Source organism: Thermostichus sp. MS-CIW-34, assembly GCF_054060435.1.
In genome coordinates, this window is the sequence record NZ_JBSSDE010000003.1 from 1 (window position 1) to 55,288 (window position 55,288).

General features: G+C 58.1%; 57 protein-coding genes, 1 pseudogene and 1 CRISPR repeat array (1 of these 59 cut by a window edge). Of the genes and pseudogenes, 24 read left to right on the plus strand and 34 right to left on the minus strand.

The genetic code is table 11. The features are described 5' to 3' along the window. Positions 1–160: 160 nt before the first annotated feature. Positions 161–928: a hypothetical protein gene (locus ACVWYY_RS01505; RefSeq protein ID WP_457402749.1), complete on the plus strand. Its 768-nt coding sequence runs from the start codon at positions 161–163 to the stop codon at positions 926–928. Here ACVWYY_RS01505 and ACVWYY_RS01510 read toward each other — a convergent pair. The 11 genes from ACVWYY_RS01510 to gcvP all read right to left on the minus strand — a co-directional run bounded on the left by ACVWYY_RS01510 (position 925) and on the right by gcvP (position 13,408). Beyond that, positions 925–1,761 carry a metal ABC transporter permease gene (locus tag ACVWYY_RS01510; RefSeq protein ID WP_457439383.1) on the minus strand — a complete coding sequence of 279 codons (837 nt, stop codon included), beginning with the start codon at positions 1,759–1,761 and terminating at the stop codon, positions 925–927. The genes ACVWYY_RS01505 and ACVWYY_RS01510 overlap by 4 nt on opposite strands. A gap of 10 nt (positions 1,762–1,771) precedes the next feature. Continuing rightward, positions 1,772–2,572 carry a metal ABC transporter ATP-binding protein gene (locus tag ACVWYY_RS01515; protein ID WP_457402751.1) on the minus strand — a complete coding sequence of 267 codons (801 nt, stop codon included), beginning with the start codon at positions 2,570–2,572 and terminating at the stop codon, positions 1,772–1,774. Beyond that, a complete protein-coding gene (locus ACVWYY_RS01520; protein ID WP_457402753.1) occupies positions 2,569–3,690 on the minus strand; it encodes a metal ABC transporter solute-binding protein, Zn/Mn family in 1,122 nt (373 codons plus the stop codon). The genes ACVWYY_RS01515 and ACVWYY_RS01520 overlap by 4 nt, the downstream gene beginning before the upstream one ends. 13 nt (positions 3,691–3,703) lie before the next feature. Beyond that, positions 3,704–4,147, minus strand: coding sequence for a SufE family protein (locus ACVWYY_RS01525; protein ID WP_414329195.1), 444 nt, complete (start codon positions 4,145–4,147; stop codon positions 3,704–3,706). 97 nt (positions 4,148–4,244) lie between these two features. Further along, the gene (cfa, locus tag ACVWYY_RS01530) at positions 4,245–5,384 is read right to left on the minus strand and encodes a cyclopropane fatty acyl phospholipid synthase (RefSeq protein WP_457402848.1); all 1,140 of its coding nucleotides are present in this window, start codon (positions 5,382–5,384) and stop codon (positions 4,245–4,247) included. 73 nt (positions 5,385–5,457) lie between these two features. After that, positions 5,458–7,265: a CRISPR direct-repeat array (repeat unit 36 nt; unit sequence GTTTCCAATTTCTAGGGATCCCCCCGAAGGGGGAAC). Positions 7,266–7,547: 282 nt separating this feature from the next. Next, a complete protein-coding gene (locus ACVWYY_RS01535; protein ID WP_457402756.1) occupies positions 7,548–8,081 on the minus strand; it encodes a hypothetical protein in 534 nt (177 codons plus the stop codon). Positions 8,082–8,301: 220 nt separating this feature from the next. Beyond that, complete coding sequence (locus ACVWYY_RS01540) at positions 8,302–8,619, minus strand: hypothetical protein (protein ID WP_457402757.1); 318 nt, start codon at positions 8,617–8,619, stop codon at positions 8,302–8,304. 45 nt (positions 8,620–8,664) lie between these two features. Beyond that, positions 8,665–9,246 (minus strand): peroxiredoxin family protein, encoded by a 582-nt coding sequence (locus tag ACVWYY_RS01545; protein WP_011431812.1) that lies wholly within the window; start codon positions 9,244–9,246, stop codon positions 8,665–8,667. 37 nt (positions 9,247–9,283) lie between these two features. Further along, a complete protein-coding gene (locus ACVWYY_RS01550; protein ID WP_457402760.1) occupies positions 9,284–9,721 on the minus strand; it encodes an SRPBCC family protein in 438 nt (145 codons plus the stop codon). Between the two features lie 2 nt (positions 9,722–9,723). Further along, on the minus strand, positions 9,724–10,287 hold the full coding sequence (locus ACVWYY_RS01555; RefSeq protein WP_414406845.1) for a hypothetical protein: 564 nt from the start codon (positions 10,285–10,287) through the stop codon (positions 9,724–9,726). Positions 10,288–10,441: 154 nt separating this feature from the next. Then, entirely contained in the window at positions 10,442–13,408 is a 2,967-nt protein-coding gene (gcvP, locus tag ACVWYY_RS01560; RefSeq protein ID WP_457439385.1) for an aminomethyl-transferring glycine dehydrogenase, read from the minus strand. A gap of 193 nt (positions 13,409–13,601) precedes the next feature. Between gcvP and psbU the strand changes: the two genes are divergently transcribed. The 3 genes from psbU (at position 13,602) to csaB (ending at position 16,078) form a co-directional block, all read left to right on the plus strand. Beyond that, positions 13,602–13,970 carry a photosystem II complex extrinsic protein PsbU gene (gene psbU, locus ACVWYY_RS01565; protein ID WP_041436072.1) on the plus strand — a complete coding sequence of 123 codons (369 nt, stop codon included), beginning with the start codon at positions 13,602–13,604 and terminating at the stop codon, positions 13,968–13,970. Positions 13,971–14,021: 51 nt separating this feature from the next. Then, positions 14,022–14,915, plus strand: coding sequence for an Rpn family recombination-promoting nuclease/putative transposase (locus ACVWYY_RS01570; RefSeq protein WP_457439387.1), 894 nt, complete (start codon positions 14,022–14,024; stop codon positions 14,913–14,915). A 77-nt stretch (positions 14,916–14,992) separates the two neighbouring features. Further along, entirely contained in the window at positions 14,993–16,078 is a 1,086-nt protein-coding gene (csaB, locus tag ACVWYY_RS01575) for a polysaccharide pyruvyl transferase CsaB (RefSeq protein WP_457439389.1), read from the plus strand. Between the two features lie 155 nt (positions 16,079–16,233). On the opposite strand, the gene ACVWYY_RS01580 is transcribed toward csaB, so the two are convergent. Then, on the minus strand, positions 16,234–17,388 hold the full coding sequence (locus ACVWYY_RS01580; protein ID WP_414329883.1) for a homocysteine biosynthesis protein: 1,155 nt from the start codon (positions 17,386–17,388) through the stop codon (positions 16,234–16,236). Between the two features lie 129 nt (positions 17,389–17,517). On the opposite strand from ACVWYY_RS01580, the gene ACVWYY_RS01585 reads away from it, so the two are divergent. Both ACVWYY_RS01585 and ACVWYY_RS01590 read left to right on the plus strand, forming a co-directional pair. Continuing rightward, positions 17,518–18,447: an ABC transporter permease gene (locus tag ACVWYY_RS01585; protein ID WP_011431804.1), complete on the plus strand. Its 930-nt coding sequence runs from the start codon at positions 17,518–17,520 to the stop codon at positions 18,445–18,447. Continuing rightward, the gene (locus tag ACVWYY_RS01590; protein ID WP_457402765.1) at positions 18,444–19,268 is read left to right on the plus strand and encodes an ABC transporter permease; all 825 of its coding nucleotides are present in this window, start codon (positions 18,444–18,446) and stop codon (positions 19,266–19,268) included. Before ACVWYY_RS01585 ends, ACVWYY_RS01590 begins: the two co-directional genes overlap by 4 nt. Here the strand turns inward: ACVWYY_RS01590 and cpdA are convergent. From cpdA to ACVWYY_RS01610, 4 genes are all read right to left on the minus strand, one after another. Further along, a complete protein-coding gene (cpdA, locus tag ACVWYY_RS01595) occupies positions 19,265–20,059 on the minus strand; it encodes a 3',5'-cyclic-AMP phosphodiesterase (RefSeq protein ID WP_457439391.1) in 795 nt (264 codons plus the stop codon). The two genes, ACVWYY_RS01590 and cpdA, sit on opposite strands and share 4 nt — an antisense overlap. 330 nt (positions 20,060–20,389) lie before the next feature. Beyond that, positions 20,390–20,998 (minus strand): photosystem II reaction center PsbP, encoded by a 609-nt coding sequence (psbP, locus tag ACVWYY_RS01600; protein ID WP_457402766.1) that lies wholly within the window; start codon positions 20,996–20,998, stop codon positions 20,390–20,392. A 179-nt stretch (positions 20,999–21,177) separates the two neighbouring features. After that, positions 21,178–21,936 carry a PspA/IM30 family protein gene (locus ACVWYY_RS01605; RefSeq protein ID WP_011431800.1) on the minus strand — a complete coding sequence of 253 codons (759 nt, stop codon included), beginning with the start codon at positions 21,934–21,936 and terminating at the stop codon, positions 21,178–21,180. 63 nt (positions 21,937–21,999) lie between these two features. Continuing rightward, complete coding sequence (locus ACVWYY_RS01610; protein ID WP_457402767.1) at positions 22,000–22,683, minus strand: polysaccharide deacetylase family protein; 684 nt, start codon at positions 22,681–22,683, stop codon at positions 22,000–22,002. Positions 22,684–22,763: 80 nt separating this feature from the next. On the opposite strand from ACVWYY_RS01610, the gene ACVWYY_RS01615 reads away from it, so the two are divergent. From ACVWYY_RS01615 to grxC, 3 genes are all read left to right on the plus strand, one after another. Then, a complete protein-coding gene (locus ACVWYY_RS01615) occupies positions 22,764–22,994 on the plus strand; it encodes a hypothetical protein (RefSeq protein ID WP_414400770.1) in 231 nt (76 codons plus the stop codon). A 28-nt stretch (positions 22,995–23,022) separates the two neighbouring features. Further along, complete coding sequence (gene polA, locus ACVWYY_RS01620; RefSeq protein ID WP_457439393.1) at positions 23,023–25,818, plus strand: DNA polymerase I; 2,796 nt, start codon at positions 23,023–23,025, stop codon at positions 25,816–25,818. 93 nt (positions 25,819–25,911) lie between these two features. Next, a complete protein-coding gene (gene grxC, locus ACVWYY_RS01625; RefSeq protein ID WP_011431797.1) occupies positions 25,912–26,172 on the plus strand; it encodes a glutaredoxin 3 in 261 nt (86 codons plus the stop codon). Between the two features lie 19 nt (positions 26,173–26,191). Here grxC and ACVWYY_RS01630 read toward each other — a convergent pair whose 3' ends face one another. Together ACVWYY_RS01630 and ACVWYY_RS01635 are read right to left on the minus strand one after the other, a co-directional pair. Beyond that, entirely contained in the window at positions 26,192–26,488 is a 297-nt protein-coding gene (locus ACVWYY_RS01630; protein WP_011431796.1) for a DUF2470 domain-containing protein, read from the minus strand. Positions 26,489–26,693: 205 nt separating this feature from the next. Beyond that, on the minus strand, positions 26,694–27,365 hold the full coding sequence (locus ACVWYY_RS01635) for a hypothetical protein (protein ID WP_414355425.1): 672 nt from the start codon (positions 27,363–27,365) through the stop codon (positions 26,694–26,696). 123 nt (positions 27,366–27,488) lie between these two features. On the opposite strand from ACVWYY_RS01635, the gene ACVWYY_RS01640 reads away from it, so the two are divergent. Then, positions 27,489–27,881 carry a hypothetical protein gene (locus ACVWYY_RS01640; RefSeq protein WP_457402770.1) on the plus strand — a complete coding sequence of 131 codons (393 nt, stop codon included), beginning with the start codon at positions 27,489–27,491 and terminating at the stop codon, positions 27,879–27,881. Between the two features lie 69 nt (positions 27,882–27,950). Here the strand turns inward: ACVWYY_RS01640 and ispG are convergent, their stop codons facing one another. The 3 genes from ispG to ACVWYY_RS01655 are packed head-to-tail and all read right to left on the minus strand — an operon-like array spanning position 27,951 to position 30,597. After that, positions 27,951–29,180, minus strand: coding sequence for a (E)-4-hydroxy-3-methylbut-2-enyl-diphosphate synthase (gene ispG, locus ACVWYY_RS01645; RefSeq protein ID WP_414343922.1), 1,230 nt, complete (start codon positions 29,178–29,180; stop codon positions 27,951–27,953). 49 nt (positions 29,181–29,229) lie between these two features. Next, positions 29,230–30,051 carry an MOSC domain-containing protein gene (locus ACVWYY_RS01650; RefSeq protein WP_457402772.1) on the minus strand — a complete coding sequence of 274 codons (822 nt, stop codon included), beginning with the start codon at positions 30,049–30,051 and terminating at the stop codon, positions 29,230–29,232. A gap of 30 nt (positions 30,052–30,081) precedes the next feature. Beyond that, a complete protein-coding gene (locus ACVWYY_RS01655) occupies positions 30,082–30,597 on the minus strand; it encodes a bifunctional nuclease family protein (RefSeq protein WP_011431791.1) in 516 nt (171 codons plus the stop codon). Between the two features lie 64 nt (positions 30,598–30,661). On the opposite strand from ACVWYY_RS01655, the gene ACVWYY_RS01660 reads away from it, so the two are divergent. Beyond that, complete coding sequence (locus ACVWYY_RS01660) at positions 30,662–31,444, plus strand: cobalt-precorrin-6A reductase (protein WP_041436967.1); 783 nt, start codon at positions 30,662–30,664, stop codon at positions 31,442–31,444. A 25-nt stretch (positions 31,445–31,469) separates the two neighbouring features. On the opposite strand, the gene ACVWYY_RS01665 is transcribed toward ACVWYY_RS01660, so the two are convergent. After that, positions 31,470–31,826 (minus strand): single-stranded DNA-binding protein, encoded by a 357-nt coding sequence (locus tag ACVWYY_RS01665; RefSeq protein ID WP_011431789.1) that lies wholly within the window; start codon positions 31,824–31,826, stop codon positions 31,470–31,472. Positions 31,827–32,162: 336 nt separating this feature from the next. On the opposite strand from ACVWYY_RS01665, the gene ACVWYY_RS01670 reads away from it, so the two are divergent. Both ACVWYY_RS01670 and scpB read left to right on the plus strand, forming a co-directional pair. Then, on the plus strand, positions 32,163–34,319 hold the full coding sequence (locus ACVWYY_RS01670) for an NAD(P)H-quinone oxidoreductase subunit 5 (RefSeq protein ID WP_457439395.1): 2,157 nt from the start codon (positions 32,163–32,165) through the stop codon (positions 34,317–34,319). Between the two features lie 171 nt (positions 34,320–34,490). After that, a complete protein-coding gene (gene scpB / locus ACVWYY_RS01675; protein ID WP_457439397.1) occupies positions 34,491–34,988 on the plus strand; it encodes an SMC-Scp complex subunit ScpB in 498 nt (165 codons plus the stop codon). 170 nt (positions 34,989–35,158) lie between these two features. Here the strand turns inward: scpB and ACVWYY_RS01680 are convergent, their stop codons facing one another. Then, the gene (locus tag ACVWYY_RS01680; protein WP_457439399.1) at positions 35,159–35,809 is read right to left on the minus strand and encodes a peroxiredoxin; all 651 of its coding nucleotides are present in this window, start codon (positions 35,807–35,809) and stop codon (positions 35,159–35,161) included. A gap of 292 nt (positions 35,810–36,101) precedes the next feature. On the opposite strand from ACVWYY_RS01680, the gene ACVWYY_RS01685 reads away from it, so the two are divergent. Then, entirely contained in the window at positions 36,102–37,157 is a 1,056-nt protein-coding gene (locus ACVWYY_RS01685) for a hypothetical protein (RefSeq protein WP_457439401.1), read from the plus strand. 79 nt (positions 37,158–37,236) lie between these two features. Here ACVWYY_RS01685 and ACVWYY_RS01690 read toward each other — a convergent pair whose 3' ends face one another. Both ACVWYY_RS01690 and ACVWYY_RS01695 read right to left on the minus strand, forming a co-directional pair. Next, the gene (locus tag ACVWYY_RS01690) at positions 37,237–38,082 is read right to left on the minus strand and encodes an alpha/beta hydrolase (RefSeq protein WP_457439403.1); all 846 of its coding nucleotides are present in this window, start codon (positions 38,080–38,082) and stop codon (positions 37,237–37,239) included. Positions 38,083–38,202: 120 nt separating this feature from the next. Beyond that, entirely contained in the window at positions 38,203–38,790 is a 588-nt protein-coding gene (locus tag ACVWYY_RS01695) for a CPBP family intramembrane glutamic endopeptidase (protein ID WP_457439405.1), read from the minus strand. Positions 38,791–39,282: 492 nt separating this feature from the next. On the opposite strand from ACVWYY_RS01695, the gene ACVWYY_RS01700 reads away from it, so the two are divergent. The 4 genes from ACVWYY_RS01700 (at position 39,283) to ACVWYY_RS01715 (ending at position 42,242) form a co-directional block, all read left to right on the plus strand. Further along, a complete protein-coding gene (locus ACVWYY_RS01700) occupies positions 39,283–39,411 on the plus strand; it encodes a hypothetical protein (protein WP_414328685.1) in 129 nt (42 codons plus the stop codon). Between the two features lie 202 nt (positions 39,412–39,613). Continuing rightward, the gene (locus ACVWYY_RS01705; protein ID WP_457439407.1) at positions 39,614–40,147 is read left to right on the plus strand and encodes a thermonuclease family protein; all 534 of its coding nucleotides are present in this window, start codon (positions 39,614–39,616) and stop codon (positions 40,145–40,147) included. A gap of 97 nt (positions 40,148–40,244) precedes the next feature. Beyond that, positions 40,245–41,456, plus strand: a complete 1,212-nt coding sequence (locus ACVWYY_RS01710; RefSeq protein WP_457439409.1) for an RNA-guided endonuclease InsQ/TnpB family protein — start codon at positions 40,245–40,247, stop codon at positions 41,454–41,456. A gap of 87 nt (positions 41,457–41,543) precedes the next feature. Beyond that, entirely contained in the window at positions 41,544–42,242 is a 699-nt protein-coding gene (locus ACVWYY_RS01715) for a cofactor assembly of complex C subunit B (protein WP_457439411.1), read from the plus strand. Between the two features lie 3 nt (positions 42,243–42,245). Here ACVWYY_RS01715 and bchI read toward each other — a convergent pair whose 3' ends face one another. Further along, positions 42,246–43,304, minus strand: coding sequence for a magnesium chelatase ATPase subunit I (bchI, locus tag ACVWYY_RS01720; RefSeq protein ID WP_011431779.1), 1,059 nt, complete (start codon positions 43,302–43,304; stop codon positions 42,246–42,248). A gap of 388 nt (positions 43,305–43,692) precedes the next feature. Here bchI and ACVWYY_RS01725 point away from each other — a divergent pair, with 388 nt between their 5' ends. Next, positions 43,693–44,037 (plus strand): DUF4168 domain-containing protein, encoded by a 345-nt coding sequence (locus ACVWYY_RS01725; RefSeq protein WP_457402782.1) that lies wholly within the window; start codon positions 43,693–43,695, stop codon positions 44,035–44,037. Positions 44,038–44,060: 23 nt separating this feature from the next. Here ACVWYY_RS01725 and ACVWYY_RS01730 read toward each other — a convergent pair whose 3' ends face one another. Then, positions 44,061–45,215, minus strand: a complete 1,155-nt coding sequence (locus tag ACVWYY_RS01730; protein WP_457402784.1) for an RNA-guided endonuclease InsQ/TnpB family protein — start codon at positions 45,213–45,215, stop codon at positions 44,061–44,063. A gap of 184 nt (positions 45,216–45,399) precedes the next feature. Here ACVWYY_RS01730 and ACVWYY_RS01735 point away from each other — a divergent pair, with 184 nt between their 5' ends. Continuing rightward, positions 45,400–45,939 (plus strand): DUF3611 family protein, encoded by a 540-nt coding sequence (locus ACVWYY_RS01735; protein WP_414332564.1) that lies wholly within the window; start codon positions 45,400–45,402, stop codon positions 45,937–45,939. A gap of 338 nt (positions 45,940–46,277) precedes the next feature. Here the strand turns inward: ACVWYY_RS01735 and ACVWYY_RS01740 are convergent, their stop codons facing one another. Next, positions 46,278–46,415, minus strand: a complete 138-nt coding sequence (locus ACVWYY_RS01740) for a photosystem II reaction center protein K (protein ID WP_414332566.1) — start codon at positions 46,413–46,415, stop codon at positions 46,278–46,280. A gap of 121 nt (positions 46,416–46,536) precedes the next feature. Further along, complete coding sequence (gene psaK / locus ACVWYY_RS01745) at positions 46,537–46,782, minus strand: photosystem I reaction center subunit PsaK (RefSeq protein ID WP_011431775.1); 246 nt, start codon at positions 46,780–46,782, stop codon at positions 46,537–46,539. 357 nt (positions 46,783–47,139) lie between these two features. On the opposite strand from psaK, the gene ACVWYY_RS01750 reads away from it, so the two are divergent. From ACVWYY_RS01750 to ACVWYY_RS01760, 3 genes are all read left to right on the plus strand, one after another. After that, positions 47,140–48,111 (plus strand): fatty acid desaturase, encoded by a 972-nt coding sequence (locus ACVWYY_RS01750; protein ID WP_011431774.1) that lies wholly within the window; start codon positions 47,140–47,142, stop codon positions 48,109–48,111. 1 nt (position 48,112) lies between these two features. Continuing rightward, positions 48,113–48,994, plus strand: a complete 882-nt coding sequence (locus ACVWYY_RS01755) for a hypothetical protein (RefSeq protein WP_457402850.1) — start codon at positions 48,113–48,115, stop codon at positions 48,992–48,994. A gap of 70 nt (positions 48,995–49,064) precedes the next feature. Then, on the plus strand, positions 49,065–49,934 hold the full coding sequence (locus ACVWYY_RS01760) for an SDH family Clp fold serine proteinase (protein ID WP_414342647.1): 870 nt from the start codon (positions 49,065–49,067) through the stop codon (positions 49,932–49,934). Here ACVWYY_RS01760 and ACVWYY_RS01765 read toward each other — a convergent pair. Then, positions 49,926–50,606 carry a J domain-containing protein gene (locus tag ACVWYY_RS01765; protein WP_457439413.1) on the minus strand — a complete coding sequence of 227 codons (681 nt, stop codon included), beginning with the start codon at positions 50,604–50,606 and terminating at the stop codon, positions 49,926–49,928. The genes ACVWYY_RS01760 and ACVWYY_RS01765 overlap by 9 nt on opposite strands. A gap of 84 nt (positions 50,607–50,690) precedes the next feature. Here ACVWYY_RS01765 and ACVWYY_RS01770 point away from each other — a divergent pair, with 84 nt between their 5' ends. Then, the gene (locus ACVWYY_RS01770; RefSeq protein ID WP_457439415.1) at positions 50,691–50,981 is read left to right on the plus strand and encodes a DUF3082 domain-containing protein; all 291 of its coding nucleotides are present in this window, start codon (positions 50,691–50,693) and stop codon (positions 50,979–50,981) included. Between the two features lie 57 nt (positions 50,982–51,038). Here the strand turns inward: ACVWYY_RS01770 and ACVWYY_RS01775 are convergent. From ACVWYY_RS01775 to murA, 4 genes and pseudogenes are all read right to left on the minus strand, one after another. Further along, a pseudogene (locus tag ACVWYY_RS01775) lies at positions 51,039–51,222 on the minus strand (hypothetical protein); the annotation flags it as partial. Positions 51,223–51,321: 99 nt separating this feature from the next. After that, positions 51,322–51,909: a phosphohistidine phosphatase SixA gene (sixA, locus tag ACVWYY_RS01780; RefSeq protein WP_457439417.1), complete on the minus strand. Its 588-nt coding sequence runs from the start codon at positions 51,907–51,909 to the stop codon at positions 51,322–51,324. Positions 51,910–52,046: 137 nt separating this feature from the next. Continuing rightward, on the minus strand, positions 52,047–54,182 hold the full coding sequence (locus ACVWYY_RS01785) for a lytic transglycosylase domain-containing protein (RefSeq protein WP_457439419.1): 2,136 nt from the start codon (positions 54,180–54,182) through the stop codon (positions 52,047–52,049). Positions 54,183–54,367: 185 nt separating this feature from the next. After that, positions 54,368–55,288, minus strand: partial view of a UDP-N-acetylglucosamine 1-carboxyvinyltransferase gene (gene murA, locus ACVWYY_RS01790; RefSeq protein WP_457402852.1) — the 3' portion only. Its footprint extends 396 nt past the window's final position; only the last 921 of its 1,317 coding nucleotides appear in the window; its start codon lies off the right edge, out of view; it ends in the stop codon at positions 54,368–54,370.

Below are 55,288 nucleotides of genomic sequence, written 5' to 3' on the forward strand. Positions count from 1 at the left end.
GTCGGAAGCAGGAACCCGCCGAGACGACTGCGCAAGGAGCCATCCATGCGCAGCGTGGTAGGAATCTCCGGCCTAAAGGCCGGGGAGGATGTCAAACGAACGACACTTGCTTTCTGAGCCACTAACCTTGTAGAAAGACAAGGGCGAAAGGGCGGCTTTGATGCGGCGGCGCATTCTACAGCTTTGCATCCTCGGCTGGACGATGCTCCTCGTCCTGGCAGTGGGGGGCAGGGGATCCCTGCTGGTTCCCCACTTTTTTGGCATTGAAGCCCTGCAAGCCCAGGCTCAAACTCAAGCCGGAGAACTGCCGCAGCCGATGCGGCTCAAACTTCCCCCCGGCCTGGATCGCTACGCCTACGACAAGGCGGTGGGAGACTACTTTGAGGAAATCGAGCCGCTTTTGCCAGGTGGAGCCTATGCCCAGTGGGCCTTCTATCCCGTCCCTATCTACATCCAAGGGGATCACCCCCAGTGGAAGGCCTCCGTGGAGCAAGCGGTGAAGGAGTGGTCGGCCTACATCCCGCTCAAGGTGGTGGCCAAAGAGGAGGAGGCTTTCTACGGGATGAGCATTTACCGCGTTCCCCCCATCGGCGGCGGGGTGGCTGGGGCGGCCCGCCCGGAGTTTTTCTTCGCCTCCGATGGCTCTTTGCAGCAGCGGGTGCGCATCGTCATTGCAGAAGGACAGGGGTTGGCCGAAATAACGGCGGTGGCCCGGCACGAGATCGGGCATGGGCTGGGGCTGTGGGGCCATAGCCCGAACCTGCGGGATCTGATGTATGGCGGACACCATGCGGCGGCTACCGGCAATCGGCGGGTGTTGCGGGTGCCCAACATTACCAAGCGGGATCTCAACACCCTCAAGCGCGTCTACGAGCAGCCCACCTTGATCGGGCAAGTCTTTCCCGAAAGCGAACGCAAGCTGTTCTAAGTTCTCAGGATCTTTTGCGCTCCCCGCCATCCCATGGCCAGCAGGAAGAACAGCAACTGGGTGGCGACAATGCTGGGGCCGGAGGGCAGGTTGAAGGTTGCCGAGGCGATCATCCCCAACACCGCGCTCAGTCCCCCAATGCCTATGGCCAGCATCACATAAGTCGTGAACCGGGATCCCAAAAGCCTTGCCGTCGAGGCTGGGATGACCACAAAAGCGCTCACCAGCAACACCCCCACCGAGCGAATCGCCAGGGCCACCACCAAAGCCAGCAACACCACAAAAGCCAGCTTCTGCCAGCCCACCTGAACCCCCCGCGCCCGCGCCAGCGGCTCATCCAGGGTCAGCAACATCTGGGCGGGCAAAGTCAATCCCACATAGGCCGAGCTGATCAGCAAGAGGATCCCGCTCGTCCACAGGGCCGCTGGGCTGATCCCCAAAATCTCCCCAAACAACAACTGGTTGAGGTTGCCCCGATAGCCGGGCAGCAAGCTGAGGGCGATAACGGCCAGCGCCAAAGAGGAAGAGTAGATGATGTTCAGCACCGCATCCGCCGACAGTTGAGTGCGCTCCAAGACAAAGGTGACGCCCAAAGCAAATCCCACCCCAAACACCATCAACACCACGGTGGGATTCAGCCCCAGCAGCACTCCCAAAACAATCCCCAGCAGAGCCGAATGCCCCAGGGCATCGCTAAAAAACGACAGTTGCCGCAGAATAACAAAACTGCCCAGCAGCCCACCTGTCATGCCGGTGAGGATCCCACCCAGCATGGCCCGCTGCATAAAGGGCAACTGCAACAGCTCCACTACCCGCACCCAGCCCTCCAACATCGCCTTCCCCTCAGTGACGGTGGATGTAGCGGACAAAATGGTGCTCCGCACCGCTGTCGCGAACAGGCCCATAAACCCGGCTCAGCACTTCTGGTGCCAAAGCCACCTGGGGGGATCCCTGGCAGATGAGGGATTGGTTGAGGCACAGCACGCGGTCGCAATAGCAAGACACCATTTCCAGATCATGGGAGATCTGCAAAATGGCCCAGCCCAGAGATTGGCGCAGCTCTTCCAAGAGCCGGTAAAACTCCCCCTCGCTGAGCGTATCTAAGCCTGCCGGTGCCTCGTCGAGGATAAGCAACCGCCGCGGCCAAGCCAAGCAATAGGCCAACAGCACCCGTTTCAGCTCCCCGCCGCTGAGCTGGCCCAAAGCCTTAGAGGACAGGTGGGATGCGCCGACCCGTTCCAACGCCTCTTTCACCGCCTGCTGCCGAGCAGAGCGCTGCTGCCAAGGCCAACAGGGTTGCAATGCCCCCCAACCCAAAGCCACAAACTCCTCCACCACCATGGGGATCCCAGGATTGAACTGAAAACGTTGGGGCACGTAAGCCACCTGCTGCCGCACCGAGGGGGGCAAATAACCGGACAGGCACACCGGCTCTCCCAGAATCCAAACCGAGCCGCACTGCCGCGGCAGGATCCCCAAGATGGCCTGCACCAAGGTACTTTTGCCAGCTCCATTGGGGCCGACAATGGCCGTATGGGATCCCGCCCTCAGCTCAAACGACACATTTTGCACCGCCAACTGGGATCCCCGATAGACCGTCAGCCCCTCGACGCGCAGGACAACCTCGCCGGAGCAGGAGATCACCGCCCCCTCGCCAGCAGGTGTTCGAGAGCAGCTTGGCCCAGCAGCGGCAATTGCAGGGGCAGGAAGGCCGTCTCCTTCTCAAAGGCGGAGACCAGGTTCTCCACGTTTTGCCGCAGGATGGTCAGGTAATATTCCGGCTCGATCCCCTCAGGGCCGGCAGTCTCGATGGGATCGAAAACCCGCACTTCCACCCCCAAATCCCTGGCCAAGATCTGGAAGGGGTTGTTGTCTCCCACCTGAGGTTCCACCAAGATGGTCTTCAGGCCCGACTCCCGCACCGTCTCCATCACCCGCCGCACATCTTCGGGGGAGGGGCTGGCTTCAGGGATCTCCACCAAGAACTCGGCTTTGAGGTTGTAGCGCTCGGCAAAGTAGGGGGCAAAGTTGTGGAAAACTACAAACTTTCTGCCGGCAAAGGGAGCCAAGCGCTGCTCGATCTCCTCATCCAAAGCCTTGAGCTTCTCGATAAAAGCAGCCGCATTGGCCTGGTAGATCTCTGCCCCCGCCGGATCTACAGAGATGAGGCCATCACGAATATTTTCCACCTGCTGAATGGCCCGCCTGGGATCCAGCCAAATGTGGGGGTTAAACTCGCCGTGGCTGTGCCCATGAGAGTGGCCATGGCCATGCCCGTGAGAATGGCCGTGACTGTGTCCATGAGAGTGTCCATGGCCGTGACCGTGGGAGTGCCCATGCTCTGGCTCCTCAGCCCGCAAAGTTGGGATCCCTTCGCTGCTGTCGATGGTCAGCAATTGGGGATTTGCGGCATTGGCGATCAACCCCTCCAGGAAAGTTTCCATTCCCAGCCCATTGATTACCAACACATCCGCCTGAGCCAGCAAACGAACCTCCTCAGGTCGAGCCTGAAAGTCGTGGGGCCCCATCTGAGGGGGAAGGAGTGGCGTGACTTCTGCCCGATCCCCGGCCACAGCACGGGTAAATTGCGTTATCGGCAAAATCGTGGTCACCACCTTTGGGGGGCTGGATCCCTGCTGGGCCCGGGACTCTTCTTGGCGCATCTGCAGGCCTCCCAGGATCCCGACCGAGAGGGCGGCCACCAGAGATACCAGCGATCGCACCGGTCGAGCCGAACGGATAGAGTTAGCTTGATCAGTCATGAGCCTGAATACCTCACAAGACAACAGAGACAGCAGAGCTGGAAGCAACTGACTTCCCAAAAGCCAAGGCCCTCTGCCGCAGCATCGAAAACATGCTCACCAGACCGTTGCTCCTGGAAGGGCTAAGGCTGAAATTGAGGCCCATCTCCCGCACAAACTCTGGGGAAACCCCCAAAATCTCTTCCGGCGCTAGGCCACTTAGCCCCTCCACCACAATGGCCACCAAACCCTTGACCAACTGAGCATCGGCATCCCCTTGGATGTAGACCTTGCCCTCCCTAAACTCGGTGGCCAGCCACACCCGCGAAGCGCAACCTCTGACTAGGTTCTCCTCCTTCCTCTCCGCTTCGGGAAAGGGTGGCAGGCGCTTGGCATAGGCTAGGAGAAGCTCATACTTCTGCCGCGAGGTCTTGGCCTTCTGGAAGCGATTGACAATTTGCTGCAGAGCTGCGGGCATCCCTCAGCTTGTCTAGAGTGAGAATGATAATCAAACTCATCATAACACCCCCACTCAGCGAGGGCGCAGGGGCACCTGCAAACTTTTGGGACTGTCGTTACCGAAGCGAGCGATAGCCGCCACTTACTCCCCGTGGTGAGAGGACCAGTTGCCAAAGTTGGCTGGCCCGGGCCTTGAAGCTACCGGCACTCATCAGGAGATAGAGCCGCCACATGCGGCGAAAGCGCTCATCGTAGCGGTCGGCTAATTTTGGCCATGCCTGCTCAAAATTGGCGTGCCAGGCTTTTAAGGTGGCCACGTAATTGATCCCAAAATTGTGCCAGTCTTCCAGCACAAATAAGCCCTCAAAGGCTGCAGTAATCAGATGAGGCGAGGGCAGCATCGAGTTGGGGAAAATGTAGCGCTCAATCCAGGGATCCCGCCCCTGGTAGGCCACGTTGCTGCCGATGGTGTGCAGAAGAAACAAGCCATTGTCGTTCAACAAGCGGCGGGCTACCTGCATAAACGTTCGGTAGTTTCGGTAGCCAACATGTTCAAACATGCCGACAGAAAGGATGCGATCAAACTTTCCCTGGGTCTGGCGATAGTCTTCTAACCGAATCTCGACCGGCAGGCCGCGGCAGCGTTCGCTGGCCAGTTTGGCTTGCTCTTTGGAAACAGTAATCCCCACAACCTGCACCCCGTAGCGTTCGGCCAGGTACTGGGCTGTGCCGCCCCAGCCACAGCCGATGTCGAGCACCCGCATGCCGGGTTGGAGTTCCAGCTTGCGGGCAATGAGGTCAAGCTTAGCTTCTTGGGCTTCATCCAGAGTTTGCGCGCCCCCATCCCAATAGGCACAGCTGTAGATCATGCGGCGATCCAGCATGGCCTCATAGAGATCGTTGCCAATGTCGTAGTGGCGCTGGCCAATGACGAATGCCCCCTTGCCCCGCTGGCGGTTGATGAGGCGACTGTCCAGCCCAAGTAGGGGCTGAATTAGCCAACCCACCTGCTGCGGTGCCTGGGCAGTTAGGAGACGACAAACTAACTCATCAATGGCCTCGCAATCCCACCAGCCCTCCATGTAGGCCTCGCCAAAGCCCAGGGATCCATAGAGCAGGCAGCGCAGGTAGAGCCGCTCGTCGTGAACTTGAATATCCCAGGGCTGTGAGCCATTGAGGGTTATACCGGCAGCATCCAGAACTCGAAGCGCATACTGACGCGCCAGCCAGCGCAAGCTGTTGAGTCCTTTCCCCATCCCTAGGGATCCCTCACTGCAGGGAAACTGACTCAACAAATACACCCCAAGGTGGCAAGGGATCCAACAAGTTGTTTCCAATTTCTAGGGATCCCCCCGAAGGGGGAACAAGGTTCGCAAGAACGCTGCCGCAAAGGCCAAGAAGCTTAACAGTTTCCAATTTCTAGGGATCCCCCCGAAGGGGGAACGTGTGGGTAACAAGAGAAATAGGAGCGGGTTCGTATTGGCGTTTCCAATTTCTAGGGATCCCCCCGAAGGGGGAACCTGGAAGAGGTTGACTAGCCGTTGTCCATACTTGTAATAGTTTCCAATTTCTAGGGATCCCCCCGAAGGGGGAACCCCAAGTTGGGGTCACACTGGGCAACGCTCCTGAAAGTTTCCAATTTCTAGGGATCCCCCCGAAGGGGGAACATGCGCCATTCTCGACTATCTACGAGGGATTCCAAGTGTTTCCAATTTCTAGGGATCCCCCCGAAGGGGGAACTCGTGACTTTCTTCCAACACCACCCAACCATTGCGGTTTCCAATTTCTAGGGATCCCCCCGAAGGGGGAACGGAATTCAAGTTGTGGTGATCATCCAGTTCATTACTGTTTCCAATTTCTAGGGATCCCCCCGAAGGGGGAACTGCGTGGAAGTAATCCGACAAGGTGAATTCCTGCGGTGTTTCCAATTTCTAGGGATCCCCCCGAAGGGGGAACAATAAGTAAATCCTGATCATCCACTAGAGATTGAAGTTTCCAATTTCTAGGGATCCCCCCGAAGGGGGAACATCAAATGGTCCAACGGAGATCGTTACTTGTTGGTGTTTCCAATTTCTAGGGATCCCCCCGAAGGGGGAACTTTACAACCGTATCTGCCGCGCAGTACGCGCAGTATATCGTTTCCAATTTCTAGGGATCCCCCCGAAGGGGGAACTTTTAATAAACAAGTCGATCAGATGAATCTAGAACAAGCTAGAGTTTCCAATTTCTAGGGATCCCCCCGAAGGGGGAACTGCAGAGTGCCCCCATTACCCACCCAATCAGGGTGGGGTTTCCAATTTCTAGGGATCCCCCCGAAGGGGGAACCCGATGAGGTCATTCGGGATGCGTGGACAAAAGTCCGCGTGTTTCCAATTTCTAGGGATCCCCCCGAAGGGGGAACTAGGAGGTATAAAATGGCTCAGGTAGTATTTATGGTGTTTCCAATTTCTAGGGATCCCCCCGAAGGGGGAACCGCTATGCCTATGTGGTTTGCCAGTACGAACTGGCAAAGCAGTTTCCAATTTCTAGGGATCCCCCCGAAGGGGGAACTCGCGGATGATTTCGTCGGTCAGTTTCAATACTTTTGTCGTTTCCAATTTCTAGGGATCCCCCCGAAGGGGGAACCCAAAGATTTACATCAATGGGCTTCTGAACAAATGGAAGTTTCCAATTTCTAGGGATCCCCCCGAAGGGGGAACCCCAACGGGTATGACGGGTGGTTGAATCTGGCTAACGTTTCCAATTTCTAGGGATCCCCCCGAAGGGGGAACTTTTAAAGCTTCTTGATACCGTCGAATAGCTTCTGGTTTCCAATTTCTAGGGATCCCCCCGAAGGGGGAACGACAGGGGTAGCCGCCGATGATCCTGCCCTTGTAGGAGGTTTCCAATTTCTAGGGATCCCCCCGAAGGGGGAACCCTCCCGGATTTCTCCACGTTGTATCCGCAGCTTGATGTTTCCAATTTCTAGGGATCCCCCCGAAGGGGGAACGTCTATAAAGTTTACCTGCTAGCCTTGCTTCCCAATACGCCGTTTCCAATTTCTAGGGATCCCCCCGAAGGGGGAACTCCTTCAACTTGGGTAGCAGGAGTAAAGAATTAGTGTTTCCAATTTCTAGGGATCCCCCCGAAGGGGGAACTCCACCCCTATTAAACCCAAGCAGGGCAAGGAATGCAAGGCCCATTTGCGAGGGATCCGGAAAAAAGTCGGCAAAAAGAGTTTTGGCGAGGGGGTTTTGGGGCCGGAAAGCCTTGTGGCGCAAGGCGTCGAGGGATCGAACGAAAGAATCGGCCTTTGCGGCTTTTGGCGGATCGCTCGCGGAGGCGTTGATACCGTTTTGGTGTTCTTTTGGAAACATCGAGCGAGATCCAGACAAGGGCAGTAGGGCCCTGAGTCCACTGATGAGCCAACCTCAGCCAATCTAGCCGCGCAGGCGACCGGAGCGCAGGATGCTGATGACGAGCCACAGCCCCAACAGGCTGGCCGCCCCGAACAGGAGTTCGCTCAGCCCAAAGACCTGAAACCGCTGCGTCTGAGCCGAGATGATGGCGGCCCCGACGATTAGAGAGCCGACCACAATGCTGTAGGAGAGGCGGTTGGCCGACTGATCCAGGCTGCTGCGGATCCCGTCCAGCTCTTGGATGGTCAAGTTCCAGCGCTGGGTTTCCGACGTGATGCGGCTGAGCAGCAGCTCCATCTGGCGCGGCGATTGCAGAGAGAGATTTTTCAAATCCAAAGCCGTGCGCAGCAGCGAAGGCAGAGGGGCCTCCCCCAGCAATTGCGCCCGAAACACATCCGCCATCAGGGGGCGAAGCTGCTCCGGCAGGTTGTAGTCGGGGGTGAGCTGGCGGGCGATCCCTTCCAAATTGGCCAGCGCCTTGGCACAGAGGCCCAAATTGCCGGGAATGCGGATCTGGTTGCGCCGGGCCGCCTGCAGGATCTCAGAAAAGAGCATGACTCTAGTCAATAATAAGCTCAACTATACTGAAAATAATGTATAATATGCTCAGTACGGATTACTACCAGTTGATCTTTCTGTTTACTTTCGAGTCTGCCAACATGGTAGCCAAAGCAAAGCAGAAAATTGGTAGTAAGACGACACGGAAACTGCGCTTTGGGTATTCTACTCAAAGCTTTGCGGGATACCGCCATTCTGGTTGGAAACAAACAGAATGCTATCGCTGCATAGTTGAACAGTGATGTTCAGCAATGTTCAGCGTAAATGTATCAGGTACGTCGGCCTGCAAAGTGCTGAGGGCCTCGATGTACTCTCGCGGCAACAGGTCCGGACGGGTGCTCAGCAGTTGGCCCAGCTTGACATAGACCGGCCCCAGATCCACCAAAATGTTGCGCAGCACCATTGGGGGGGGCAGTTGGGGTTCCCCAGCCTTGCCAAAAGAGAGCAAGCGGCGCATGTAGTCCCAACCGTGGCGCAAAACCACCTCCAGGATCTCGGCCTGACGCGCCCCACTCTGGGCCAGACGGGCAAACATCGCAGTCTCTCTCCCTGGAAGTCCAATGGCAGAGAAGCCCGATCCCTAGAAAAAGGGGATAGGGGCCACCCTACGGGTTCCATCCCAGCCGGTTTGCAGCCCCTCCCGCAACACCCGCAGCACCTCATCGGTATCGGCATTGGGCTGGGCAAAGGAGAAAACATGCTTGAAGCGCAGTTTGCCCTCCCGATCCACAACGAACTGGGCCGGCAGGGGTGCTCCCAAAGCTTGGCCAACCCCATAGAGGCGGAAGGTTTTGCACTCGGGATCCACCAGCAGCGGGTAAGGCAGCTGCAGGTCTGCTTGAATCTGCTGGCTTTGAACCGGATCGGTGCTGGTGACCATCAGCAGCTCGGCCCCCAAGGCTTGGATCTCGCCGTAGCGGGCTTTCAGCTCTTGGATGTGGGGGTAGCAAAAAGGGCAAAAAAGCTTTTCGGTGAAGATACGAGTAAAAGCCAGAACCACCGGCTTTTGGCCGCGGTAGTCCGATAGCCGCACGGGATCCCCTTGCACGCGCGGCAGCTCAAAATCGGGGGCAATCTGGCCGATTTCCAGAGAAGTGTTGGCTGGTTGGGGGATGAAGTTGTCGGCAAAGCGACGGTTAAACAGTCCGCTGTTGCTGGTCATTGCAGTTTTTTACGTTTCTTTACTACTTGCCACCAGCCTAACCCAAAGCCTCGGCCACCGCCTTCAGCCGTCGGAGCTGGGCCCGCATATCCTGCTGGGTCGGCCCTGCTGCCAACAGGTAAAACCCTGCCGCCACCCAGGGACTGGGGATGCGGAAGTTGAAGCAATTGACTAGAAGGGTACCCCCCGGCTGGGGATGGCACTCCCAGCGGTCGGTTCCTTCAAAAAACCCCTCAAACTGCCACTGCACCAAGCCTTCTGCCCGCTCTGTAATCACGCAATCCAAGCTGGGGGATACAAACGGCAAGCGAAGGAAAAAGCGGTAGCGGCTGCCCAATTCCGCCAGAGGGGATCCCACCGCCTCGCAGCCCAACAGCGGGTTGAGCCAGCGCTTCATCAACTCCAGGTCGGTGAGGCAGCGATCCACCTGGGCCACGCTGGCCGCAATCGGAATCGACTGGGTATAGATGGGCATCCTCAGGGGGAAGTTGGGGGAGCGAGCTTGGCCGCAGAGAGGTCTTCTGCCGTGGCAGAGGGGGATACGGTGCTCAGCAAAATCAAGATATCGCGATATTCCACCTGATCCGGCCCGCGACGAGGGGATCCCACTTGCACCACCGCCTGTTGGAGAGGCTTTTTGGGGTGGGGGGGAGACTCGAACACCAAGGTGCGGATCCCGTTGGCCTGCTCGATGTCCGAGAGGATGTCCCAGCCCCGGCCCCACAGGGTGCGGCGGTAGTAGGCGGCAATCGCCTCCAGAGGCTGAGAGGTCTGCAAGATCAGGGAAGCAAGGCCCCCCTCTCGATCCCGAATCTGTCCCGAAGAGATGATGGAAGCGTTGGGCAACTGCAAGTGAGGGGGAAACTGAGGGGGAAGGGCGCGGGTATCCCCCAGGGAAGCCTCAAAATGCGTGCCATCTTTGCCGATGTGACGCCGCACGGGATCCTGATCCACTTCTTGAGCAACCGGATCAGGCATCTTGCGGCAGGCCACGAGGGATCCCGCCAACAGCCCCAGGGTTAGCCGAGTAAGAATAGGCAAAGAACCTGGCCCCACTGACGTGAACCGCTCAAGACGGGGATTTTTTCTCATCCGTTTTTCTCATCCGTTGGCCAGGGATCCCTGACTGGTTATAGTGGATCCCGCCTTTGGATACAACCAATCTTCCTTTCTGGGCCAAGTTCCAGAGCAGCCATCATTCGTCGAGCCAGGGCTGACAACTGCACACCAGGTGGCGATCCCCGTAGGCGTTGTCGATGCGGCTGACGCTGGGCCAGAACTTGTGGGCCTTGACCCAAGGGAGCGGGTAGGCGGCCAGCGAGCGAGGATAGGGGCGATCCCAGTGGTCGGCAGCCACCACCTCGGCGGTGTGGGGGGCCAGCTTGAGGGGATTGCGCACCGGATCCATCTCGCCTCGCTCAATGGCGGCAATCTCCTGGCGGATGGCAATCATCGCCTCGCAGAAGCGATCTAGCTCCTCCAGAGATTCGCTCTCGGTGGGCTCCACCATCATTGTCCCCGGCACCGGCCAGGAGATGGTGGGGGCGTGGAAGCCATAGTCCATCAGGCGCTTGGCCACATCTTCCACCTCGATGCCGGCGCTTTTTTTCAGGGGGCGCAAATCCAAAATACACTCGTGGGCCACCCACCCCCCCGGCCCCTTGTAGAGCACTGGGTAGTAGGGATCCAACCGCTTGGCGATGTAGTTGGCGTTGAGGATGGCCACTTGGCTGGCCAGGGTGAGGCCGGCGGATCCCATAAGGCGAATGTAGGCCCAGGAGATGGGCAAAATGCTGGCACTGCCCCACGGGGCAGCGCTGACGGGGCCGTTACAGCCGAGCAAAACAGGATGGCCAGGCAAATAGGGCACAAGGTGGCGGGCCACGGCAATGGGCCCTACCCCCGGCCCACCTCCCCCATGGGGAATGCAGAAGGTCTTGTGCAGGTTGAGGTGGCAGACATCGGCCCCCAGCTCGGCAGGACGGCAGAGGCCCACCTGAGCGTTGAGGTTGGCCCCATCCATGTACACCTGTCCCCCCGCCTCGTGGATTATCTGGCAAATCTCGCGGATCCCTTCCTCAAACACACCGTGGGTAGAAGGGTAGGTGATCATCAAGGCGGCCAGCCGCTCCCCGTGCTGCTCCACCTTGGCCCGCAGATCCTCAATGTCGATATTGCCGGCTTCATCACAAGCTACGCTCACCACCTGCATCCCCGCCATCACGGCGCTGGCCGGGTTGGTTCCGTGGGCCGAGGTGGGGATCAAGCACACCTGCCGCCGGCTTTCCCCTCTGGCTTGGTGGTAGCGGCGGATAGCCAACAGGCCGGCATATTCCCCCTGAGATCCGGCATTGGGCTGCAGAGAAACTCCGGCAAAACCGGTGATCTCCGCCAGCATCTTTTCCAACTGGGCAAAAAGGGCTTGATAGCCACGGGCCTGCTCTAGGGGCACAAAAGGATGGAGCTGGGCAAACTCCGGCCAGGTGACCGGCATCATCTCCACCGTGGCATTCAGCTTCATGGTGCAAGAGCCCAAGGGGATCATGGAATGGGTGAGAGCCAGATCCCGGCTTTGCAGGCGGTGGATATAGCGCAGCAGCTCAGTTTCCGAGTGGTAACGGTTAAAGACCGGATGGGTGAGGTAGGGGGTGGTGCGCAGGAGCTGGGGCGGCAGGCTCTGGCCCAAGTCCAGCTCTGGGCTGTCGGGATCCCAAGCTGGCGGTAAGGACTCCGCTCCGCTGCGGGGAAGGGTTCCGGCAAAGATCTCCCACAGATCCCGCAGATCCTGAGTGGTGGTGGCCTCATCCAAGCTGATCCCCAGCGTCCGGTCATCGATCTGGCGGAGGTTGATCTGTCGCTGGGCAGCGCCGGCCTGGATCGCCTGCACCTGCTCTGGAGAAGCTACCTTGACCCAGAAGGTATCGAAGAAATGCTCGGGCCCCACCTCATAACCCAACTGGCAGATCCCAGTGGCCAAGTGATGGGCCTGGCGGTGGATGCGCTCGGCTATGTGTCGCAAGCCGCGGGGGCCGTGGTAGACGGCATACATAGAAGCCATCACCGCCAAAAGCACCTGGGCAGTGCAGATGTTGCTGGTGGCCTTGTCCCGCCGTATGTGCTGCTCGCGGGTCTGCAACGCCAAGCGCAGGGCTGGCTTGCCTTGAGCATCCTGAGAAATCCCCACCAGCCGTCCTGGCAGCAGCCGCTTGTGGGCCTCGCGGGTGGCGAAGTAAGCCGCATGGGGGCCGCCATAGCCCAAAGGCACGCCGAAGCGCTGGGTGGATCCCACCACGATGTCCGCTCCCCACTCTCCCGGCGGTTGCAATAGGGTCAAGCTGAGCAGGTCGGCAGCCACCGCCACCACCATCCCCTTTTGGTGAGCCTGCTCCACCAACTGCCGGTAGTCCCGGATTTCCCCATAGGTGCTGGGATACTGCAGGAGTAATCCAAAGCCCTTTTCCAGGGAGAGTTCTGTTGGATCGGCTATGCGCACCTGGATTCCCAATGGTTCCGCCCGCGTCTGCACCACTGCAATCGTCTGGGGATGACAGCCCCGATCCACCCAGAAAACCGGGGATCCCTTGCCTGCCAAGGTGTAGGCAAGAGCCATGGCTTCGGCGGCTGCGGTGGCTTCGTCCAGCAGGGAAGCATTGGCGATCTCCATCCCCGTCAGGTCGATCACCATCGTTTGGAAATTGAGCAGGGCCTCCAGTCGTCCCTGGGCGATCTCGGCTTGGTAGGGGGTGTAGGGGGTGTACCAGGCAGGGTTTTCCAGGATGTTGCGCTGAATCACCGGTGGCGTCAGGGTGTTGGAATAGCCCATGCCCAAAAAGGAGCGCCACACCTGGTTCTGGGCCGCCATTGCCTGCAGTTCCGCCAACACCTGCTGCTCAGGGCAAGGGGATCCCAATTGCAAAGGCTGGCTGCTGCGAATGGCCGGCGGCACCGCCTTCTCCACCAGCTCCTGCAGCGAACTCAGCTCCAACACTTGCAACATCTGCCCAATTTGCCGGGCATCCGGCCCAATGTGCCGTCTGAGAAAGAGTTCGGTCTGCCCCAGCAACTCCAGCTCCGGAGAAGGCGTGGGTTGTGGGATCCCTGGAGATGGATCCCGGCTGGGGGGGTCAAGTCGAGTCGAGTGGAGAAGGGCCAAGTCGGACATGGTGCGATAGCCGAGAAAGGGAGAGCAAGAAAGACTGTCTCCTGATCATAGTTGTTAAAAATTGTTTCTGTCGGGATCCAAATCCTGTCTTGGCCCTCGATTCGGGGTGGAGGGGATGAGACACTAGATGGTCGGAGAATGTTAGCAACCTATACAGATGAGCCTTTTGGATTCTGCTTGGAGAAGTGATGCTATGCGCTGGCTGCTGTCCATCTTGGTTCGTGTGGTGTTAGTGCTCTGTCTGTGCTTCGCTCCTTTGGGGATCCCTGTTGTGGCCAGGGCCGCAGAGCTTCCCCCGGTAAAGCACTTGGACACTCCGATTGACGTGAACAACACCATCTTGCGCAACTACCGCCAACTGCCCGGCTTCTATCCCACCCTAGCTCGCATCCTGGTGAAAAATGCCCCCTACAAGAGCCTGGAAGACATGTTGCAGATCTCAGGCCTGACAGAGCAGCAAAAGGCCCTGATCAAAGCCAACGCCGAGAACTTCGTGTTTGGCGAGTATCAGGAAGGGGCTAACCAACTGGAAAACCGCATCAACCAAGGGTACTACGGCTGATCTCGGCAGAGGGGCCATCGGGAGAATCGGCTTTTGTAGGAAAGGGATCCTGTGGCCTACGATAACGTCTGCAAGTACTTGGTGGAATGGTTCCCCGAGTCCTTTGCCCGGTGGCTACTGGGATCCCCTGTTTCCTTGGCTCAGCTCCAGCCGACGGAGCTGTCCACCGAGCCCATCCGAGCGGACTCTCTTATCCTGCTGCGGGCCCAAAACCTGATTTTGCATCTGGAGTTTCAAACCGATCCGGATCCCGACATTCCCTTGCGCATGGCCGACTACTGCCTGCGCCTGTTCCGTCGCTATCCCGACCAGGAGGTGCGGCAGATTGTCATCTACCTGAGAAAAACCCAGTCAGAACGGGCGTACCAAACCTCTTTTCAACGGGGATCCCTTTCTCATCGCTTTGAGGTCTTGCGCCTGTGGGAACAAGATCCGGAGGTGCTATCTCAATATCCAGGACTCCTGCCTTTAGCCGTGTTGGCAGATCCGGAAAACCCGGAGCCGCGACTCCGCCAAGTGGCCAGAGCAATAGCAGAGATAGAGGATCCAAAACTACGGCAAGAGGTGAAAGCGGCCACTGCTGTTTTGGCAGGATTAACATGGACGCCAGAGGAAATTAGCAGGGTACTGGGAGGTCTGGCTGTGCGGGAATCGACCATCTATCAGATGTGGCGAGCAGAAGCCCTCAAAGAAGGGCGAGAGGAGGGCCTGAAACAAGGCCTAGAGCAAGGTCTGCAACAAGGTCTGCAGCAAGGTCTGCAGCAAGAAGCAGCTCGACTGACTCTGAGTCAACTGCGGCGCAAGCTGGGATCTTTGCCGGAAGACCTGTCTGAAACCATCCGCCTCTTACCTACCGAGCAACTGGAGGCTTTGGCGGAAGCGCTGTTGGACTTCCAAACCCTGGCCGATTTGATCCAATGGCTCAGGGAGTCATCATCCAACTAGGGTTTGCCGTCGCGGCCTTTTCCAACCTCACGGGACTCTGTGGGTGAGTTAGGATCCCTGTTACTCAGATGGACTCGATGAAACGGCCACAGGTTTTGATCTGTGGCTACTACGGCTACGGCAATGCCGGCGATGAGGCGTTGTTGCTGGCTCTCTTACGAGAGCTAGAGCAGTTGCCCAGCCCCGTACAGCCGGTGGTGCTCTCCCGTCGCCCTGCCGAAACGGCTGCCACCTATGGGGTGCTGGCCTATCCGCGCTTCAACAGTTTGGCTTTACGGCGCTGTCTCCAGGAGGCCCAGGCTTTCATCTGGGGTGGAGGTGGCCTGCTGCAGGATCGCACCAGTTGGCGCAGCCCTCTCTACTACCTGGGGGTAATGGGCCTAGCCCAGCGATGGGGGCTAAGAACCGTTGCCTGGGCCCAAGGGATCGGGCCGCTGCAGCGGGGGTGGATTCGTGCACTGGCCCGTCGCTCGTTGGCAGGTTGCACGGCCATCAGTGTGCGGGATGGGGTTGCCTCCCAATGGCTGCAAGAGTGGGGGATCCCTCACCAGGTGGCTCCGGATCCCGTCTGGAGTTTGCCGTCCAAAACCTTGCCGGAATGGGAAACGTGGCCTCAGCCCCGCATTGCTGTGGTCTTGCGTCCGCATCCGCAACTGACTGGAGCCTGTCTAGAAGCTTTGAGCCAGGGTTTACAGCGTCTCCAGGCTTCCACGGGGGCATACCTTCTCTTCGTGCCCTTTCAGCTGGCTCCTCCCGGATCCCCTGACCTTGGGCCAGACTACCACTTGGCTCAGCAGCTTCAGCGGCGCCTACCCCACCGTAGCCAAGTGCTGGAAATTCGGGATCCCTGTCTATTGAAAGGAGTCTTTCGGGGTGTCAGGCTGGCGATCACCATGCGCTACCACGGATTGGTGATGGCGGCGGCAGAGGGCTGCGCCTGTTTTGGTCTCAGCTACGATCCCAAGGTGAAAACGCTGCTCCAGGAATTGGGCATGCCTGGCTGGGATCTGCAGGAGATGCCCACCGATCCTGAAGCCTTACACCAAGCTTGGCTGGCCTGCTACTCAGAGAGCCTAGCTCTCAGCCCTGCCCAAGCTGACCTGTGGGCGAGGCAATCGGCTCAGCACGCTCAGTTGTTGAGACAGCACCTGAAGTGGGGTTGATGGGGTTGCCTGGAGAAGTTGCTGCCAGGGCGAATTCCGGTAGCGGTTCTTCTGGAGAGCCGCTTTACCCCAAAAGTAGGGAGGCACGGTGTCCCCGAACCAAAGCGCTGCGTGCATCCGCTTGAGGAGGCCCCCAATTCATTGAGGGGAGGACGTCACCTGAGAGGGTTTTGGGGGAGAAACTCCCGATCCAGGGGCAGGGGGGCGACAGGTTGGGTGAGGGTAAATTGGCCGCTTTCTATCCACTGCTTGAGGATTTCGGCAATTTGTATGGAGCGGCGCAAGCTGGCCAGGGGAGCGGTGCGAATCTTGCGGCCATTGAGGGTGATCTGGCCAGATTTGAGTTGGGCATAGCTCACTAAGCCAAAGGTGGGCCGCACCCGGCGGGGAATGGAAAAGTCAATCACGGGGGCAACCAACTCCTCATCCCGAATGGCAATGGCCTCCAAATCCGCAGGAGCGAGGATGGGGATGGGGATCCCGACCCCCAACATCAAGCTGGGGCCGTAGTTGCGGAAGTAGCAGCCCCTCACCCATTCCGCCTGCATTTGCTTGGCATCCCCAATCAGGGCTAGAGTGGCCGCCGGGCCGATGGGAGTTTGGTTGGGCAATCGCTTTTGCAATGGAAAGTGTTGGGTGCCCTCCCAGGCGACGTAGCCGATGCCGCCTCCCAAAAAGATGCGGCTGCCGATCCCCACCCGGCGCAACAGGGGATCGTTCAACAAGGGGGATAGCTCTCCCGGGTTGGAATAGACGGCATTGCCCAGATGCGGTTCCAACAGACCCAAGTAGGTGTACAAAGGCCGATCCCCGCCGTTCACCCCGACGATGAAGTTTTGGTAGGCATTGCGGGGGTTGAACAGGTAAAACTGGTTGAGCTGATCCCGAGTCAGGGTGGTCTCGTAGTCGGCGCGGGGGTAACAATCGGTCACTTGGCCGATGGCCCGCAAATGGACGCGCTTGCCCGCCACCAGGTCGGCAATGACATGGCCGCCCCCATAGGCTTGATCCGCTTGCTCGCTGGGTTGGGCTGCCCCCAGGTAAAGATCCACCGCGCCAAATCCGGCATAGGCCGGTACCCCGTTCAGCCAAGCTTGGCGAATCTTGATGGGCGGATCCGTATGGCCCAGGTTCACAATGGCTCCTGAAGACTCCATTGGCTCAAAGGTGCCGGTGGTGATCACATCCACCTGCTCAAAGGCTTCCTGGATCCCCAAGGTGGCCAGCTTGGCTTTGGCTTCCAGGGCCGTCCACACCCGCACCTGGCCTTTGGCAATGCGTTGGTTAATCTGGTCTAGGGTTCTCTCCATGGGATGTAAAGATCGCAATGGTTGGTCGCGTTGGCGGTGTGGAGCACTAGGCAGTCTTGATCGCTTGATCGTCGAGGGATCCGCTCCCATCTTGAATTCTCTCGTGAGGCAGCTCTTGGGACTGGCTCAATGAATAGCTTAAATGGACGGGGATCTGGGCCGGTGGGGCTTAAGGGGATCCGGCAGTATGGGCCGCTTTTGCCGGCGTTGGGGTTGGTGGGCCTGCTCTACGGCGGGGGGCTGCTGCTGGCTCTGGCCCAGAGTGTGGGCCTCTACGGCCTGGGCGAGAGGGGGTTTACCCTGCAGGGGTATGGGGAGCTGCTGCGGGATGCGGAAGTCGGGGGATCCCTGTTGCTCAGCCTCAGAATCGCTCTGTTGGCAACGGGGTTGGCGCTGCTTTTGGGGCTGGGGCTGGCGCTGCTGTTGCGGGGGGTGGGGGGGTGGGCCATCTGGCTTGGCCAGTTGACGCTGCCGATTCCTCATTTGGTGGGGGTGGCGGGGATGCTGCTGCTGCTGGGGCCCAGCGGTTGGCTGGCGCGGCTGGCCTTCCAACTGGGCTGGATTGCCTCGGATCAGGATTTTCCCTTGTGGGTGAACGACCGCGGCTATGTGGGGGTGTTGCTCTATTGGCTTTGGAAGGAGATCCCGTTTGCCGCTCTGGTGGCGCTGACGCTGCTGCGCGGGATGGGATCCGAGCTGGAGCAACAGGCTCGTCTGTTGGGGGCTTCTGCCGCCCAGACGTTTTGGTATGTAACGCTGCCCTTGCTGAGGCCGGGGCTGCTGGCCACCGGGATTCTCATCTTCGGCTTTGTCTTCAGCGCCTTTGAGGTTCCCTTGCTCTTAGGGCCCACCTACCCGCGCACCTTGCCCGTTCTGATCTACCAGCGCTTCACCCACATCAACCTGGAGCAGCGGCAGCAGGCGGTGGCGCTGGGGATCATCCTGCTGGCTGTCTCGGCAGCGGTGGTCAGCCTAATCGGAGGGCTGTTTGCAGCCAGAGTATCCTTTCTGCAGCTGCCGTTTGGCTCAGCGGGACGGAGTCCTTGGAGAAAGCCGTGAAAGGACGCAGATGGATTGGGGGATCCCTGCTCCGCCTTGGGGTGGCCGGAGTGGCCCTCCTTTGGGCTTTGCCCTTTGGGGTGCTGGCCCTTTGGGCCTTCACGCGGGCCTGGTATTTTCCCGATGCCCTGCCCCGGGCATGGAGCATAGCCGGTTGGCAGCAACTGCTGAGCTGGGGATCCCAGTTCCGGGCAGCCTTCGGCCAGAGCTTGCAAATTGCCCTGTTCACCACCCTGCTGGCCCTGGGGGTGGGGATCCCGGCGGGACGAGTTTTGGGCACCCATCCTGTGCCCGCTTGGCTGCGCCTGCTGTTGCTGTTGCCCGTCATCACCTCTCCTCTGGCTGTGCTGATGGGGATCCAAGGGGTGCTGATTCGCCTGCGGCTAGACGGTGCCCTGCTGGGGGTGGTGCTGGTGCATCTGATCCCCACCATTCCCTACATGGCTCTGGTGATGGGCAGTGTGTTCGCCCGTTTCGACCGCGGCTACGAGGCGCAGGCCCGCTGTTTGGGGGCGGATCCCTGGCAGGTGTGGTGGCAGGTAACGTTGCCCCTCATTGCCCCTGGGGCAGCCATTGGGGCGGTATTTGCCTTTTTGATCTCCTGGAACGAATTTTTGCTCACCTTCTTTGTCGGCGGTGGGCGGGTTCTCACGCTGCCGATGCTGCTCTACAGCCTTTTGCAAGGGGGAAACAACACCTTGGTGGCCGTGGTGGCCCTCCTGTCAGTGGTGCCGGGGTGGTTGGCCTTGCTGGGGGCCAGCGTTTGCTTGGGGCAGGCCATCGGGCTACCCCCCGCAGAGGCTCAAGAGGAAGAGAGCTAATATCCCTTCAGGGCCAGGTTGGGCCGTTGCAGAGCGGCCCCCACCCGTTGAACCTGAGTTTTGAAGCTGCCATCTCGCTCCAACCATATCTGCCTCAGGGCAGGGGGAATCACCTCCAGGCCAAACTGGGGGCTCTTGGGACGAAATTGCACACAGGTTGAGGGACAAGCCAGGTAATCAACCCCCTCCCGCCGGCGGTGCAGGTCTTGGTGAATATGGCCGAATACAACGAGGCGGATGTGGTCGAACTCGTCCAGAACCCCAAACAACCGCTCCGGCTGCTGCAGGGCACTTTGATCCAGCCAGGCAGAATCCACCGAAAAAGGGGGATGGTGCAAGGCCAACAAAACATGGTGTTGGGCGGCTTTGCTCCGCTGCAATTCTTGTTTCAGCCACAGCAGCGTGCGATCCGTCAGGTAGCCGCTGTCTTTGCCGGGCACGAGGGAGTTCAATAAAATAAAACTCCAATTTTCCCGGCTGAAGCTCTTGTCCCCGAATAGCCGCTCGGCGTGGAGCTCTTGGTTCATGGTGTGCAGGCGATCGTGGTTGCCTGCCAACCAGTAAGTATCGATGGGGAGAGCCTGCAAATGGGCTCTCAAACGAGCGTAGGATGCTGCACTGCCATCTTGAGAGAGATCTCCGGTGAGCAGCAGCAGATCGGGCAAGGGATCCAGAGCGGCAATGGCCTTTTGCACCTGCAGGAAAGAGGCTTCCGTGTCCACCCCCAGCAGCCGGTGATGGGGCTTGGCAAACAGATGCAGGTCGCTGATCTGAACCACGTATACGGTCATAGAGCAGGCCCAAGAGGGTGGGATCCCATCTCCGCAGGTTTAAAACACTACCGTTTTACGTTTTAACACCAGATGGCCCGGCTGGAACCCGTAGGTAGGGTCATTTCGATTCAAGCTAGGACACTGCACCCACACCCAAAACGTTGGTCGCGTCTTCGCGTCAGCGTTGCGGAGCAATAATCCCCAGAACCACAAGGCTTTTCTCAGTAGCCCAGGCGTCTCGCCCCCAACCTAAAATGACCATAACTCAGCCCTAAAGGGCTCAACCTTAACCTACCCAAGTCCGTCAACCCGGTTCAATCCCTTGAGAAAATCCTCTCAGGAAAAGCTTTAGGAAACATTCAGAGAGCGGCCCACGTTCCTAAAGGCAGCTTGCACCTGAGGCCAGCGGGATTCTTGGGTAGAGGCCGTCAGCGTATAGAGGCGATGGTGCCGAACGGTTACCGTCACCACCTCATGACGAAGCTGGGATCCCATATCGGTTTGGTATTCCAGCAGGTAATAGGGGTGCTCCTGCCGCTCAAAGGCTTCGGCAGCCAACAGCTTGGCCGAGCGACCGGATCCCTCAGGAGCAATGATCTTCTCCGCCACCAACTGCCCCACCTCAGCCGGGCTGCCCAGATCGGCAATCGTCTCCCCCTTGTCAAACGGGGCGATCATCAAGCTGACGTTCTCGGTCTCGTACACCAGGTCGCGCAGGAGAACCACCGGCCCTTTCCCCGGCCCAAGATTGACCGCCACCATGCCGTTGGGGTAGGCAAAAGCAAAGGCTCCGCTGGGATCCCTGTAGGCCCGCAGGTTAGAGCCCGCGGAACAGGCACAAACCACCAAGCTGAGGCAAACACAGAGCAGCAACAACGCCCTAGACAGCCACAGGCTGGTTGCGTAAGTGGGCCACAGGCCTGATCGGGCAGAATGCGCGCCTCGTGCTGCTGACATTGCTGGGATCCTCTCCTCAGATGGGTTGCCTATTGTTCCTTTATCATCCTAGTACGAGCGCACTCCCTCTAGCCCGTTGACCGTCAATTCCCAACGGAAAACTCCCCCTGCAACTTAGCAGCGGGGTTGCCGACGTGGGTTGAAAAGCGAGGGATCCCCAAGCTTGGAAGCAACTGCCGCTATTGAGGGAGCCGCTTCTCGAAATCCAAATCCGGCATCGGCAAGTTGGCCTGGGCACCTCCTTGGCCGGTGAGCATTGCCAAGCGGCGGGAGATTTCGTCGTCCATGGCCATTTCATCCAGTTGGGCAGCAATCTGCTCGCTGCGATCTTCCGAGAGTTCGCTCATGGCTCGGGATTTGAGCTGGCGAGCCTGGATAGCATTCTTTGCCGCCTCAAATTGGGACTTGGCCGAGTCGATGTTGTAGGAGTTGTTGACGCGGGTCATCTGCTCCAGAGCTTGGTTCACCTCGTTGATGTCTTTGAGGTTGCTCAGCTCGCTCTTGTAAGCGGCCAGTCGTTCTTTCTCGCGGGCCAGCTTTTGCTTGGCGGCGTTGACGTAGCGCTCGGCAGTTTCCACGTTCTCCTTAAGGGGGCCGAGAATGGCCTCAATTTGCAGCGCTTGGGACATAGCCAGGCGGGCAGCCTCTTGATCGCCTCGTTGGGCGGCCAGGCGAGCCTTGTTCTCCAGGGCCTGGTACTCCCGCACCTTTTGCATGTACTTCTGCTCAGCCCGCTGATAGGCAGCCACTTGGGTGGCAACGGCTTCCGTGAGACGCTGAACCGTCTCCTGCATGGTGCGTAGGGATTCTTCCGCCACCATCACCGCTCCTGTGCCGCCTTTCTCCACCGGGATCCCCCACAGCCAGTTCCAAGTTCCGACGATGACGCTGCCGGCCCGTTGCCCAAAAATGCCGTAGATAATCTTGCGTGCGCCCATGGCCTGACCCTCCTGCTTGTGCGTGCCTCTACTGTATTTAATTTCTCCCCAACTGGAAAGATCTCAGGGATCCGGCAAGTGGACAAATTCAAATCCCCGCTTCTTCAAAGTTGGGATCAACTGCCGCGTTACCTCAACCACTTGGGCTCCTCCTTGTACCCCATCGTGCAGCACGATTAAGGAGCCAGGCCGCACCTGGGCCAGCACCCGCTCCACTACCACCGATACCGGTGGGATCAGCCAATCCTCAGGCACCACGCTCCACATCACCGGACAAAAGCCCCAACGGCGCAAATCCGCAAGCGTCTGCGGCCAAAACAAGCCATTGGGCGGGCGCACAGCCCGATAATCGTCAGGGATCCCGCCACAGGCAGCCACGAGGGTGGTTTGGCTGCGCTTCAGGCTCTGTTGAAGTTCGTCAGGGGCAAGCTGGGTGAAGGAGCGATGCTGCCAGCCGTGAAGGCCAATGCGGTGGCCTTGTTGGCGGATCTGACGGGCCAGGTGGGGCCAGCGCTGCACCCGTTCTCCCAACACAAAAAACGTGGCCGGCACCTGAAAATCCATCAAAACCTGCAACAAAGCAGGGGTGTACTCAGGGTGAGGGCCATCGTCAAAGGTCAGAGCCACCCGCTGGGTATGGGGATCTGCCGGCAACTCCCACAGGCCGTCGGGAAAGAGGGTCTTGAGGCCCCAATGCAGGGGTGGGTAGAGAGATGGGGGCAGGATTTGCTGAGAAGAGAAGAGCATTGTGGTGGGCTGTATTTTGTCCAGAACCAGAGGGCAATGCTTTGGGTGATCAACTGGGTAACAAATTTAGGTATTGCTGATTGAGCCAACCAACTGAAAAAATGGGCATGAGCATTGTAGCCCGCAAAACGGAAATCAGGGTTGGCGGGCCCGTCGATGGGCTTTTGGATCTCGTCCTAGCCAGTTGTGATTACAGATTGTGCCTACAGATTGTGATTACAGAAGTTGCCATTGGGTGTCGGCAGCAGCCCGCCGCTCGAGTTCTTGAGACGGATGTGGGATCCCTTCTGCCCATAGCCCAGATCCGATAGGCTAGATTCACCCTCAAGGTATCAGCTGATGGCTTGGCAAACTCCAACACTGCTGCTGGTGGATGGTCACTCTCTGGCCTATCGCTCCTTCTACGCCTTTGCCTACAGCCGCGAGGGGGGGTTGCGCACTTCCACTGGGATCCCCACCAGCGTCAGCTTTGGCTTTTTGAAATCGCTGTTAGAAGTCTTGGACAAATACACCCCTACCCATGTAGCCGTTGCCTTTGATACACGGCAGCCCACTTTTCGCCACGAGGCCGACGAAACCTACAAATCAGGCCGCCCGGAAACGCCACCGGAGTTTATCGAAGATGTGGAGAACCTGAAGCAGGTGTTGACGGCACTACGCATCCCGATTTTGGTGGTGCCTGGTTTTGAAGCCGATGACATTTTGGGCACCCTCAGTAGGCTAGCCCCCCAAGATTACCGGGTGCAGATCTTAAGTGGCGATCAAGATCTGTTCCAGTTGATCGATACCGATGGAAGAGTTCGGGTTTTGCACCTCAACAGCAAAGATCGCATCAGCGAGTTTGGCCCCGAACAAGTGAAAGAAAAATTGGGCATCTGGCCTTGGCAGGTGGTGGATTATAAGGCCCTCTGTGGTGACCCTTCTGACAACATTCCCGGGGTGAAAGGGATCGGCCCCAAGCGAGCTGTGGAGCTGCTGGAGCGCTACGGCAGTTTGGATGAAATTTTCGACCACCTGGACGAGATCCAAGGAAAAGTCCAGCAATACCTCAAAGAAGGGATCCCGGCGGCCCATCACTCGCAATTTATGGCTCGGATCAAATGCGACGTTCCTCTTTCTCCCGACTGGGAGAGCATGAAATTAACCGGGTTTGATCAAGCAGAATTGCTGCCGCTGCTGGAAAAATTGGAGTTTCACAGCTTCATCGCCCAAGTGCGCAAAATACAAACGGCTTTGGGGGGGATCCCAACCGAGGCAGAGGTGGTTGGCGCTTTTAATCCCACCGGGGATCCCGCAAACGCTCCTGACGAAGCCCTGTGGTTTGATTTTGCCCTCGATCCCGTCCCTTCTCTGCCGGCGGTGCGCATCATCGATACGCCGGAGCAACTGGAGCTTTTGCGGCAAGAGCTGCTGGCCTGCCCAGGGATTGTAGCTTGGGATACTGAAACCACCAGTCTAGATCCACGGGATGCCCAATTGGTGGGGATCGGCTGTTGTTGGTCAGAGGGAGATATCGCCTACTTGCCCATCGGCCACCGCCAGGGATCCAACCTGGATTGGGAGCTGGTTAAACAAAGCCTGCAACCCCTTTGGGAAGATCCCAACCGACCCAAAAGCCTACAAAACTGTAAGTACGACCTGAGCATTTTCCGCGCCCACGGGATCCGCCTGCAAGGGATCCAGTTTGATCCCATGTTGGCCAGCTACGTTTTGGATCCAGAAGCCAGCCACAACTTGGCCGATTTGGCAGCCACCCATTTGAATTTGCCGACCACCAGCTACAAAAAGTTGCTGGGCAAGGAACAGTCCATCGCCGACATCCCAATTTCCAGAGTTGCAGAATACTGCGGAACTGATGCCTATTGTGCCTATCGTCTGGTGCCGATCCTCACCGAAAAGCTGCAGAAAACCGATCCACGCCTGTGGGATCTTTTTATTCAAGTCGAGCTGCCCTTGGCCCAAGTTTTGGAAGAGATGGAGTGGATCGGCATTCGCGTTGATACCGAGTTTCTGAGGCAATTTTCCCAAGAGCTGGAACAAGAGCTGCAAAGTTTGGAGCAGAAAGCTTATGCCCAGGCTGAAGAAACCTTTAACCTCAATTCTCCCAAGCAACTGGGATCCCTGCTCTTTGAAAAGCTGAAATTGGACATTCGCAAAACCCGCAAAACGGCTACTGGCTATTCCACTGATGCCTCAGTTTTAGAAAAGCTAGAGGGGGATCATCCTCTCATCGAAACCATCGTGCAATACCGCACCTTGGCCAAGCTGAAATCGACCTATGTGGATGCTCTGCCTGCCCTGGTAAGAAGCGATACCGGCAGAGTCCACACCGACTTTAACCAAACCGTTACTGCCACCGGCAGGCTCAGCTCCTCAAACCCCAACTTGCAAAATATTCCCATTCGCACCGAGTTCAGTCGCCGGATTCGACAAGCTTTTATTCCCCAAGAGGGATGGCTATTGGCGGCAGCAGATTACTCTCAAATTGAGCTGCGCATTTTGGCCCACCTCAGCCAAGAACCTGCCTTGCTGGAAGGCTTTCGCTCAGGGGAAGATGTGCATACCCTGACCGCCCGCCTGCTCCTGGAAAAACAGGAAATAACCAGCGAAGAACGCCGCCTGGCCAAAACGATCAACTATGGGGTGATCTATGGCATGGGAGCGCAGCGCTTTGCCCGCACTGCGGGGGTTTCTTTGTCGGAAGCCAAGCAATTTTTACAGCGATTTAACGAGCGCTACGCCGGCATTTTTGCCTATCTGCGCTCCACTGAAGCCTTTGTGGAAAAGCATGGCTATGTAGAAACGATCTTGGGTCGCCGTCGCTATTTTCCCAATTTGTCTCGTCTGACAGGCCATCGCAAACAAGCGGAATTGCGGGCAGCTGTGAATGCTCCCATTCAGGGATCCGCCTCGGACATTATCAAAGTAGCAATGGTGCGCCTGCGGCAAAAGCTGCAGAACTTTCGTTCCCGCTTGCTCCTGCAAGTGCATGATGAGCTGGTGTTTGAGGTGGATCCCTCGGAATGGCAGGCCCTAAAACCGCTGATCCAAAGGGAAATGGAAGGAGCAGTGCCCCTCTCCATACCGCTGGTGGTGGATATCCAAATTGGCCACAATTGGAAGGAAGCCAACTAGACCATGGGAGGCAGAAAACCCCAGGTTTGCAAGGAAAGGGATCCCAACCGCACGGAAATGTTAGTGTGTGTAAAAGCGTTTGTTACTTTACTTATGACTGTTGAGATTTACACCTGGCGTTTTTGTCCCTTTTGCATCCGGGCTAAGCAACTGCTGGATCGCAAAGGCGTGAAGTATATCGAGTACGCCATCGATGGAGACGAGGCAGCACGGGCGGAAATGGCCAAGCGGGCCAACGGCCGCCGTTCGGTGCCGCAAATTTTCATCAACGACCAGCATATCGGCGGCTGCGACGATCTTTACGCGCTAGAGGCTCGCGGCCAGTTGGATCTGCTCCTACAGCAGGCCAGCTAAGCCTCAACTGTATCTCTCATCACTTTGTAGCCTGTTTAACTTGAGCGCGAGCCTGCTTCACCATGGCAATTAAGGTTTGATGGGCGTCCTCGGAGTCCCGCAGGGGGTGGTCGAAGCGGATCCGCAGCGTTTGTACGGCCCCGTCGACCTGCACCCGCAAGTCCATCCCTTCCGGGTCAATGGCCTGCATGCGGGCTTGGGTAACTCCTTCCACCTGGCCAAAGACCCTGGCGTAGAGGGCTATTGCATCGGCATGATCTTCGTTCATGTGCTTGCAGATGCGCTCGCTAACTTGGGGGGTGAGAGGATCGCCCATGGCAGTTGTTTTTAGCTTACAGCCCTCAGTTTAAAGCTCCCGCCAGTCCACAGTAAACTACCCAACCCTACCCCTGGCCAGTACAATAATGCGGCTAACCCAGCGTTAAAAGCGGCGCTCCCGGATAGGCAGCCGTTTAGGTTTCAGAATAAAAAGGCAGGGATCCCTTCCCCTCCATCCCAGAGAACACCAGGGATCCAGGGGATCAAGCTTGTCCTTGGGCCTGTAGCTCCAACAGCTCATCTGCCATATCCAAAAAAGCCTCCCGATCCAGATAGGAGACATCTCCCACCCACTCCCCCAGCTTGACCACATAGACCTCGCTCAAGGTGGGCCGGCGCTGCAAATCGCGGGAATAGGCTTTCACCAACCCGAGCACCGATTGCTTTTTGACAATTCGCCTGTAGCGGGGATCGTCCTTGGCCCGCACACGATAGACGACTCCGGTCTCATCGCCAATTTCCATCTCAAACTGGCGCTCCCGCACCTCTTCAATGTAGAAGTTGCCATCTTCATCCAGCTTTTCTCGCTCTTCCACCACCACCTCGTAGCGGCGAGTGCGCAACACCTGCCCAAAAAACAATCCCCCATAGGGAATCTCGCGAAAGGCTAGCTGACGGCGGGAGATGGTATAGAGCGGCCCCCACAGGAAGGGATAGAGCAACGAGAGAATCCCGACCAGGAAGGCGATTGCCCCCAGAAAGGATCCCTCGCCGAAAGCGCGGGAAAGAACCAGCAACGCCACGCCCACCAAAATGGCCGTGATGATGCGGCCCGTGCTCTTGAGGGCATCGCTCCAGTAAGCGGCATACTGAAGGCGCGTTGGCACCACCGGAATCACCGATTCGCATTCTTCTGGGGTTAGCTCCAACAACATGCTCCAAGGATCCTCACAATGCCACACTCCATCTGCAACGGGCCAGACCCTATCTTAAAATGAGGCAGGGGCGCTTTGCCGCCGGGCTTGTCTGCTGCCAGTCCTTGCGCACTTGCCACTTCCATGCCGACAGGATCCCATCTCTCCCCAACCGGCCAGACCATCAGACAGCAGGTGGCCCAGTTGGACGAGGGATCCCGTCGCGACAAGGCTTGGCTGGGGGATGCGGTGTTGAGCTTGTTTGCCCGGCAGTGGCTGCTTGGGCCACCTCAAGACTGGCAAGTGCCTTCCCCGCCCAGTTGTGACCTGAATCGCGCAGAACTCTTCACTTGGCTGACCTCCAATCAATTTTTGTCGGCCTTCAGGGATCCCACGCAGGTTGAGGCGGAAATCGGCCTGATTTACGAAAAAGAAGGTCTACAAGCAGCGTTTGAATATATCCGGGCGCACCTGCTGCCTCTATTTGTAAGACAGGTGAACAACCGCGCCAAAGCCCTGCGTGGCAAACGCCACTAGCCAGTTTCTGAGCGAAGCAAGAGCGCGGCAGGATGGCTGGGCAGGTCGCCTCTTGAGGGGGAAGCAGAGTTAATGGGAAGAAGGGGGATCCACCCAGCGCCCATCGGCTTTGATCAGATCGATCAGCGCCTGCACGCCTTCCGATTCCGGCACCCTTTTCACTTCCTCTTTGCCGCGGTAGAGGGAGATCACCCCCGGCGTCTTGCCCACGTAGCCGTAGTCGGCGTCGGCCATTTCTCCCGGCCCATTGACAATGCAGCCCATGACGGCAATGTCTAGCCCCACCAGGTGCTGGGTTGCGGCGCGCACCTTCTGCAGCACCTCCTCCAAATTGAAGAGGGTGCGGCCACAGGAAGGGCAGGCCACATACTCCACCATGGTTTTGCGCAGGTTCAGAGCTTGCAAAATGCCGTAGGCCACCGGGATCTCCTTTTCCGGCGCTTCCGTAAGAGAAACCCGAATCGTGTCGCCGATCCCTTCAGCCAAGAGGGTTCCGATCCCCACCGCCGACTTGATGCGCCCATATTCTCCATCGCCCGCCTCGGTGACACCTAAGTGGAAGGGATAGTTTAGGCCCAGGGCATCGAAGCGACGGGCTGCCAGCCGGTAGGCCGCCAACATGACCTGCGGGCGGGAGGCCTTGAAGGAAAGCACCACATTGTGAAAGTCTTGCTCGGCGCAGATTTGGGCAAATTCCAGGGCCGACTCCACCATGCCCTCAGGCGTATCCCCGTAGGTGAAGAGCATCCGCTCTGCCAGGGATCCATGATTGACCCCGATGCGCAGGGCTTTGTTCTGGGCTTTGAGGGTCTGGACAAGGGGGGTGAAGGTTTCCCGGATTTTGTTACGGATGGCCTCAAATTCCGCCTGGGTATATTCTGTGCGACCGGGCTGAGGTTTTTCAAAGACGAACAACCCTGGATTGATGCGCACCTTGTCCACGTATTTGGCCACCTCCAGGGCGATCTTGATGCCGTTGTGATGGACATCGGCTACCAAAGGCACGGGCTTGTAGGTTTGGATCAGCTTCTCCCGAATTGCCTCCATCGCCTTGGCATGGGCCATGCTGGGAACGGTAACCCGCACAATCTCTGAGCCTGCCTCGTGCAGACGGCGGATCCCGGCTACTGCTGCGTCGATGTCGAGGGTGTCCTCGTTGATCATGGACTGTACCACCACCGGGTGCTGGCTGCCGATCAACACATCGGCTACGGCCACCGTACGGGTGGGGCGACGGGGATAGACCGGTTCTGGGTAGGGCTGCTGGGTGGGGGCGTTGGGCCGATCCAGGGTTTGCATAGCTTGGTCAAGCCAAAAGAGCTGCTCTAGCTTGATTGTAGGTCGGAAACTAACCTGGGGTTCGACTCAGCTCAGGGTAGAGGCTGAGGGGTTCAACCCCGAGGATTTCGACGGGATCCCCAACCCTCAGGTGCTTGCCCGCCTCCGTTCTCGGGATCCACGTATTGATCCCAAGGCGATAGAAATGGTCAAAGCGGCTGGCTTCGGCCCAGGGTGGCAAGGTTTTCTGCCGTTGCGCCACGAAGTGCTTTTGAAAACCGGGATAGGCCTCTCCGCTCAGGGGATCCCGGGTGGGCACCACACAGCGGGCGCAGGGGTTGAGGCCCAGGAGCTCCACTTCCCCAATGCGAAAGCGCACCCCTTGATCTGCCTGGGCAAAGAGCCGATCCTCCCAAAAGGGCAGACATTCCGACAGCTCGATATTCATGCGAAAGCGCTGCCGAACCGCTTCCAGGGTCAAGTTGGGGAACCAACCGGCCACCGTCTCCAGAGTGGCTGTGCTGATCAGGGTGGGGCCGTCGGCATAGGGATCGTCTGGAAACCCCCTGAGAGGCTCCTCCAGCAGTTGCACCGGAAAACCGAACCAATCGCTGAGCCAAGTCTGCAAAGCATCCCGCTGCTGCTGCAGGTCAAACTGAGCCGCCTTGCCATCCCCCCACAACTGCACCTGGCCCAACTGGGGATCAAACCGGGCCCGCAGGCGGTGGACTGCAGCATGGCGTTTGCCGTTCACCCGCTTCCCCTCCGCATCCACCAGGGCGTAGCGCCGATCCCCCTCCAAAGTCCCCCCTGCCGTCAGCCTCACCTCAGACAGAGGGATCCCATCCAGGGACTTGATGGGATAGACCGTTAACCTGGCAACCTGGGGCATGGCCTGTCTGCCGGGCTCCGCCTGAATTGCTTAACTGTCGGCTTCGGTGGGATGGTCGGTCATGGGGTAGCTGCGGATAAAGTCTCTGGGGGTTACATTTTCTACAAACTTGCGAAAGGCCTCCCGCTCTGCTTCGTCGGCATCTTGGTTCATGGGGATCGAGGCTTCCGCAATGACCTCTTCCACCGTCCAGATGGGAACATGGGCCCGCAGAGCGAGGGCAATGGCGTCGCTGGGGCGGCAGTCGATCTCTTGTTTTTTGTCACCATTCACGGTGACGAGCACCGCGTAGAAGGTGTTATCCAGCAACGCGTGAATGATGACTCGCTCCAGCTTGATCCCCCACGTCTTCCAGGAGTTGAGGATGAGATCATGGGTCATGGGGCGCAGTGGCTTTTGGTCGTCCAGGGCCTGCAAAATGGCGTTGGCCTCTGCTTTTCCCACCCAAATGGGCAGGGCACGACGCTCACTGCCATCGCGCAGGATGACAATGGGGTTTTGGTTGACGGCATCGACCGCAATCCCAGCCACATGCATCTCGATCATGAGCAATTGCCTCCAGCCGGTGATCTTGATCGTATCTACGGGCGTCAAAGTTTGGCAACACACCATGAGCTCAGTTGGTAGTCCAGTTGAAGTGGCTTTGATCGGGGGCACTAGCGAGAGCCGCAGCTTGGCCGACGCCCTCAGCCGCCAAGGGATCCCTTGGGTGGCAACCGTCACCACCGAAGGGGCCAGAAGACTGTATCAGGATTTGCCCGGTCAGGTGGTGGTCACCCGATTTTCGCCGCCATCTCTGGAACAATTCCTGCAAGAGTGCCGGATCCGCGTAGTGGTGGATGCCTCTCATCCTTTTGCCCAGCAAATCTCGCAACTGGCCATCCAGGTGACGGCTCAACTGAGGATCCCCTACCTGCGCTACGAACGCCCTCCTCTGGAGCTGGATCCCTGGGTCCAGGTGGTGCCGGACTGGCAGGGGGTGCTCACAGAGGCGGTGCTGGCGGGGCGGCGGGTGCTGCTGACGGTGGGAGTGAAGGCCCTGCCCCTGTTTGTACCTTGGCAAGATCGCTGCCAACTGTGGGCACGGGTGCTGCCGGAATCGGTTCCCCAAGCGGTGCAAGCCGGGATCCCTGCCGAGCGGGTGATCGGGATGCGCTTGCCCCTCAGCTTTGAGCAAGAACTGCAGCTTTGGCAGCGGTTCAGCCCTCAGGTGGTGATCAGCAAAGCTTCTGGGGAAGCAGGTGGGCTGGGGATCAAACAGGCAGTGGCCAAAACCCTGGGGATCCCTCTGTGGGTGATCCGGCGACCCCCGTTGGACTATCCCTGGTGCAGCCAGGATTTGACAGAGGTGGTGCAGGAATGCAGGCGATGCTTGGGCAGAGCCAAACCTTGAGGTTGCCCGGCTCCGGCCAGACAAGTCAAAACGGCTCTTCGGGGGGCAGGTTGGAGTCGCGGTCTTGACGGGATCCCAGCAGTTCTAGGCGATCTACAGCGATGATGGGCCTCTGGCGCTCTTCTCCGGTGGATTTGTCTGTCCAGCGATTGAACTTGAGGCTGCCCGTTACCCCGATGAGGCTGCCTTTGCGCACATACTCTCCCGCCACCTCGGCAGTGCGGCCCCACAACTCTAGGCTGAACCAATCGGGCTTGTCTTCCCCTTTGCGGAATCGGTTGACCGCCAAGCTAAAAGTACAGACCACCTTGCCTGACTCAAAGTAGCGCACCTCCGGATCCATGCCGGCTCGCCCCACCAAGGTCACCAGGTTCAAGCTCATGGGCAGCTTCTCCAGACCGCCAGTAAATCTAGCCTTTGTTGTAGCGCTCGCAAGGGATCCCTGTCATCTTTTGGCCTGCGACCGTCAGCTTGGGCTCAGAGCCGATTCTTTAGGATATCTACAGATTCAACTGCGGGGATCCCGATTGATCTCTGGGAAAAGCCTCTGCTGTGATGGACTTGATGCTCGGGATCCGGATCCGCACTCTGTCGCAAAAGTTTACAATGGCAGAAGCAGTTGAGCAAATGCCAGCCCACCAGACACTCCCACCGGCCAATTGCAGGGCTAGCAGAGCAGGTTCGTTGCTGTGAGAGGACGCATTCGGAAGCATTTCCCATGGAATTCATCTACACATACGCCTGGTTGATCCCCGTCTATCCTTTGGTGGCAGCCTTTCTCCTCGGCTTAGGTATCCTGATGTTCAACGCCTGGACAAGGGCCAACCGCTCTTTGGCTGCCTTTTTGAGCGTGTTCTCGACCGGGACGGCGATGGTTCATGCCTTTGCCCTTTTGGTCAGCCAGGTGCAAGGGCACGAAACCGTCCTCAGAACCCTCACCTGGGCCCAGGCGGGATCCTTCTCGGTGGACATGGGCTTTGTCGTGGATCACCTGAGCGCCATGATGCTGGTGGTGGTGACCACGGTGGCCTTTTTGGTGCAAATCTACTCCGACGGCTACATGGCCCACGATCCCGGCTATGTGCGTTTCTACGCCTACCTGAGCTTATTTAGCTCCTCGATGCTGGGCTTGGTGGTCAGCCCCAACCTGGTGCAGATCTACATCTTCTGGGAGCTGGTGGGGATGTGCTCCTACCTGCTCATTGGCTTTTGGCACGACCGGCAGGCAGCGGCAGAAGCAGCGCAAAAGGCGTTTGTGGTCAACCGGGTGGGAGATTTCGGCCTGCTGTTGGGCATTTTGGGCTTTTACTGGATTTCCGGCACCTTCGCGTTCAACGAGATCGGGCGCAACTTGCAGGAGATGTTGGCTGCCGGAGCGGTGAGCAGCAGCTTAATTGCCCTGTTTGCGGTGTTGGTGTTCTTGGGGCCGGTGGCCAAGTCCGCTCAGTTCCCCCTGCATGTGTGGTTGCCGGATGCCATGGAGGGCCCCACGCCCATTTCCGCTCTCATCCACGCGGCGACGATGGTGGCGGCTGGGGTATTCCTCTTGGCCCGCATGTTCCCGGTGCTGGAAGGGATCCCGGTGGCCATGGACATCATCGCCTGGACGGGGGCGGGCACAGCCTTCTTGGGGGCCACCATTGCCATCACCCAAAACGACATCAAAAAAGGCTTGGCCTACTCCACCATTTCCCAGCTGGGCTACATGGTCATGGCCATGGGGTGCGGCGCCTATGGGGCGGGCCTGTTTCACCTGATGACCCACGCCTACTTTAAGGCGATGCTCTTTTTGTGCTCTGGCTCAGTTATCCACGGCATGGAAGCGGTGGTCGGCCATGACCCGGTTTTGGCCCAAGACATGCGCCTGATGGGGGGGTTGCGCAAATACATGCCGGTTACGGCCATCACGTTTTTGATCGGCACGTTGGCCATTTGTGGGATCCCGCCCTTCGCCGGCTTTTGGTCTAAAGACGAGATCTTGGGCGCTGTTTTTGAACGGAACCCAGCTTTGTGGGGGGTGGGCTTCCTCACCGCCGGGATCACTGCCTTCTACATGTTCCGCATCTATTTCCTCACCTTTGAAGGGGAGTTTCGCGGCACCAACCTGAGACTGCGGCAGGAGGTGGCTGTCAGCGCGGGTCGTCCTGTGCCGGCTTTTGCCTATGTTTTCGCGGGGAAACAGCCGGCCTTTGGCCCCGGAGCCATGAACATTCAAGAAAAACCCCAGCCCAGCAGCCATCCTGAAGCCCACGAAAACCTGCACGACGGAGATGCCCATGCCTCAGAGCCCCATGAGTCCCCTTGGTCGATGACCTTCCCGCTGTTGGCTCTGGCCGTCCCTTCTGTGCTGATTGGCCTGGTGGGTACCCCTTTTGCCAACTTCTTTGAAGCTTTCATCCACCCACCGACTGAGTCTGTGGCGGAGGCAGGCTCGATTTTACCGCTGGTGGCAGCAGAGTGGCAGGAGGTGCTGGCGGGCCATTTCGATTGGGCAGAGTTTCTGATCATGGCGGGTAGCTCCGTGGGCATTGGGCTGATCGGCATCACCTTGGCCAGCTTGATCTACTGGCAAAAGCGCATCGACCCGGGCACCTTCCCCCAAAGCCTGCAACCGCTCTACTACTTCTCCCTCAACAAGTGGTACATTGACGACCTCTATGAGCGAGTCTTTGTGCAGGGCACCCGCTTCGTGGCACGGGAGGCGCTGGAGGTGGACAGCCGCATTGTGGATGGTGTGGTCAACCTGACGGGCTTGGTGACCATGGTGAGCGGCGAGGCGATGAAATACCTGGAGAGCGGCAAGGCCCAGTTTTACGCTTTGATTATCTTTGCAGCGGTGGTGGTGATGGTGGTGGCATCAGGGGTAGGGTTCTAGCTCGAAGGCGAGGATGGATCCGGCCCGCTTGGCCAAGGGATCCCTCAGCCTAGAACTGCTGCTATGCTACGGAGCAAGTTGAGCGGATCCCTTGTTGCAATGGCCCCGCGTTCTCTTAAGTCGATTTCGCATCCCTTGTTGGCGGAAAGGCAAGGTCAGAGGGAGCGTGTCTTGGCCCTGAAAAATCAGATCGAAGCGATCCTCTACTTAAAAGGGCAGCCCCTGGAGCTATCCGCCCTGGCCCAGTTGGCCCATTGCAGTCGCGACGAAGCCTACGATGCGCTGCTGGAATTAATGGAAGACTATGCCCATCGCGATTCTGCCCTGGAAGTCCTACAGGTGGGGGAAGGGTTTGCCCTGCAGTTGCGGGAGCCGTTTTTGGAGCTGGCCAACCGGCTCTTGCCCCCTGAAATTGGGGTGGGTGCTACCCGTACCCTGGCTACAATCATTCTGCGTGGCCCGCTCTCGCAAGCCGATTTGGTGGAGTTGCGCGGTCAAGGTGCTTATCAGCACGTGGCAGAGCTGGTAGAAAAAGGCTTCGTTACCCGCTATCGCAAAGAAGGCTGCCGTTCCCCTTGGTTGCGCGTGACGGATAAATTTCATCGCTACTTCACAGTAGATGAGCTGGCCAAAAAAGCAGCAGAGGCGGCTTCTTTCCCCGAAGAATAAACTTTCCCCAACTGCAAAATGAGGGATCCCTAACTCCCCTCTCCCAAAGGGAAAGTGTCTCAATCTGGCTTGAAATAAAAAAGGATCCCCTGGTCGGGGATCCAAATCGAGGGGAGCACAGCTTCGGCAGAGAAGGGATCAGCCGAAAGTAGGTTCGATTGCTGAGACTTCTACTTGTTGGGCTGAGGGGTGACCCGCAAATAAGGCTTAATTTCCTGATAGCCTTTCGGGAACTTTTCTTTCAGCAATTCCGGATCTTTCAACGAAGGCGGGATGATAACATCGTCACCGTCTTTCCAGTCGGCGGGAGTGACAACGTTATACTTATCCGTCAGCTGTAGGGCATCGATCACCCGCAGGAGCTCGTCGAAGTTGCGGCCTGTGCTGGCCGGGTAGGTAAGAATGAGGCGGATCTTCTTGTTGGGATCGATGATGAACACCGAGCGCACCGTCAGGGGCAGCCCTTCTTGGTTGATGTTGGTTTGATCCAACATGTCGTAGAGCTGAGAAACCTTGCGGTCTGCATCTGCCAAAATGGGATAGGTCAAAGTGGCGTTCTGGGTTTCCTCGATGTCCTTTACCCAGCCGACGTGGGAGTCCACATCGTCCACACTGAGGGCGATCACCTTCACACCCCGCTTTTCAAATTCGGGCATCAGCTTGGCAACGGTGCCCAGCTCCGTGGTGCAGACCGGCGTGTAGTCGGCGGGGTGAGAGAACAACACCACCCAGCTATCCCCGGCCCAAGAGTAGAAATCGATTTCGCCGTGGGTAGACTTTTGCGTGAAATTGGGAGCAGTATCGCCAAGTCGGAGAGACATACGCTCTTGATCCTCCGTAAAAGGGTTCAATCCGGTGAGACAGGGATCCGAATCCTTCGATCCGATCCCTCCCGATCTTGCCACATAACTCCACTTTTCCGAGCGGATTGCAGGTGATTTTAAGATTCTTGCTGGCGGGAGGGAGTGCTCCTCCTCTTCCCTGACGCCTTGCGCCCAGGCAGAACGTAAACAATTGCTGCGCGGATCTTAACGTTCCTTAAGTTCTTTGCTGCAGCGGTAGCCCCCTAGAAGTATGCTAGGTAAAACTAGATCCTCTGACGTAAGGTAGGCCATGGAAGAATTGAGGCAAGACGCAGAAACCGTTACACCTTGCAGCTTAGCCACCCTGTGGGCGCAAAAATATGTAGACAAGCTACGGGCACAGGCTGCCTTGGGCGAGCTGCCAGGCGCCCCTCTAGCTGACAAGGTGAAGGGATCTTTGCGCTTTGCCAGCTCCCAGGCCTGGGCGAAGACGGAGCGGCTCTTGGCTGCTGAAATACCGAGGCAGCGGCTGGATCCGGACTTGATTGATCCCTGGCAAATTGCCGAGGATTCCCAGGAGTTATTTGAAAAGGCAGCAGCAAGTTGTGGGGAGGGCCTCTCACCAGCCCGCTTTTCGGTAAAGATCGCGCCATCTTGTGGCCAGCTGCGGGCTCGCTACAGCAAGCCGGATCCGCGGGTACTTGGCTTTTTAAGCATGCAATTTCACTACACGGGGCAAATGGTCCTGCAGGCTCTGCTGCCCCAGGAGCGGGGTCTCTTCCACCCCTACCTGAAGGTCATGGATGACCACCTGTACATGCCTTTGCAGAGGATGTACGAGGCCGCTGCCGCCCAGGCAGGCGATCACTTTTCTGCGCCTTTGGCTGCTATTCAAGAGCTCTTGCCCCTGGTTACCAGCGTGGCAGAGTCCATTTGTGCCGAGGTAGCCCAACGTTTTCCGGACTATCACTGCGAAAGCGGTCCCTTGACAGATCTGAACGTGCGGATTTCCAGCATCCGCGATGTGGAGATGTTTCAGGTGTACTTGGGCCTCTGTGCCCTAGAAGGCAGCATGGCGGCTATCCAGCAGGAGCTGTTTCCCCTCTGTGTGATGCTCTACCCCCCTTTGAAAGTGAGCTGGGAGCTGGTACGGCAGATGCTCAAGCTCTTGGATAAGGTTCTGAGGTCTGATCTCAGCCAGGCCAGCTATGCCGTCCTGCTGCCCTACCTCCAGGCAGTGCAGGGTATGTTCTCGCTGGAGGTTTTTCCTGAAAATGACCCCATCTGGAGCCATTATCCCGATGTGATGCGCTTTATGGAGACGGCGCAGAATCTGTTGCAAGAATTGCTGGCTCAAAAAGCTTAAAGGCCAGTTAACGCCACCATTCCTATTCCCGCTCGCGACCTCCCAGTTACGCAAGGAAGGGAACATTGGCAGTTGCTGCTCAGCCTGCCTGCAGCTTGGGATCCACCAGCTCGGCCACGAATTGGTGCAGGATGGGGACATAGCGCTCTCCGGCCACCTGCAGCAAGTTGTTGTGATCGGCTCCCTCGATGGGCACCAAGCGTTTGGGATCCCGTGCTGCTTGGTAAAGGGCTTCAGCATGCCAGAAGGGGATTAGACGATCCTGGGTACCGTGCAAAATTAGCAGCGGGCAATTGATCTTGGCCATGCGGCTGAGGTTGTCGAAGCGATCGAAAGGTAGCAGCGGGATGCGCGTCAAGACGCGGAAGGCAGTCACGAAAGTAGATTCCAGGATCAGGCCGCCCACTGGTTTTTGCGCTGCCAGGTAAACCGAGGGCCCGCCCCCTACTGATCTTCCATAGACCAAGATCCGCTCCGGCGGGATCCCCTGGGCAACCAGGTGAGCGTAAGCGGCCTCGATATCTTTGTAAGCGCCGGCCTCGGAAGGGATCCCTTCGCTGGTGCCGTAACCGCGGTAGTCGTAGGCCAAGACGGCAAACCCAGCCTGCTGCAGGTGCACCAAGCGGGGCAGGATATCCCCCAAGTCTTCAGCGTTGCCATGGCTATAGAGGAGGGTATAAGCAGCAGCCGGATTGGGCAGATATACCGCTGAAATCTGCAGCCCATCAGAGGTCGTGAGCTTGAGAATGGCGTCCCCATCTCGATAGCTGGCGGGACGAGGCAAAAAGATCATTCGCTCCGATTGAAACCAGCCCAGCCAGAGCAGGTAGCCGTACACCACCAGCCCGACCAGCAGCAAGGATCGCCCCACGCGCAGCCATGGGAAGGATCCCCAAACTAGTTGTAGGAGATCTCGGTGGGGCATTGACAGGAAGGCATCGACAAGTAAGTTAAGCTCAATTTGCAGCACTTGCCCAAGGTTCTGCGCTGCTTACAGGCAACCCCTTTCCCATAAGGGAAGAGGGGAGCAGGAAAACTGCATCCTTCAGGGCTCCGCTTGAGAGAAAAAGCATTTCCAGGCACAAACCCCAATCCAGTTGACAAGGGTGTGGGCGACAATGGTGACCAACAGGTTTCCCGACAGCCACAAGCCGATCCCCATGAGGATGCCGACCCCACCGGCCCAGACGGCATAAGGCCAGCCTTGCCATCCCAACCAATGCAAGGCGCCAAACAAGAGGCCACTCAGCAGGATCCCGCCTGTCCACCCCAAGGGGCTGGCCACCAGCAGGGACATCAACACGCCGCGAAACAGCCATTCCTCGCTCCAGCCCGGCAGCAGGCCCACCCAAAGGATATCTCCCCACTGCAAGGGATCCGCCACCCAGTGTAAGTAGGCAGTGGCTGCCCGACGATAGGCTGGCCAGAGCCGGTAAACCCCGCCGCTAAGCAGAGCCACCCCCAGTCCCAGCCCTGCCCCCCACGCCAAGGCTAGGGGATCCCAGCGAAACGGCACAGGGAAGGAGGATCCCAGCCCGATCCAGAGACCCACAATGAGAGCCGAAAACAGGGTGGTGATGCCCATTCCATTCAAGATCTGTTCGCGTGTGCAGGGCTGAATCTGGGAAGTCATGGAGGGGATCCCTAGGCTTCGAACTCCGGAGGGTTAACAGCAGCTGCTGTTTTTATCATCGTTTATCTCAGCGGTCCTAGGTTCACGGCAGGTTGACAGCAGCTACAGAGCGTCCCTCAAAACTGCCTCAGCTTGTAAGCCAGCATGGATATGAGCCTTGAGTGTGACCAAAGGGACTCAATCGCCCCCTTGCTCTGTCTTCTGAGCCTCTGTGTAGCGCTTGATAACCTCTCCGGAAACTTGCCCCGCTGTACCCGCGTAGTAGCTTGGGTTCTACAAATAACCACCCCAGAGCCTCTTTTTGAGTTCAGAATGTCTCCCAAAGAGAGCAGGAGCCGTGGAACTTTTAATACCTTGGCAACGACCGCCGGAGCCGCCTTGGGAGAAGCAGAAAGAAAAACGTGATTCAAGGCTTAGAGTAGAGAAGGGCTTCCAAGCTTTTACCCTCAGCCCGGCTATACCCCAAATACCCACACCCGAGATGGGTGCAAAGTGCTCCGCACCACGGACGCGACCGAGCGGCGCATTCACCAAGCCATTCAAAACGCGCAGGCTCGCTTCGACAGCGACAAGTTCGCCGACAAATTTGCCCAGCAACTGCGGGGAGAGCCGGGGAACTGAAGAAAAGCGAGCAGGAATGGCTCAGTCGCCTGGGAGCCTTGGGCAACCCAACCAACGGCGGATCTACTGCTGGCCAATTCAAATCTGCGGTGGGATTGTTTTCTGGAGAGTTGCCGCTACCATTACACTTTGAGCGTTGCCACCGGAAACTCCCCGGCGGGAAAAGAAAAGGGGGCTGCGTCCAAAGTGGGGGATTAAGGTCATGTTCCAGCGTATTGCTCTCGGCTTTGCTGCATTGGGATTGCTTCTGGCCATACCCGTCCTTCCCAGCCACGGGTTTGGAGAGCCCCGGGTCGTTCCCGATACCCCGTTCTACTTCGACAACCACCGCTTCGATCGCTACCCAGATGCGGTTGTGGTGCGGGTGGTCAACGGCGACACCCTAGTGGTGCAAATCGAAGGGGAACAGAAGATGCGCCTAATCCGGTTGGCCGGGATCGAGGGTCTCAGCCCGGAAGAAAACCCCTATTACCAACAAGCCATTGAACTGATGCGGGAGCGCATCCTCTACCGCACCGTCAAGCTGGAAGGGGATAAGTTGCTGCGCAACGTAGATGCTACGGGCTTGGTGGAGGCCTATGTCTGGTTAGAAGGCCATCAGATGAACGCCATGTTGGTGCGCAATGGCCTGGCCCGCATCATCCCCTACAGCCACAACATCAAGTACGACAGCTACTACGGTGGCCTACAAGAAAAAGCCCAGCAGGAGCGCCTTGGCATTTGGAGCCGTCTCTGAGTTGGCTTTATACTGAACTTCAGCTAGAAATCGCAGGAGCCCCGCACTGTACCCGTAGGGTCAGTGTCGGGAGGAATGCGGAAGTTATGATAGAACCATGACCCAAGTCCTGACCGTCTCCTGCAAACTCAAGGTGTCCCAGTCGCAAGCCGCCAAATTGGACGCGACAATGGACGCCTTTGTGCAGGCGTTGAACTGGGTCAACCAAAACACACCAGAAAAAGTAGTCAACGCAGTCAAACTCCAATCCCTTTGCTATTACCAGATTCGCGCTCGGTTTGGCTTGTCCAGTAATCTGGCCCAGCAGGTCTGCAGACGGGTGGCAGGCGCTCGCAAAGTGGCGAGACAGCGCAACCGTCCAGTTAAAGAGTTCAAACGTAGGTTCGTTACCTACGATGCCCGTATCTTCTCGTTTCGCGAGAAAGACTGGACAGTGTCGCTTGCCACGGTTGATGGAAGAGAACACTTTGAGCTAGCCATTGGCAACTACCAGAGGGGAATGCTGGCTGGCTCTAACCCCAAATCGGCCACCCTAGTCCAGCGGAAGGACGGCTCCTACTCCATCCAGATTTGTGTCGAGGCAGAGCCCCCCAAGCAACAGAACACCGACAAGGTGATTGGTGTTGACCTGGGACGGCGAGACATTGCACATACCTCCGAAGGAGACAACTGGAATGGACAGCAGCTGAACAAAGTCCGAGGTCACTACTGTCGGTTAAGAGCGTCTCTTCAGCGCAAGGCCAGTAAGGGCACCCGCAGTTGCAGGCGGCGATGCCGTCAACTGCTGCAACGGCTGTCTGGCAAAGAGAGACGCTTTCAAGCTTGGGTGAACCACAGTATCGCTAAGCGCATCGTTAAAGCAGCTCAATCTCTTTCTGCCTGCATTGCCATTGAGGACTTGAGCGGCATTCGAGAACGCACCAATCAACACCCCCGCAGTCGTGAGGAGCGGCGGCGTAGCAATAGCTGGGCGTTCTACCAGCTGCGGCGGTTTATCGAATACAAGGCTGTGAGGGCGGGTGTCAAAGTGGTAGCTGTCCCTGCGGCCTATACCTCGCAGATCTGCCACAAGTGCCTGCATATTTATCCCGACTCCGCTCAATCCTATCGCAAGGGTAAGCAGTTCAAATGCGGGCACTGCGGTTGGGAAGGGGATGCGGATTTTAACGGTGCGAAGGTGATTGCGCTTTTGGGGGCTGCCGTAAACCAGCCTAGAGGTTCGGGCCTGTTTTGTTCTCTGGTGGAGCAGAGCAGGCTCAGGGCTACTGAAAGCCCGCTCCGTACCGCTTTAGCGGTCGGAGTCGGGTAGTTTACTTCTTTAATCTTCAAGGGAGCAGAGAGGAAAGAGCTTCTCCCTTCTCTCCCGTTACTTCCTCTAGTTTATGCCTAGCCTGCCTTGACGGTTGAACCCACTCCAGCCCCCAGGGATCCCAATCGCTGGGTGAGGCGGCTGCCTCTGGTGACCGGCCTTTTGGGCAGCGTCCTTTTGGTTATTAATCGACTGGCCTTTACGCCGGAATTGCTTACCAGCCAGTCCCGTTCAGATGCCTTGGGGATCCTCCTCAGCGCCGTTTTGATCCTGACCGGCCTGCTGTGGCAGCAGGTTCAGCCTCTTCCACCCCAAACGGCCCCCCTGCAGGGGATCCCCGGCTGTGATTGGCATCCCGATCTTTCCGAAAGCGAGAAACTGGAGCTGGCTTGGGCCTCCCATACCCTGCTCAGCACCACTGCCGCCCGCACCGTGGTGATCTGGGTGGGTGGGCGAACCCTCCTGCAACGGGGGATCCTAGCCACCCCCGGCCAGATGCCCTCCATTCAGCCCAAGAGCGTTTTACAGCGGGTCTTGCAGACGGGGCGGCCCGTGTATTTGGTGGATCTCAAGCTGTTCCCGGCCCGCGCCGAGTTCGATGGCCTGTTGCCTCCCGGATCCCAGGCCGTGCTGTGCCAGCCCATCGGCCAGCGAGGGTGCTTGATTTTGGGGAGCGATACCCCACGCAGCTTCAGCCGGCAGGAGCAAACCTGGATTGCCGCCATTGCCGACAAGCTAGCAGCCACCCTACTCCCCTCTCCCCCTGGGAGAGGGGCTGGGGGGTGAGGGCTAGGCGGCGCTCTCCAAGCTCACCTGGAACACTTCGCTGAAGGCTTTTTCCACCTTGTAGCCGGAGTCGATGGTTTCCAAGGGATCCTTGCGCAGGCGGTGACGCAAACACAGGCTGATCACCCGACGGATATCGGCGACGGTGACCTCACTGCGCCCCTCTAGAGCTGCCAGGGCTTTGGCAGCCCGGTTGGTTACAATGTCTCCGCGCAGCCCATCCACCTCCAAAGCCGCACATACTCCGGAGATCTTCAAGCGCAAATCGGGATCCACTGCCACGTTGGGCAAAAGATGTTGGGCTTTTTCGATGCGCTCCCGCAGGCGCTGCTGGGAATCGGCATACTTGGCCAAAAAAGCCTGGGGATCGGCGTCGAACTGGCTGCGCTCCTCCACGATCCGCACCCGCAGGGCGGCATCTCGCACCGTTTCGATCTGGACAAACATGCCAAAGCGATCCAGCAGTTGAGGCCGCAATTCCCCCTCTTCCGGGTTGCCGGATCCCACCAGCACAAACCGAGCCGGATGACGAATGGAAATGCCCTCCCGTTCCACGGTGTTCCAGCCTGAGGCCGCCGCATCCAGCAACACATCCACCAAGTGGTCATCCAGCAAGTTGACTTCATCCACGTAAAGGATGCCTCGATTGGCCTTGGCCAACAGCCCCGGCTCAAAAGCCTTCACCCCCTGAGCTAAGGCCCGCTCAATGTCGAGAGTGCCACACACTCGGTCTTCTGTTGCCCCCAAGGGCAGATCCACCATCGGCACCTGGATCCAAGTGCTTTCCAGCGTTTCTCCCGCCTGCAGGCGCTCCCACACTTGATCGCTCATCAAGTCCCGCTGCCGCGGGTGGCTGTTGAAGGGATCCCCTTTCACCACCTCGATCTGGGGCAGCAGGTCGGCCAAAGCGCGAATGGTGGTGGACTTGCCCGTGCCGCGATCCCCCATGATCAGCACCCCGCCAATGCGCGGGTCGATCACGTTGAGGAGCAAGGCCAATTTCATCTCCTCTTGGCCGACGATGGCCGTAAACGGGAAAACCGGGCGACGTTCCAAATGCATAGGGGCAATAACCAACAATTCATCCCCATTATCCCAGAGGCCACTCCCTTCTGGGTGTCAGATAGGCTGGAAAGGGACTGGAACTGGAACCTAAAGACCAGTTTTCGGTCAAATGGAAAAGCAAGCTCAGTTGTCAGCGTGGACGACGCCCTGGGCTTTCACAGAGAGGAGCAGATAGGATCGAAGCCCGCGGGGTTCATCAGAGTGTTGAACCGGCGTGGGGCCGAAAGCTCACAAAAACTCTAGGCAACCTGAGCAACAGTTGGCGGGTGGGGAGACATCAGCGGTGTCAGGCAAAGCAAGTCGGAGACGGTGGACGGCATTTCCAATCCAAAGCGTGGTCCAAAAAGGGCTGGTGGGTTTGATCTGGGTTTGCACTTGGATCCCTGTGCTCAGTGTCTCTCTGGCCGTGGCTCAAACCCCCACCACCTCTGTGGTGTTGAGCGATGAGCAGGTAACAATGTACGCCCGTATCGTCTTGGAGATGGAGCCCCACCGGCAAGAGGCCCAAAAGCGCTCCCAAGCCACAAACGACCCAGCCAGCAAAGATCAAATCCGGCGAGAATTCATCCGCACCGCGACCGAGATCATCACTCGCCACGGTATGACTGTGCCCGACTACAACCGCATTACACTCTTGATCCGCTCCGAAGAGGGCAAAGCTTTGCAACAGCGCATTGAGGCCGAAATTCTCCGCCTGCAAAGCGAGGATCCCCGACCGCCAGTCCGATAAAAGTAAACTACCCGACACCCGCGCTACGCGCAGAGTGCGGGCTTTATCCCAATCCCCAGCGGCCCCAGGGGGCAGCTAAGTTTCGGAATTTCAGGCGAGTTTACAGTCGCCCCAAGAAGAGAGATCACTTGAGCAGCGTTATAGTCAGCATCCCCTTCCCACCCGCAGTGTCCACACTTGAACGACTTACCATTGCGGTAGGACTTACCCCGCTCAGGGTGGATGTGCAGGCATTTATGGCAGGTCTGGCTGGTGTAGGCAGGCGGCACCAGCACCACAGGCACTCCAGCAATGGCAGCCTTGTAGGCTACAAACATCCTGAGCTGGTAGAACGCCCAGTTGTTAGTCCTGCGCCGCTCAGTCTTGCTCCGAGGCTTCTGATTCAAGCAATCTCTGATGCCTGTCAAGTCTTCAAAAGCCAGTGCCGCACCAATAGCCTGGGCATCTCTGACCAAGGTTTTGCTGATGTTGTGGTTCAGCCATGTCTGGTAGCGCCGTTCTCTCCCAGAGAGCCTTCTCAACAGCCTCCTAGAGCTGCGAGTGCGTTTGGATTGAACCTTGGCGCGTACACGGCTGAACCGGTCACGGACGGCCTGGATGTGTTCTCCACTCCAAGAGCGTCCATTGCTAGCGGTGGCGATATCCCGCCTGCCCAAGTCAACTCCGATTACCTTTGGAGTTTTGCCAGTCGGGGGAGTGTCCAGCTCAACAGCGATGTTGATGTAGTAGTCCCCTTGCTTGGTCTTGGACAGGGTTGCACTTGTTGGCTCCTGGCCTCGCAGAAGCGCTATCTGGTAACCACCGATCTTGAGCTTGAGCCAAACCCGTCCGCTCATCAGGGTCACGCCCACGGCCTGGTCGGACTCTCGGTACTTAAAAGTACGCGCGTCCAAAGTCAGACTGGTGGGGCGGAACTTGTGGACTTGCTTCACCGCCTTGGCATTGCTAATCACCCGACGGAGCGCCTGACAGACGTGGTTGGCTTTCAGCCCCGTTGCTGCCCTTACCGGCCGATAGACCAAGTGGTGCAGCTTGGCGGTGTTCCAGCAGTTCTTTTGTTTGGCGGTGTCGAGAATCTGGTTGCAAGCATTCGCAAAGCCCTGCAAAGTGCGGTCAATTTCTTGACGCAACTCTACAGGGACTATCAGCTTGCAACGTACAGAGATAGTCTGGCTCATGGGCTTATTGTAGTTTATCCAGACTTTTGACCAGCAAACCTATATGGAGGAGGGCTTTCCTCCCGACACCAAGCCTGCGGCTATGGTGCGGGCCTCCAGCCCGAAAATTTGGTGACTGGGGCCGGAGAATGAAGATAGGCTGGAAGCGAACGTTGGTGTTCATCCAGGCGAGCGGGGGAAAAAGATGAACGAGCCCATGTCGCCGTCAGTACGGGCGGCTATCGAGCGGATGAAGTCTCGCTTGCGCATGACTCGTCGCTTTGGGTTTTGGTTCCAGGCAATCTTGGGGGCGACGGCGCTGCTGCTGTGGTTTGGCTTTTTAATCGGCCAAAATACCGTCTATCGAGATGACTCGCTGGGGGCTGTCATCGCCTTCTGGTTCACCTTGTTTACATTGCTCACCCTGGCAGCCGGTCTATTTTTCAACTGGCGCTACTTGCTCCACGCGGAGCGCCGCTCAGCTTCTGCTGATGCCCTAAGCCAATTGGATTTGCCCAAGCAGTTGCAGTTGGTCACCTATGTCAGCCTCATTGGGGCCTTCCTTGCTTTGATTGGTATGGAAGCCCAAGTGGGCGAGCTGTTGGCGCGCATGTTTTCCCGCACCCAGGCCAACCAGGTGACAGGAGTGCTGCTGCTGGCCGCCAACATCAACGTGACGTTTGCCCACTTTGTCTGCTTGGCAGGGGTTCTCTGGATTACCGGTGTCCTCGACCGCGAACCCTAGCGCCGGATCCCTGGCCCACCTTTGGGAGTCATGTGGACAGTGGCGAGACGGCTTGTTGTTTTTATAGTCGTTTACAGTCGTTCCAGTTCAGGGCAAGACACCTGAGCTACTGTTCGCGCTAGCGGGACGGAGTCCTTGAAAGGCCTTCTGGCACGGTGCATTTAACGTTTTAGGCGTGGGTGCAGTGTCCTAGTTTGAATCGAAATGACCATAAATGGGCAAAGCAAAGAGCCCCCAACTTGGGAGATAAGCTGGGGGAAGCCCTTTAGGTTTGCTTGAGTTTTCTCCAGACCACCCAGGCCTTTGAGACCTTTGCGACCTCAGTAAAAGCAATGGCTTTACTTAAAGCCCACTGCCGCTTGCCAGACAAAAGCCAGCAGGAAAAACAGAACAGGGATGATCGGCAAAATGTCGATCAGCGGGTCAAACAATTCATAGCCTTCCGGCAAACTGGCCAGGAGCACCATCGCTGACATAGCAACAAACCTCAGGGGAAAATGCGGCTGAAGAAACTGCTTCTTTCAGAATTAAAACAGAGCTTAACATCATCCAGCAGGGATCCGGACTAAGTTCAAGAAATGTAAAGGAAGTGGCGACCTAGAGAACGCCAATGTTAGAGAGGCCCAAAACGACCCCCACTCCCAACAAATGGCCAAAGCTGGCAACCCCGATGACTTCTGGCCAGGTCATTCCCAGTACCGGCCCAGTCTCTGAGGCCACTCCAGAGGAGGATTTGAAGCTCAAGTAAGCCAGCCCTGTGCAGAGCAGAATGATCACGGCGTTCAGGGGGGACCAGGGGCTGGTTTGAGCGGTCAGAGCCAACAGCGCAACAACAGGCATCATGGTTTCCATCCTCAGCTCAGGTTAACCGACCCTTAGATTACCCCTCCTGCTGGGATCCCCTCGCAATCTGCACATGAATTGCAACAAAACCTCACACTACGGCTTTTCTCTGGCTTCAGGGGCAGTTTGCCGTTGCCGGGATCCTTCAGGAATCCTTGGCCAGGAGAGGAAGGTGCCCCCATGGCTGGGGTTGTGAGGAAAATAAGGCTTGGGCTGAGAAGCTGGGCAGGTCTCTGCCGTATACTAACGAAAGTTAACAAACTTATCTCTTCGATCTCTTTTCGGTGTGATGACTGGGACGCGCTGCCTCGACCCATCCTCTCTGTCTGCACTGTGCGCACCTAAGGATGGCTGCCGATGACTGTTGCTGCTACTGCTGAACCAGCCCAAAAACCTTTCGCATTGCCTCGTGAGCTGTTGGGGCCACCCTCGGAATTTTGGAATCCCACCTTGCTGATGTTTTTGGCTGCGGTGGTGCTTTCGGCCTCTTGCTTTGGCGGGTACGCCTTTTGGCACTGGCCCAAATGGATGGTGTTCTGGCTCAATTTTGTGGCCCTCTATGTTCTGGGCACGGTGATTCACGATGCTTCCCATGGCTCGGCCCACCGCAACCGCTTTCTGAACGAGGCACTCGGACACGGCTCTGCCCTGTTGCAGGGTTTTGTCTATCCCGTCTTTAAGCGGGTACACATGCAGCACCACGCCCACGTCAACCATCCTGAAGACGATCCCGATCACTATGTCTCAACGGGAGGGCCGCTGTGGCTGATCGCGCCGCGGTTTTTCTACCATGAGGTGTTTTTCTTTAAGCGGCAGCTCTGGCGGAAAGGTCGCTGGGATCTGCTGGAGTGGGGCTTGAGTCGGCTGGTGGTTATCCTGACCTTTGGTCTGGCCAGCTACTTCGGCTACACCGACTACATCATGAACTATTGGCTACCCCCTGCCTTTATCATGGGGTTCTTGCTGGGCTTGTTTTTTGACTACCTGCCCCATCGCCCTTTTCAATCCCAAGAGCGGTGGTACAATGCCCGCGTCTATCCCGGATGGCTGACCAACATTCTGCTGTTGGGGCAAAACTATCACCTGATCCACCATCTCTGGCCTTCTGTTCCCTGGTACAAATACCAAGCAGCCTACTGGGCAGCCAAACCTGAGCTGGACGCGCGCAACTGCCAGCAAACGCTGGGGATCTGGGAGAAGGGAGAGTTTTGGGGCTTTTTGTACGATGCTCTGATCGGTCTGCACTGGCACAAGCCCACTTCAGCTCACCCCGCTGCGCCAGCCAATCCAGAATCGGAGGGATCCCCTGCGGATCCACAGCTTGGCTAGCATGGTTTGGCCAACGCTGCAAGTCCCGCAGGTGCTGCTGTTTGTGGAAGCGGCCAGCCTGTTGCAGGACTCTAGCCAGGTTTTGCTGCAGGCCGGTCGGGCAACGGCAGATTTGCCGGAGTTGATCGCAGAAGCGCAGGCGCGGGCCGAAGCCCAGGTGCAGCTCCTTGGGATCCCCGCAGACTTGCGGGCACAGGTGCGAGGGATCCTCAGGTTGACCTCGCCCCAAGAGGTGCTGGCCTACTTGCAGGACTTGCTGGACAGGGGATCCGGCCCGGATTTGGAAACCTTTTTGGAGCAGGCGGGATCTGCCTCTACGGTGCTGCGCTTTCCCCCCCTGTTGGTGGGGGCTGTGGCTCTGGAGGTGGTGCTGGAGCGGTTGGACTTTTCCCCAGAAGAGCGGGCTGTGGTGCAAGCCCAACGGGATCAATGGGAACAGGCTCTGGCGGAATTGGCCATCCACCACAGGGTTTCCCCAGAGCCGCTGCAGGCTGCTGCCGAGACGGTGCTGCGGGCGGCTTCAGCAGAGGAGCTGCTGCAACTGGGGCAGGATCTCCTTCAAGATCTCCAAGATCTCGCTGCTGCTGATTCTGAGCCAGAAGCCGAGCCCCAGGTGGAATTGGCGGGGCCTCTGCTGTTCATGATGGTGGCCGATCACCTGTTGGCCCAAACAGAGTATCCGCTGACCCCGGAGCAGCGGCTGGACTTGCAAACCAATCGCGCCGTGGCAGAAACCCGCTACTTGGCCATGCAAAAGTTGGGCCGCATTGAAAACTTGGCGGAGCAGCAGGCTTATATTCGATCCTGGATTGACCAAGCTTCCGTACCGGATTTGCTGCAGGCTTTGGATCGCTTTTTCGCGGCGTCTGAACCCAACTCGTGAGGCCCAGAGATCACCAAAGGTTTGCTATCCCCTATCCTGGAAGCAAAGGGATCCCACTTGAGGTGCGAAAGTGGACTGGGGCAGCCTGTTCTGGATTTTCCTGATCTTCAGCTCTTTGCAACCTCTGCTGAACCGTCGTGCCCAAGAGTTCCGGCGCTTGATGGCCATTCGGGAGTTGGAGCAAAAGCGGGGCAGCCGGGTGATTCTGCTCATTCACCGCCAGGAGTCGATTAGTTTTTTGGGGATCCCGGTTTCCCGCTACATCAGCATCGAGGACTCCGAACAGGTGTTGAGGGCAATTCGCCTTACCCCACCCAATACCCCGATTGATTTGATTTTGCATACCCCCGGTGGCCTGGTGCTGGCCACGGAGCAAATTGCCCGCGCCTTGATCCGCCATCCGGCCAAAGTGACAGTGTTTGTGCCCCACTACGCCATGTCGGGGGGGACAATGCTGGCCCTGGCCGCCGACGAAATCGTCATGGATGCCAATGCAGTCCTGGGGCCGGTGGATCCACAGTTGGGGGGGTATGCTGCCGCCAGTATTCTGCAGGTGGTGGCGGATAAACCCATTGCCGAAATCGATGACCAAACCTTGATCCTGGCAGATCTGGCCCGCAAAGCGATGCAACAGGTACAGAACTTCGTGCGGGATCTCCTGAAGGACGATGTGCCCAAGCGCAAAATTGCCCCCGAACGCATCGAGCCCCTCATCCAGTACCTAACCAGTGGACAAGTTACCCACGACTACCCCATCACCGCCGAAGAAGCCCAAAGGTTGGGCCTGCCCATTTCTACCGAGTTGCCACCCCAAATCTATGCCCTGATGGACTTGTACCCGCAGGCCACCATAGGCCGTCCTTCTGTACAGTACATCCCTATCCCCTATGATCCCCGCCCCGCTCTGCCCAGAGGGGGATCCCGCTCTGGCCTAGGGTGAACTCTTGGCGTAAGCTTCCATAGCTTCCAGGCGCAGCCCCCCTGCCCGGCGAAACAGCTCTTGTCCGGTGTGCAGATGGCGGTCGTCGAAGTTCAGGGGGAAATACTGCAGCTCCTCTAGAGCGTCCTCTAGGTGGTTGAGGGCGTAGTAGAGGCGAGAAGCCACTCCCCCCAGGCTGCTGGGATTGGGGAGGCGGCCAAAGATCTGCTGGGCTTGGGCCAGTTTCTGCGCACACTCTTCCAGATAGTCAGCAAAAGACTGCAACAGGTTGGGATCAAAGGGATCCGCCGCCAAAGCATGCAACTGAGGCTCTAGGGAAGACAGCAGGGGCCCCAAAACTCGGTTTAGGGGGGTGTAGACCTGTTGGATCCAGGCTGCGCGGGCGATGGCTTCGTGGCTGACGGTTTCATGGGGAGATCCCCTCGGCTGAGGGCAGGGTGAGGTGCGGCTGGAGTGCAATTGCCGGTCGTAGTCGCGGCGAGATTGCGGATCTTTGAGCACCGCGTAGGCAGCGTTGATCTGGCGGATGCGCTCAGCGGTGGCCCGATCTTTTTTGGCCAGCAGGCTATCGGGATGGTGGTACTTGACCAAACGACGGTAGGCGGACTTGATCTCCTCCGCCGTCGCCCCCACGGCAACGCCCAAAACTTCGTAATGGGATCCGCTCTCCATAACCCCTAGGCTTGCCGGAAAGAAAAGAAACTTCCACATTGTACCTGCAGCCTAGAATAAAGGTGAGTTTTCCGGTGCTGCCCCATGTCTTCTTCTCCACAGGGATCCCCCAACCCTTTCAGTGCCCTCTTGGGGGCCGCCATCGCCGTCAGTTTGGGCTACGGGTTCTTTCAACTGCTGCTCTCGATGTTGGCCAAGTTGCCGCCGATCGATGTGGAGATTGGATCGTTGGCCCGCGGAATCAGCATTCTGGTGCGCTACCTGCTGGTCGGTTCCGTTTCCCTGATTGCCTTCATGTTTGCCATGGTGGGGTTGGGGCTGGCGGCCTATTGTGTGCAATTGCTGGGAGAGCGGCTGACCTCCTCTCAGCGCTGAACCTAGGGGCACAACCTGATACATTTACGCTGAACACTGCTGAACATCACTGTTCAACTATGCAGCGATAGCATTCTGTTTGTTTCCAACCAGAATGGCGGTATCCCGCAAAGCTTTGAGTAGAATACCCAAAGCGCAGTTTCCGTGTCGTCTTACTACCAATTTTCTGCTTTGCTTTGGCTACCATGTTGGCAGACTCGAAAGTAAACAGAAAGATCAACTGGTAGTAATCCGTACTGAACATATTATACATTATTTTCAGTATAGTTGAGCTTATTATTGACTAGAGTCATGCTCTGGCCGACTCGTTGGGCGTTTATCATGATGAGCCAGCTTCTTCTCAGCGCAGCACCACCTTGGGGGAGAGCAACAAAGTCAGGGATCCCTGGCGGTAGTCAATCCGGCCTTCGGCAAAGCGCACTTGGGCTAGGCCCGCTTTTTTGAGGGTGATCGCGTGGGCGTTGGCCGGGTTTAGACCAACAGCCGCTTGTACCCACAGGCTCAGATCCGGCTGGTGACCGACCAGAGCCAAAGACGCCAGAGGTTCCCGCTCTGCTTGCCAGCGCACCAGGTCAGCAAAACTGCCGCCCGGAGCCAGCGGTTCAAACACCTCCACAGCTTCGGCCAGGTTCTCGTCCAAAAAGATCTCAGCCGTCTGCCGAGCCCTCACCAGGGGACTGGTGAGCAGGAGATCCCACCTCCAGCCCATGTTCTTGAGCTGGCGGGCAATCTTGCGGCAGCGCTTGCGACCTTCGTCTGTAAGGGCCCGAAAGGCATCCTCGACTTCTGGCCGGGGTTCCTCGGCTATGCCATGGCGAATAAAATCCACGGCCAATTCCTGTCGGGCAGTCTGCTTTTCTGCCGCCCCCTGATGGTGCTCCGCGCTGCTAACGCGAACGCTCTCCTGTTGTTCAGACCCAGAGACCATAGAACCCCGTCCTGTCAGCGCGAACGGCACTGTCAAATCTTGACTGCCAAATCTTGGAATAACTGTAACTCTCCCAGAATACTGTGGGAAAAAAGCCCACTCCCTCTACGGCAGCACTCCCGCGACAAAACCGGAAGTCATGAAGAAGACGAGGGGTTATGCAGTCGCTGGCTGACCAGAGTGCGCCCCTCCTGGGTGTAGAGCTGCCAGTAGTTCCAGTAGTTGCCAAACACGGACTTCACATAGCCCCGGGTTTCGGGGAAGGGGATCTGCTCCACAAACACGTCCGGATCCCCGAAGCCAAAGCGGTTCAGCCATCTGGCCACGTTGCCGGGGCCACCATTGTAGCTGGCCAGGGCCAGCAAGGTGTTGTCTTGATAGGTGCGGTGGGTGTAGTCGAAGTACCAGGATCCCAGGTAGAGATTGTCGGCGGGGTTGGTGAGGCTGTACTGGGCCAGGCCGATCTGCTGGGCAATCCAGCGGCCAGTAGCGGGCATCACCTGCATCAAGCCCAAAGCCCCCGAGGCCGAGACGATCTCTGGCTCAAAGCGGGATTCCTGCCGGATCAAAGCCGCCACCATCAAAGGATTGAGGTTAAATTGCCGCGACCAGCGGGCCAAGCCGGGTTGGGCGTAGGGATCCCCGCTCCAGGAATTGTCTGGGCCCGCATAGTAGTGCAGCGGATAGATGGCCTGCCAGAAATCTTGGCGCTGCCTCAACGTCTCCAGCAAGGGATCCGGCTCTTCGCTAAAGCGCAAAGCAGCCACCTGGTTAATGCCCCGCAGGTGCTCTCCGGCGCTGTTGCGCAAAATGCCCGTGACAAAGCGCTCGGCAACGCTCATCTGGCGGGGATCCCGCTGCACGGGAGTTTCGCCCTGCCAGCGTTCCCAGGCCAGTTGGCTGGCTCCCATCAAATGCAGGGTTTGCGTAACTGCAGAGACCCCTGGCAACGGTTGGCGCACCGGCTGAAAATCCACCTCAACCCTTTTGCGCCCGCTGTAGAAATCCCCCACCGGCCAGCCCAGTTGCACTGCCGACCGCCAGCCGTAGTAGGTGTGGGGAAACTGCCGCAGCACCTGCCGATAGGTTTGCCGAGCTGCAGCCACATCCCCCTGCTGTTCCCGCCATTTGCCCGCCCAGTAGAGCAGTTGTGCCCCCATTTCCGTGTCCCGCTGGGCGGATCCAATCTGTTGAGCTAGGGCGATGGCTTGGCTGAGATTGCCTGCTTGCGCTTGGCTCCAGGCCACCGTCCAGGCGGCGTTGGCCGCAGCTTCGCTGGCTGGAAAGCGATCCCAAAGGGCTTGCCGGGTGGCTTGGGCCGATTGGGGGCTGGCGTTGCGATCATAGAGCTGGCTGAGGCTGAGCAACGCCTCTGGAGCTTCTTTATCTGAGCCGGCTCCCACCTGTCGAAGCAAGTCGATCGCCGTCGGCAGGTCGCTCAGTTCCGCCAAACGGCGGCGGGTGAGAGAAGCCTCTGGCCCATCGGGAAACTGTGCCAGCAGCGCTTGGTAAGCCGCTTTGGCCTGGGGAAACTCCCGCGAGATCTGGTGGCTGCGGCCCCAGCGGTAGAGGTTCTGAGAGGTGGCGGGGGCACGCCCATAGGCCCGGGCAGCTTTGCCGTACTCCCGTTGCTCCCAGTAGGCATCGGCGAGGATCTGCCAGTCGGAAGCCGTGAGGGATCCCTCCTGAGCCTGCCGCCAGCGATCCAGCAGCGGCGTTAGCCCAGGGGTTTGCGGGTGATGTTGGGCCAAATCCCGCAGCAGGTCATAGCGGTCGGGATCCAGCTCTAGCAAATGCTTGAGGGCACGTCCAGTCAGCGGGTGGGTGGGAAATTGCTGCCGCAGCCGATCCACCTGGCCCATCCCCCAGAGGGCGTAGGCGGCCACAGGACTGTGGGGATATTCCTGCAAAATCTGGGGCCACCAGATCCCTTGGGCTGTTTCCTTGTCCTGCAACTGTTCATAGGCTTGGGCCCTGAGCTTCCAAATCTCTTCCCTCAGAACCGGCAGGCTCTCTTCCAGCCCCTGCAAATGCTTCAAGGCAGATTGCGCTTGGCCGGCTTGCAGCGCTGCGTAGGCCCGCAGAAAGGCCGTTGTGGAAGTTTGGGGCAGTTGCGTCGGATCCCTGTCTTCTCGTGCAGAGGCCACTTCTACGGTTTCTGCCCAGGATGAGGTGTAGAAGCCCCAGACAGCTCCACCCAGAGCCGCTCCCGCTGCCAGCACACCGGCAGCCCATCTTGTCCAGCGTCGTTGGCTGCTTGTCAGGATCCCCATGCTTTACCTCCCCACCACCTCTGACCTACGATACTCAACCTGACTGCGTTGAGTCACCAGACAACTCGATACTTGCGAAACGGCTGGAAAGCTCACCTGGCAAGCGGTCACCGAGCATTGGGGCCAGGCGATAGGCAGGGAGAGATGCAACGATTTCTTCAAACTTCAAACGGCGGTGAAACGGCTCATTTCCCCAATTGCGTTGTCGGGCTTTCACTGCGGTACACCTTGGCCCCGACACTGCGCAGCTTTTCGTCAATGGCTTCATAGCCACGGTCGATGTAGTGCAATCCGTGGATCGTGGAGCAGCCTTCAGCCGCCAGACCGGCCAACACCAGGGCCGCACCCGCCCGCAGGTCGGTAGCCACCACCGGAGCGCCGGAAAGGGACGGCACCCCTCGGATCAGGGCCACTCGGTTCTTCAGGCGAATATCGGCTCCCATGCGATTCAGCTCGGGAATGTGGTGCATGCGGTTTTCAAACACCGTCTCCTCAATGGTGCAACTGCCCTCGCTCAAGGCGGCCAAGGCCATGATCGGCGCCTGCACATCGGTGGGGAAACCGGGATAGGGCAGCGTTTGAATATCGGTTGCCTGACACAGCCAGCCTGAGCTCAGTTGAGCCGGGGCAATGCGCAGCCGGTTTGGGCCTTCCTCTTCCACCCGCAGCCCCATCGCTTGCAACTTGGCGATCACCGCCCGCAGATGATCGGGAATAACAGGGCCAACCGTGAGGTGAGAGCGGGTAATGGCCCCGGCAATGAGATAGGTGCTGGCCTCGATGCGGTCGGGAATGACCGTGTACTCTGTTCCATGCAAGCGGGGCACCCCTACCACCACAACCGTATTGGTGCCGACACCGCGAATGCGGGCCCCCATGGCTTGACAAAAACGGGCTAGATCCGCCACCTCCGGCTCTTGGGCGGCGTTCTCGATCACCGTTTCTCCATCCGCCAGCGTAGCGGCCATCATCAAGGTCTCGGTGGCACCGACGCTGGGATAGTCCAGGTAAATACGGGTTCCCAACAATTTACGGGCATAGGCATGAACCACCCCATGCTCGATTTGTACCGTCGCCCCCAAGGCTTGTAGACCCCGCACATGCAG

Bases quoted from the DNA above. Each gene is read 5' to 3' on its own strand.
- grxC (WP_011431797.1), top strand. From the start codon at position 25,912: ATGACTGTTGAGATTTACACCTGGCGTTTTTGTCCCTTTTGCATCCGG.
- ACVWYY_RS01650 (WP_457402772.1), bottom strand. From the start codon at position 30,051: ATGCCCCAGGTTGCCAGGTTAACGGTCTATCCCATCAAGTCCCTGGAT.
- ACVWYY_RS01730 (WP_457402784.1), bottom strand. From the start codon at position 45,215: ATGAGCCAGACTATCTCTGTACGTTGCAAGCTGATAGTCCCTGTAGAG.
- ACVWYY_RS01520 (WP_457402753.1), bottom strand. From the start codon at position 3,690: ATGACTGATCAAGCTAACTCTATCCGTTCGGCTCGACCGGTGCGATCG.
- ACVWYY_RS01630 (WP_011431796.1), bottom strand. From the start codon at position 26,488: ATGGGCGATCCTCTCACCCCCCAAGTTAGCGAGCGCATCTGCAAGCAC.
- ACVWYY_RS01550 (WP_457402760.1), bottom strand. From the start codon at position 9,721: ATGCCCATCTATACCCAGTCGATTCCGATTGCGGCCAGCGTGGCCCAG.
- ACVWYY_RS01635 (WP_414355425.1), bottom strand. From the start codon at position 27,365: ATGTTGTTGGAGCTAACCCCAGAAGAATGCGAATCGGTGATTCCGGTG.
- ACVWYY_RS01740 (WP_414332566.1), bottom strand. From the start codon at position 46,415: ATGTCAGCGATGGTGCTCCTGGCCAGTTTGCCGGAAGGCTATGAATTG.
- ACVWYY_RS01665 (WP_011431789.1), bottom strand. From the start codon at position 31,826: ATGAGCTTGAACCTGGTGACCTTGGTGGGGCGAGCCGGCATGGATCCG.
- ACVWYY_RS01685 (WP_457439401.1), top strand. From the start codon at position 36,102: ATGGAAGAATTGAGGCAAGACGCAGAAACCGTTACACCTTGCAGCTTA.
- ACVWYY_RS01640 (WP_457402770.1), top strand. From the start codon at position 27,489: ATGCCGACAGGATCCCATCTCTCCCCAACCGGCCAGACCATCAGACAG.
- ACVWYY_RS01710 (WP_457439409.1), top strand. From the start codon at position 40,245: ATGACCCAAGTCCTGACCGTCTCCTGCAAACTCAAGGTGTCCCAGTCG.
- ACVWYY_RS01545 (WP_011431812.1), bottom strand. From the start codon at position 9,246: ATGACCAGCAACAGCGGACTGTTTAACCGTCGCTTTGCCGACAACTTC.
- ACVWYY_RS01505 (WP_457402749.1), top strand. From the start codon at position 161: ATGCGGCGGCGCATTCTACAGCTTTGCATCCTCGGCTGGACGATGCTC.
- gcvP (WP_457439385.1), bottom strand. From the start codon at position 13,408: ATGTCCGACTTGGCCCTTCTCCACTCGACTCGACTTGACCCCCCCAGC.
- psbU (WP_041436072.1), top strand. From the start codon at position 13,602: ATGCGCTGGCTGCTGTCCATCTTGGTTCGTGTGGTGTTAGTGCTCTGT.
- csaB (WP_457439389.1), top strand. From the start codon at position 14,993: ATGAAACGGCCACAGGTTTTGATCTGTGGCTACTACGGCTACGGCAAT.
- cfa (WP_457402848.1), bottom strand. From the start codon at position 5,384: ATGGGGAAAGGACTCAACAGCTTGCGCTGGCTGGCGCGTCAGTATGCG.
- ACVWYY_RS01510 (WP_457439383.1), bottom strand. From the start codon at position 1,761: ATGTTGGAGGGCTGGGTGCGGGTAGTGGAGCTGTTGCAGTTGCCCTTT.
- ACVWYY_RS01525 (WP_414329195.1), bottom strand. From the start codon at position 4,147: ATGCCCGCAGCTCTGCAGCAAATTGTCAATCGCTTCCAGAAGGCCAAG.
- ACVWYY_RS01535 (WP_457402756.1), bottom strand. From the start codon at position 8,081: ATGCTCTTTTCTGAGATCCTGCAGGCGGCCCGGCGCAACCAGATCCGC.
- ACVWYY_RS01660 (WP_041436967.1), top strand. From the start codon at position 30,662: ATGAGCTCAGTTGGTAGTCCAGTTGAAGTGGCTTTGATCGGGGGCACT.
- ACVWYY_RS01680 (WP_457439399.1), bottom strand. From the start codon at position 35,809: ATGTCTCTCCGACTTGGCGATACTGCTCCCAATTTCACGCAAAAGTCT.
- ACVWYY_RS01585 (WP_011431804.1), top strand. From the start codon at position 17,518: ATGAATAGCTTAAATGGACGGGGATCTGGGCCGGTGGGGCTTAAGGGG.
- ACVWYY_RS01605 (WP_011431800.1), bottom strand. From the start codon at position 21,936: ATGGGCGCACGCAAGATTATCTACGGCATTTTTGGGCAACGGGCCGGC.
- ACVWYY_RS01770 (WP_457439415.1), top strand. From the start codon at position 50,691: ATGTCTTCTTCTCCACAGGGATCCCCCAACCCTTTCAGTGCCCTCTTG.
- psbP (WP_457402766.1), bottom strand. From the start codon at position 20,998: ATGTCAGCAGCACGAGGCGCGCATTCTGCCCGATCAGGCCTGTGGCCC.
- ACVWYY_RS01540 (WP_457402757.1), bottom strand. From the start codon at position 8,619: ATGTTTGCCCGTCTGGCCCAGAGTGGGGCGCGTCAGGCCGAGATCCTG.
- ACVWYY_RS01670 (WP_457439395.1), top strand. From the start codon at position 32,163: ATGGAATTCATCTACACATACGCCTGGTTGATCCCCGTCTATCCTTTG.
- ACVWYY_RS01765 (WP_457439413.1), bottom strand. From the start codon at position 50,606: ATGGAGAGCGGATCCCATTACGAAGTTTTGGGCGTTGCCGTGGGGGCG.
- ACVWYY_RS01695 (WP_457439405.1), bottom strand. From the start codon at position 38,790: ATGACTTCCCAGATTCAGCCCTGCACACGCGAACAGATCTTGAATGGA.
- ACVWYY_RS01610 (WP_457402767.1), bottom strand. From the start codon at position 22,683: ATGCTCTTCTCTTCTCAGCAAATCCTGCCCCCATCTCTCTACCCACCC.
- ACVWYY_RS01785 (WP_457439419.1), bottom strand. From the start codon at position 54,182: ATGGGGATCCTGACAAGCAGCCAACGACGCTGGACAAGATGGGCTGCC.
- ispG (WP_414343922.1), bottom strand. From the start codon at position 29,180: ATGCAAACCCTGGATCGGCCCAACGCCCCCACCCAGCAGCCCTACCCA.
- sixA (WP_457439417.1), bottom strand. From the start codon at position 51,909: ATGGTCTCTGGGTCTGAACAACAGGAGAGCGTTCGCGTTAGCAGCGCG.
- ACVWYY_RS01755 (WP_457402850.1), top strand. From the start codon at position 48,113: ATGGTTTGGCCAACGCTGCAAGTCCCGCAGGTGCTGCTGTTTGTGGAA.
- ACVWYY_RS01750 (WP_011431774.1), top strand. From the start codon at position 47,140: ATGACTGTTGCTGCTACTGCTGAACCAGCCCAAAAACCTTTCGCATTG.
- cpdA (WP_457439391.1), bottom strand. From the start codon at position 20,059: ATGACCGTATACGTGGTTCAGATCAGCGACCTGCATCTGTTTGCCAAG.
- psaK (WP_011431775.1), bottom strand. From the start codon at position 46,782: ATGATGCCTGTTGTTGCGCTGTTGGCTCTGACCGCTCAAACCAGCCCC.
- ACVWYY_RS01690 (WP_457439403.1), bottom strand. From the start codon at position 38,082: ATGCCCCACCGAGATCTCCTACAACTAGTTTGGGGATCCTTCCCATGG.
- polA (WP_457439393.1), top strand. From the start codon at position 23,023: ATGGCTTGGCAAACTCCAACACTGCTGCTGGTGGATGGTCACTCTCTG.
- bchI (WP_011431779.1), bottom strand. From the start codon at position 43,304: ATGCATTTGGAACGTCGCCCGGTTTTCCCGTTTACGGCCATCGTCGGC.
- ACVWYY_RS01580 (WP_414329883.1), bottom strand. From the start codon at position 17,388: ATGGAGAGAACCCTAGACCAGATTAACCAACGCATTGCCAAAGGCCAG.
- ACVWYY_RS01705 (WP_457439407.1), top strand. From the start codon at position 39,614: ATGTTCCAGCGTATTGCTCTCGGCTTTGCTGCATTGGGATTGCTTCTG.
- ACVWYY_RS01655 (WP_011431791.1), bottom strand. From the start codon at position 30,597: ATGATCGAGATGCATGTGGCTGGGATTGCGGTCGATGCCGTCAACCAA.
- ACVWYY_RS01735 (WP_414332564.1), top strand. From the start codon at position 45,400: ATGAACGAGCCCATGTCGCCGTCAGTACGGGCGGCTATCGAGCGGATG.